The organism is Kitasatospora sp. NPDC051170, assembly GCF_044455705.1.
In the GTDB taxonomy this organism is placed as follows: Bacteria; Actinomycetota; Actinomycetes; order Streptomycetales; family Streptomycetaceae; genus Kitasatospora.
In genome coordinates, this window is the sequence record NZ_JBITFA010000020.1 from 1 (window position 1) to 56919 (window position 56919).

47 protein-coding genes and 1 pseudogene (1 of these 48 only partly in view) are annotated in these 56919 nt (G+C 73.3%); 14 read left to right on the forward strand and 34 right to left on the reverse strand.

What is annotated here, in order from left to right; all coding sequences use genetic code 11:
- Positions 1-115 precede the first annotated feature (115 nt).
- From ACIBCA_RS32480 to ACIBCA_RS32490, 3 genes and pseudogenes are all read right to left on the reverse strand, one after another.
- Positions 116-907 (reverse strand): DUF3710 domain-containing protein, encoded by a 792-nt coding sequence (locus ACIBCA_RS32480; RefSeq protein WP_396286655.1) that lies wholly within the window; start codon positions 905-907, stop codon positions 116-118.
- Between the two features lie 2 nt (positions 908-909).
- Positions 910-1444 (reverse strand): annotated as a pseudogene (gene dut / locus ACIBCA_RS32485) (dUTP diphosphatase).
- Positions 1441-2010 carry a PaaI family thioesterase gene (locus tag ACIBCA_RS32490; protein ID WP_396286751.1) on the reverse strand — a complete coding sequence of 190 codons (570 nt, stop codon included), beginning with the start codon at positions 2008-2010 and terminating at the stop codon, positions 1441-1443. The pseudogene dut and the gene ACIBCA_RS32490 overlap by 4 nt, the downstream one beginning before the upstream one ends.
- 124 nt (positions 2011-2134) lie before the next feature.
- On the opposite strand from ACIBCA_RS32490, the gene ACIBCA_RS32495 reads away from it, so the two are divergent.
- On the forward strand, positions 2135-2584 hold the full coding sequence (locus ACIBCA_RS32495; RefSeq protein WP_396286656.1) for a DUF3093 domain-containing protein: 450 nt from the start codon (positions 2135-2137) through the stop codon (positions 2582-2584).
- Positions 2585-2837: 253 nt separating this feature from the next.
- Here the strand turns inward: ACIBCA_RS32495 and ACIBCA_RS32500 are convergent, their stop codons facing one another.
- The 4 genes from ACIBCA_RS32500 to ACIBCA_RS32515 form a co-directional block, all read right to left on the reverse strand.
- The gene (locus tag ACIBCA_RS32500) at positions 2838-3137 is read right to left on the reverse strand and encodes a DUF4193 domain-containing protein (protein WP_030057692.1); all 300 of its coding nucleotides are present in this window, start codon (positions 3135-3137) and stop codon (positions 2838-2840) included.
- A gap of 471 nt (positions 3138-3608) precedes the next feature.
- Entirely contained in the window at positions 3609-4592 is a 984-nt protein-coding gene (locus ACIBCA_RS32505; protein ID WP_396286657.1) for an acyl-ACP desaturase, read from the reverse strand.
- Positions 4593-4883: 291 nt separating this feature from the next.
- Positions 4884-6197, reverse strand: coding sequence for a sensor histidine kinase (locus ACIBCA_RS32510; RefSeq protein ID WP_396286658.1), 1314 nt, complete (start codon positions 6195-6197; stop codon positions 4884-4886).
- A gap of 120 nt (positions 6198-6317) precedes the next feature.
- Positions 6318-6971, reverse strand: coding sequence for a response regulator transcription factor (locus ACIBCA_RS32515; RefSeq protein WP_030285473.1), 654 nt, complete (start codon positions 6969-6971; stop codon positions 6318-6320).
- Between the two features lie 454 nt (positions 6972-7425).
- On the opposite strand from ACIBCA_RS32515, the gene ACIBCA_RS32520 reads away from it, so the two are divergent.
- On the forward strand, positions 7426-7611 hold the full coding sequence (locus ACIBCA_RS32520; protein WP_224282990.1) for a hypothetical protein: 186 nt from the start codon (positions 7426-7428) through the stop codon (positions 7609-7611).
- 135 nt (positions 7612-7746) lie between these two features.
- Here the strand turns inward: ACIBCA_RS32520 and ACIBCA_RS32525 are convergent, their stop codons facing one another.
- Both ACIBCA_RS32525 and ACIBCA_RS32530 read right to left on the reverse strand, forming a co-directional pair.
- On the reverse strand, positions 7747-8574 hold the full coding sequence (locus tag ACIBCA_RS32525; protein WP_396286659.1) for an inositol monophosphatase family protein: 828 nt from the start codon (positions 8572-8574) through the stop codon (positions 7747-7749).
- Positions 8567-9760 carry a ferrochelatase gene (locus ACIBCA_RS32530; RefSeq protein ID WP_396286660.1) on the reverse strand — a complete coding sequence of 398 codons (1194 nt, stop codon included), beginning with the start codon at positions 9758-9760 and terminating at the stop codon, positions 8567-8569. Before ACIBCA_RS32530 ends, ACIBCA_RS32525 begins: the two co-directional genes overlap by 8 nt.
- 133 nt (positions 9761-9893) lie before the next feature.
- Between ACIBCA_RS32530 and ACIBCA_RS32535 the strand changes: the two genes are divergently transcribed.
- Complete coding sequence (locus ACIBCA_RS32535; RefSeq protein ID WP_396286661.1) at positions 9894-11153, forward strand: MFS transporter; 1260 nt, start codon at positions 9894-9896, stop codon at positions 11151-11153.
- A 90-nt stretch (positions 11154-11243) separates the two neighbouring features.
- Entirely contained in the window at positions 11244-12566 is a 1323-nt protein-coding gene (locus tag ACIBCA_RS32540; RefSeq protein ID WP_396286662.1) for a D-arabinono-1,4-lactone oxidase, read from the forward strand.
- Positions 12567-12586: 20 nt separating this feature from the next.
- Here the strand turns inward: ACIBCA_RS32540 and ACIBCA_RS32545 are convergent, their stop codons facing one another.
- Positions 12587-13411 carry a hypothetical protein gene (locus ACIBCA_RS32545; RefSeq protein WP_396286663.1) on the reverse strand — a complete coding sequence of 275 codons (825 nt, stop codon included), beginning with the start codon at positions 13409-13411 and terminating at the stop codon, positions 12587-12589.
- Between the two features lie 517 nt (positions 13412-13928).
- On the opposite strand from ACIBCA_RS32545, the gene sepH reads away from it, so the two are divergent.
- Positions 13929-15011 carry a septation protein SepH gene (sepH, locus tag ACIBCA_RS32550; RefSeq protein ID WP_396286664.1) on the forward strand — a complete coding sequence of 361 codons (1083 nt, stop codon included), beginning with the start codon at positions 13929-13931 and terminating at the stop codon, positions 15009-15011.
- Positions 15012-15082: 71 nt separating this feature from the next.
- Here the strand turns inward: sepH and ACIBCA_RS32555 are convergent, their stop codons facing one another.
- Complete coding sequence (locus tag ACIBCA_RS32555; RefSeq protein WP_396286665.1) at positions 15083-15958, reverse strand: sulfurtransferase; 876 nt, start codon at positions 15956-15958, stop codon at positions 15083-15085.
- 177 nt (positions 15959-16135) lie between these two features.
- Here ACIBCA_RS32555 and ACIBCA_RS32560 point away from each other — a divergent pair, with 177 nt between their 5' ends.
- Complete coding sequence (locus ACIBCA_RS32560) at positions 16136-16888, forward strand: VOC family protein (RefSeq protein ID WP_396286752.1); 753 nt, start codon at positions 16136-16138, stop codon at positions 16886-16888.
- Positions 16889-16975: 87 nt separating this feature from the next.
- On the opposite strand, the gene ACIBCA_RS32565 is transcribed toward ACIBCA_RS32560, so the two are convergent.
- The 4 genes from ACIBCA_RS32565 to ACIBCA_RS32580 all read right to left on the reverse strand — a co-directional run bounded on the left by ACIBCA_RS32565 (position 16976) and on the right by ACIBCA_RS32580 (position 22568).
- Positions 16976-17632: a thymidine kinase gene (locus tag ACIBCA_RS32565; RefSeq protein ID WP_396286666.1), complete on the reverse strand. Its 657-nt coding sequence runs from the start codon at positions 17630-17632 to the stop codon at positions 16976-16978.
- 61 nt (positions 17633-17693) lie between these two features.
- Positions 17694-18881, reverse strand: a complete 1188-nt coding sequence (locus tag ACIBCA_RS32570) for an alkaline phosphatase family protein (protein WP_396286668.1) — start codon at positions 18879-18881, stop codon at positions 17694-17696.
- 59 nt (positions 18882-18940) lie between these two features.
- Positions 18941-19537, reverse strand: coding sequence for a DUF5998 family protein (locus tag ACIBCA_RS32575; protein ID WP_396286669.1), 597 nt, complete (start codon positions 19535-19537; stop codon positions 18941-18943).
- A gap of 94 nt (positions 19538-19631) precedes the next feature.
- Positions 19632-22568: a GNAT family N-acetyltransferase gene (locus ACIBCA_RS32580; RefSeq protein ID WP_396286670.1), complete on the reverse strand. Its 2937-nt coding sequence runs from the start codon at positions 22566-22568 to the stop codon at positions 19632-19634.
- A 226-nt stretch (positions 22569-22794) separates the two neighbouring features.
- Between ACIBCA_RS32580 and ACIBCA_RS32585 the strand changes: the two genes are divergently transcribed.
- Both ACIBCA_RS32585 and ACIBCA_RS32590 read left to right on the forward strand, forming a co-directional pair.
- Positions 22795-23076: an HPr family phosphocarrier protein gene (locus ACIBCA_RS32585; RefSeq protein ID WP_396286753.1), complete on the forward strand. Its 282-nt coding sequence runs from the start codon at positions 22795-22797 to the stop codon at positions 23074-23076.
- A 146-nt stretch (positions 23077-23222) separates the two neighbouring features.
- A complete protein-coding gene (locus tag ACIBCA_RS32590; protein ID WP_396286671.1) occupies positions 23223-24035 on the forward strand; it encodes an LAGLIDADG family homing endonuclease in 813 nt (270 codons plus the stop codon).
- Positions 24036-24077: 42 nt separating this feature from the next.
- On the opposite strand, the gene ACIBCA_RS32595 is transcribed toward ACIBCA_RS32590, so the two are convergent.
- From ACIBCA_RS32595 to ACIBCA_RS32605, 3 genes are all read right to left on the reverse strand, one after another.
- Entirely contained in the window at positions 24078-25271 is a 1194-nt protein-coding gene (locus tag ACIBCA_RS32595; protein ID WP_396286672.1) for an RtcB family protein, read from the reverse strand.
- A 316-nt stretch (positions 25272-25587) separates the two neighbouring features.
- The gene (locus ACIBCA_RS32600; protein WP_396286754.1) at positions 25588-26952 is read right to left on the reverse strand and encodes a M16 family metallopeptidase; all 1365 of its coding nucleotides are present in this window, start codon (positions 26950-26952) and stop codon (positions 25588-25590) included.
- 20 nt (positions 26953-26972) lie between these two features.
- Positions 26973-28349 (reverse strand): M16 family metallopeptidase, encoded by a 1377-nt coding sequence (locus ACIBCA_RS32605; protein WP_396286673.1) that lies wholly within the window; start codon positions 28347-28349, stop codon positions 26973-26975.
- 254 nt (positions 28350-28603) lie between these two features.
- On the opposite strand from ACIBCA_RS32605, the gene ACIBCA_RS32610 reads away from it, so the two are divergent.
- Together ACIBCA_RS32610 and ACIBCA_RS32615 are read left to right on the forward strand one after the other, a co-directional pair.
- Complete coding sequence (locus ACIBCA_RS32610) at positions 28604-31054, forward strand: DNA topoisomerase (ATP-hydrolyzing) subunit A (protein WP_396286674.1); 2451 nt, start codon at positions 28604-28606, stop codon at positions 31052-31054.
- A gap of 69 nt (positions 31055-31123) precedes the next feature.
- Positions 31124-32026, forward strand: a complete 903-nt coding sequence (locus ACIBCA_RS32615; RefSeq protein ID WP_396286675.1) for a sucrase ferredoxin — start codon at positions 31124-31126, stop codon at positions 32024-32026.
- An 84-nt stretch (positions 32027-32110) separates the two neighbouring features.
- On the opposite strand, the gene ACIBCA_RS32620 is transcribed toward ACIBCA_RS32615, so the two are convergent.
- Genes ACIBCA_RS32620 through ACIBCA_RS32630 form a run of 3 tightly spaced genes read right to left on the reverse strand, consistent with a single transcriptional unit; the run spans position 32111 to position 34889 of the window.
- Positions 32111-33184, reverse strand: a complete 1074-nt coding sequence (locus ACIBCA_RS32620) for an ABC transporter substrate-binding protein (RefSeq protein WP_396286676.1) — start codon at positions 33182-33184, stop codon at positions 32111-32113.
- A 33-nt stretch (positions 33185-33217) separates the two neighbouring features.
- Complete coding sequence (locus ACIBCA_RS32625) at positions 33218-34075, reverse strand: ABC transporter permease (RefSeq protein WP_396286677.1); 858 nt, start codon at positions 34073-34075, stop codon at positions 33218-33220.
- Positions 34065-34889: an ABC transporter ATP-binding protein gene (locus ACIBCA_RS32630; protein ID WP_396286678.1), complete on the reverse strand. Its 825-nt coding sequence runs from the start codon at positions 34887-34889 to the stop codon at positions 34065-34067. Before ACIBCA_RS32630 ends, ACIBCA_RS32625 begins: the two co-directional genes overlap by 11 nt.
- A gap of 292 nt (positions 34890-35181) precedes the next feature.
- Here ACIBCA_RS32630 and ACIBCA_RS32635 point away from each other — a divergent pair, with 292 nt between their 5' ends.
- A complete protein-coding gene (locus ACIBCA_RS32635; RefSeq protein WP_396286679.1) occupies positions 35182-36798 on the forward strand; it encodes an ATP-binding protein in 1617 nt (538 codons plus the stop codon).
- Positions 36798-37484 carry a response regulator gene (locus tag ACIBCA_RS32640; RefSeq protein WP_396286680.1) on the forward strand — a complete coding sequence of 229 codons (687 nt, stop codon included), beginning with the start codon at positions 36798-36800 and terminating at the stop codon, positions 37482-37484. Before ACIBCA_RS32635 ends, ACIBCA_RS32640 begins: the two co-directional genes overlap by 1 nt.
- A gap of 80 nt (positions 37485-37564) precedes the next feature.
- Here ACIBCA_RS32640 and ACIBCA_RS32645 read toward each other — a convergent pair whose 3' ends face one another.
- The 6 genes from ACIBCA_RS32645 to ACIBCA_RS32670 form a co-directional block, all read right to left on the reverse strand.
- On the reverse strand, positions 37565-39259 hold the full coding sequence (locus ACIBCA_RS32645; RefSeq protein WP_396286681.1) for a cation acetate symporter: 1695 nt from the start codon (positions 39257-39259) through the stop codon (positions 37565-37567).
- Entirely contained in the window at positions 39256-39882 is a 627-nt protein-coding gene (locus tag ACIBCA_RS32650; protein WP_396286682.1) for a DUF485 domain-containing protein, read from the reverse strand. Before ACIBCA_RS32650 ends, ACIBCA_RS32645 begins: the two co-directional genes overlap by 4 nt.
- 125 nt (positions 39883-40007) lie before the next feature.
- Positions 40008-40703, reverse strand: a complete 696-nt coding sequence (locus tag ACIBCA_RS32655) for a response regulator (RefSeq protein ID WP_396286683.1) — start codon at positions 40701-40703, stop codon at positions 40008-40010.
- Complete coding sequence (locus tag ACIBCA_RS32660; protein ID WP_396286684.1) at positions 40700-41911, reverse strand: sensor histidine kinase; 1212 nt, start codon at positions 41909-41911, stop codon at positions 40700-40702. The genes ACIBCA_RS32655 and ACIBCA_RS32660 overlap by 4 nt, the downstream gene beginning before the upstream one ends.
- 110 nt (positions 41912-42021) lie before the next feature.
- Positions 42022-42507, reverse strand: a complete 486-nt coding sequence (locus ACIBCA_RS32665) for a DUF1453 domain-containing protein (protein WP_396286685.1) — start codon at positions 42505-42507, stop codon at positions 42022-42024.
- A gap of 177 nt (positions 42508-42684) precedes the next feature.
- Entirely contained in the window at positions 42685-44796 is a 2112-nt protein-coding gene (locus ACIBCA_RS32670) for a type IIA DNA topoisomerase subunit B (RefSeq protein WP_396286686.1), read from the reverse strand.
- 541 nt (positions 44797-45337) lie between these two features.
- On the opposite strand from ACIBCA_RS32670, the gene ACIBCA_RS32675 reads away from it, so the two are divergent.
- Positions 45338-45571: a hypothetical protein gene (locus ACIBCA_RS32675; RefSeq protein ID WP_031073765.1), complete on the forward strand. Its 234-nt coding sequence runs from the start codon at positions 45338-45340 to the stop codon at positions 45569-45571.
- Positions 45572-45787: 216 nt separating this feature from the next.
- On the opposite strand, the gene ACIBCA_RS32680 is transcribed toward ACIBCA_RS32675, so the two are convergent.
- The 7 genes from ACIBCA_RS32680 to ACIBCA_RS32710 form a co-directional block, all read right to left on the reverse strand.
- On the reverse strand, positions 45788-46711 hold the full coding sequence (locus ACIBCA_RS32680; RefSeq protein ID WP_396286687.1) for a S1 family peptidase: 924 nt from the start codon (positions 46709-46711) through the stop codon (positions 45788-45790).
- Between the two features lie 246 nt (positions 46712-46957).
- A complete protein-coding gene (locus ACIBCA_RS32685; RefSeq protein ID WP_396286688.1) occupies positions 46958-48607 on the reverse strand; it encodes an RNA polymerase sigma factor in 1650 nt (549 codons plus the stop codon).
- 409 nt (positions 48608-49016) lie between these two features.
- Positions 49017-49946 (reverse strand): FadR/GntR family transcriptional regulator, encoded by a 930-nt coding sequence (locus ACIBCA_RS32690; protein ID WP_396286690.1) that lies wholly within the window; start codon positions 49944-49946, stop codon positions 49017-49019.
- A gap of 138 nt (positions 49947-50084) precedes the next feature.
- Positions 50085-50990, reverse strand: coding sequence for a hypothetical protein (locus ACIBCA_RS32695; protein WP_396286691.1), 906 nt, complete (start codon positions 50988-50990; stop codon positions 50085-50087).
- 3 nt (positions 50991-50993) lie between these two features.
- The gene (locus tag ACIBCA_RS32700) at positions 50994-52448 is read right to left on the reverse strand and encodes an ATP-binding cassette domain-containing protein (protein ID WP_396286692.1); all 1455 of its coding nucleotides are present in this window, start codon (positions 52446-52448) and stop codon (positions 50994-50996) included.
- A gap of 200 nt (positions 52449-52648) precedes the next feature.
- Positions 52649-53407 (reverse strand): NUDIX domain-containing protein, encoded by a 759-nt coding sequence (locus ACIBCA_RS32705; protein WP_396286693.1) that lies wholly within the window; start codon positions 53405-53407, stop codon positions 52649-52651.
- Between the two features lie 129 nt (positions 53408-53536).
- Entirely contained in the window at positions 53537-55651 is a 2115-nt protein-coding gene (locus ACIBCA_RS32710; protein WP_396286694.1) for a glycogen debranching N-terminal domain-containing protein, read from the reverse strand.
- Positions 55652-56166: 515 nt separating this feature from the next.
- On the opposite strand from ACIBCA_RS32710, the gene ACIBCA_RS32715 reads away from it, so the two are divergent.
- Positions 56167-56919, forward strand: partial view of an alpha/beta fold hydrolase gene (locus ACIBCA_RS32715; RefSeq protein WP_396286695.1) — the 5' portion only. Its footprint extends 564 nt past the window's final position; only the first 753 of its 1317 coding nucleotides appear in the window; it begins with the start codon at positions 56167-56169; the stop codon falls past the right edge of the window.

Genomic DNA, 56919 nt, shown 5'->3' on the forward strand with positions numbered 1-56919 from the left:
GTTGCCCCGGTCTCCCGCGGCGACTCCGGAACTGTACGGGGACGGGCCCGCCACATGCAAATCGCCCCCGCCCGGGCATCCGGACGGGGGCGATCGGCGAACGACCGGGGAACGGTCAGTGGACCTCGGTGATCTCCGGGCCGCGCGCGAACGGGTCGAGCGAGCCGTAGCGGTTCTCGCCGGAGGCGGCGGCCGCCCCGCCACCGTCCGCGACCATCTGCGCGTCCTCGGGGAGCTTCAGCACGATCGGGTCGCGCGGAGCCATCGGGCTGTCACCACGGACGACGACCGTCTGACGGAAGACCTGCTCCAGGATGCCGGCCATCTCGGGCTGCACGGCGGCCTGGCCCGAGATCACGCCGCGCAGGAACCAGCGCGGGCCGTCGCAGCCGACGAAGCGCACCAGCTGCACGCCCTGGGTGCCGTCCGGCAGCTGCACCGGGACCTGGGCACGGAGGTGCCAGCCGAGCTCGCCCTCCTCCTCCTCGATGAGGCCGCCCTGCGAGGTGATGCCGTTGGCGATCTCCTCGCGGACCTCGCCCCAGATGCCCTCCGACTTCGGGGCCGCGAAAGCCTGGAGCTGGATGGCGCTGTTGCCGAGCACGAGGGTGGCGGCGACGATCGCGTCACCGGCGACCTCGACGCGAAGCTCCATGCCCTCGACCCCGGGGACCAGCAGACCCCCGAGGTCCACCCGCCCCTCCTCGGGGTTCTCCAGCTCGGAGTGGTCCCACGGACCGTCCGGCCGCGGGGCCGGCGGGAGGCCGACCTTGTCGGCCGGGTCCAGCTCGGTTTCGTTCTCGCTCTCGGCGGAACCTTCGACGTCATCGGCCGTCTCGTCGGCGCTGATGGCGTCGTCGGCGAGCTGCTCGACAGCGTCCTCGCTCTTCTGGCGACGACGGAACACGGTCACTGTCCTTCCCGGTCCAAGACCGATGCGAATACCTGCTCGGCTTCCTGCGAGGCCGCGGGAATGCTAGACCGCGGCGTGGCCGCCGGTCGACCCGAACCCGCCCTCGGCGCGTGCCGACCCAGGCAGCTCCTCCACCTCGTGGAAGCGGGCCTTCTCGACCTGCTGGATCACCAGCTGGGCGATTCGGTCCCCTCGGCGGAAGCTGACCCCCTCGCGCGGGTCCAGATTGACGACGATCACCTTGATCTCTCCACGGTACCCGGCATCGACCGTCCCCGGGGCGTTCACGAGGGCAACTCCGCAACGAGCTGCGAGCCCGGAGCGCGGGTGCACGAAGGCCGCGTAGCCGTCCGGGAGGGCGATCGCGACGCCGGTCGGCAGCACGGCCCGCTCGCCGGGGGCGAGTTCGGCGTCGACGGTGGTGCGCAGGTCGGCACCCGCGTCTCCGGGCTGCGCGTACGCGGGCAGCGGCAGCTCGGGGTCGAGTCGCCTGATCAGGACGTCCAGCGGCTCTCGGGGGCTGGTACTCACGGGTTCACCTCAAAGGCTCGTGCGCGCTTCATCAGATCCGGGTCGTCGAGGACCTTCTCGATGTCCTCGGGACGACCGTGCGTGGTGAAGTGTTCCAGCTTCACCTGGATGAAGAGCGCCGCCGCCCGCACCGCGACCGGGCCGTCGATCCGCGCCTCGGCGGCGCTGTAGACCTTGCGGCCGTGCACGCCGGTGACCCAGGCGCGCAGGTGCAGCGGGGTGTCGACGGGCACGGGGCTGAGGAAGTCGGTCTCCAGGCGGCCGGTCACGGCGGGGACGTGCAGCAGCCAGTTGAGGGTGCCGAGGGTCTCGTCCATCGCCGTGGTGAGCACGCCGCCGTGGGCGAGCCCGGGGCCGCCCTGGTGGACGTCCCGGACGGTGAACACGGCGCTGACGTCGAGACCTTCACCGGCGACGGCGTCGATCCGCAGGCCGCCGGGGTGCTGCGGGCCGCAGCCGAAGCAGTGCTCGTAGTGCGAGCCCAGTCGCGTGCCGGGGGCGGGCGCCTCGGGGTGGCGCTCCGGCAGCACGGCGTCCTGCGGCGGGGTGGTCGGGGTCATGGACATCGGCGTGGTGGGGGTTCTCGTACCGGTCACGAGGCCCCACCCTACCCAGCCCTACCCGGCGGTAGCAGGGCCTCCGGCGGGGGTTGGGTCCGGGGCGGGGCGTCAGGGCGCCCACAATGGAGGCATGTACGACGAACGCCTCACGGTGCCGCGCTCCTGGTGGCTGCTCCCGGTCGCTGTCGGTCTCACGCTGGCGCTGATCCTCATCCGGGTCAGCGGACCGGCCGCGCTGATCGGACTGGTGGTCGGCGTGGCCGCCGGCGCGGTCGCGATCAGCAGTTACGGCTCGGCCCGGATCCGGGTGGTGCAGGGCTCCCTGGTCGCCGGCCAGGCCCGGATCCCGGTGGACGCCCTGGGCGCCGCGCACGCGCTGAGCCCGTCCGAGGCCGCGGCCTGGCGCGGGCCCAAGGCCGATCCGCGCGCCTTCATGCTGCTGCGCAGCTACGTCCCGACCGCGCTGCGGATCGAGGTGACCGACCCGGCCGACCCGACGCCGTACCTCTACCTGTCGACGCGCTCGCCGATGAAACTGGCGCAGGCCCTCGACGAGGCCCGCCGGGGCGCCCGCGCCTAGCGACGCGGGCACACCGGAGGAACAGGCCGGCCGGAGAGGCCGGAAAAACGGAGAGGGACGGTTCCGCCGCTGCGGGACCGTCCCCATGACTTTGTGCCGGTCGGCGCGTCACCGCCCGACTCCGTCCCTACCGGCGCCGCCCCTGGGGGGCGGCCTCCGGTCCTGCCGTCCGGCCCCGCTGCCCGGGGCCGGAAGGGGCGCTGTGCCGGCGCCGCGGGAACCCGCGGGCACCGGGCCCTGACGACCGCGGTGCTCAGGCGCCGCAGTCCCGGCAGATCGGGTTGCCGTTCTTCTCGCTGTACAGCTGGCTCCGGTGGTGCACCAGGAAGCAGCTCATGCAGGTGAACTCGTCGGCCTGCTTCGGCAGCACCCGTACGGCGAGTTCCTCGTTGGACAGATCGGCGCCGGGAAGCTCCATGCCCTCGGCCGCGTCGAACTCGTCGACGTCGACCGAGCCGCCTCCCTTGTCGTTCCTCCGGGCCTTGAGCTCCTCGATGCTGTCCTCGTTGAGCTCGTCGTCGGTCTTGCGTGGGGTGTCGTAGTCCGTTGCCATAGTTCGCTCTCCCCCTCCGGGTTGGTGCGGTGTGCGGTATCTCCAGCGCACGTAACGCATGGGGGGTCGGTCTTGTGCCCGACCCGAGGGCGAGATTTTGCCTTACTTCAAGCCCCGTTACTCAATCGACACTCAGCCGGGGGTCCGTTGGGGTGATCCATCGGGGCTCGACGGGCCTCACGCTGGGCCATCGCCGACGCGCTTCCGGACCGGTTTTCCGATCACGCACAGTAGTCGGCGCCCGCCCGGACATCTGCTGATTCCTATGCCCACCTGGGGTGCCGACCAATCCTCCGGACCGATGGAGTGGCGAATTCCAGTCACGGACGGCGATCGGCACCACCGAGGGCATGATCACGCTCCGGGGTCGCCCACAGCCATGGAGCGACACGGTGTGACCTTGGTCACGTTCAGAATCTTCCTGGTCAAATTATGGAAAATCCACCCAGTCCGACTGCCCGTGTGACCTGACTAACCCGCGTTGCGACGGGCCTCGCGGCGGGCCAGCAGAGCCGCCTGCCGCTCCTCGAACTTGGTCGCCTGGGCGTCCAGGCCGTCCAGGAAGGCCCCCAGGCGGTCCTGGGCCAGCAGACCCTCGGCGCTCAGCCCGGTGGTCTCCATGACCCTCAGATGGCGCAGTACGGGCTGCAGCACGTCGTCGTGGTGGATGCGCAGGTTGTACACCCCGCCGATGGCGATCTGCGCGGCGGCGCGCTCGAAGCCGGGGATGCCGTGGCCGGGCATCCGGAAGTCCGTGACCACGTCGGCGATGGCACGCATGGCCTCGTCGGGGGCGATCTCCATGGCGGCCTTGAGCAGGTTCCGGTAGAAGACCATGTGCAGGTTCTCGTCGTTGGCGATCTTCGCCAGCAGCTGGTCGGCCAGCGGGTCGCCCGCGTACTTGCCGGTGTTGCGGTGCGAGATGCGGGTGGCGAGCTCCTGGAAGGCCACGTAGGCGACGGAGTGCAGCATGCTGTGCGCGTTGTCGGACTCGAAGCCCTCCGACATGTGGCTCATCCGGGCCCGCTCCAGCTCGACCGGGTCGACGGCCCGGGTGGCGAGCAGGTAGTCGCGGATGGCTATCCCGTGGCGACCCTCCTCGGCCGTCCAGCGGTGCACCCAGGTGCCCCAGGCGCCCTCGCGGCCGAACATCGTGGCGATCTCGTGGTGGTAGCTCGGCAGGTTGTCCTCGGTCAGCAGGTTGACCACCAGCGACACCCGGCCCAGCGGGGTCACCTGGGACTGCCCCAGGGACCACGCCTCCCCGCCCAGCACGCCGTCGAAGTCGCGGCCCTGGCCCCAGGGCACGTACTCGTGCGGCATCCACTCCTTGGCGATGGCCAGGTGGCGGTTGAGCTCCTTCTCCACGACCTCTTCGAGGGCCAGGATCAGCCGCGCGTCGGTCCAGCCGCTCGATCCGAGCGAGGGGCTGCTCTGAACAGGGGCGATGGTCACGGTCTTGCTCCTGGGGACGGGCACGCACGGGACGGGCGCGATCGGTGGGCACACGTCGTACGGACCGGCCGGACGCATCCGGCGGGACGCACTTACGGTTGCGTAGGTTACGACACCGTAAGTTGCCCGGGCAGGAAAAGACAAGCCGCCCCCGCCTGGCCTTATGTCGTCTTGACGGGCCTCGCGGGGGCGGCTGGAAACGGTCGCGCGCGGAGCAGCGCGCGGGGCTGCGGCTTTACGGGTTCAGCGCTTCGCGCCTTCACGGTCTGGGTACATCACGGCACTGGTGTCTCACGGCTTCGGGATGCGCACCCGCATGGTGAGCCCGCCCCCGGCGCGCGGGGTGGCCTCGATGCTGCCGCCGTGGGCGCGCACCACCGAGCGGACGATGGACAGGCCCAGGCCCACGCCCTTGTCGCTGCGGGTGCGGTCGGCGCCCTTGACCCGGCGGAAGGGCTCGAAGATGTGCTCCAGCTCGTACCCGGGCACCACCGGGCCGGTGTTCGAGACCACCAGTTCCCCTCCCCCGGGCACCTCGGCGGTGACGAGCTCCACCCAGCCGCCGGGGGTGTTGTACCGGACGGCGTTCTGCAGCAGGTTGAGGGCGAGCCGCTCCAGCAGCACGCCGTTGCCGGCGACCACCGCCGGGTCGAGGTCGGTGCGCAGCTCCACCTCGCGCTTGTCGGCCTCGGAGCGGGTCTGCTCGACCGCCCGGGCGGCGACCTCGGACAGTTCCACCGGGCGCCGGTCGTTCAGCTCGTTCTCGCTGCGGGCGAGCAGCAGCAGGCCCTCGACGAGCTGTTCGCTGCGCTCGTTGGTGGCCAGCAGGGTCTTGCCGAGCTGCTGGAGGTCGGGCGAGGAGGCCGGGTCGGAGAGCTGGACCTCCAGCAGGGTGCGGTTGATCGCGAGCGGGGTGCGCAGCTCGTGGGAGGCATTGGCGACGAAGCGGCGCTGGGAGTCGAAGGAGCGGTCCAGCCGGTCGAGCATCTCGTCGAAGGTGTCGGCGAGCTCCTTGAGCTCGTCGTCGGGGCCGTCCAGCTCGATGCGCCGGTGCAGGTCGGAGGAGGCCACGTCGCGGGCGGTGCGGGTGATCCGGCCGAGCGGGCGCAGCACCCGGCCGGCCATCGCGTAGCCGGCGGCGAAGGCGATCACGGCGAGGCAGACCAGGACGGTGAGCAGCTTGCGCAGCAGGGTGTTGAGGGCCTGGTCGGCCTGGACGGACTTGTACTCGTTGAGCCACTGGTCCAGGGCGGCCTGGTTGGTGAAGGTCAGGCCGTCCGGCGTCCGCACCGAGATCCCCGCGCCGCTGGGGATCATCAGGCGCGGTTGGCCGACCTCCTGGAGGGACTGCTGGACGAAGAAGTACATGACCAGCAGCAGGACCACGCCGGCCATCAGGAACATCCCGCCGTAGAGCAGGGTCAGGCGCATCCGGATGGTCGGGCGGAAGGGCAGCCAGGCGAGCAGGCCGTCACCGGGGACGTACGACTCCTGCTGGTTGAGCCGGGGCGGGCGCGGGGGGTGGGTGGGCCGGGGCGGGACCACGGCGCGCGGTCCTCCGGCGGGCGCGCCGGAGGACCCGCCGACCGGGGGCGGGGTGGTCATGACGGTCCTCTCGGGGCGTCCGCCGGACGGGGCGGGCGCGGGATGCGGCGGGGAATCCTCGGGGTGGGTGGTTCCGGCCGGACGGTCGGGTGACGGGTGGCGGGTATCGGGTGGCGGGTGTCAGATGCGGTAGCCGGAGCCCGGCACGGTGACGATCACCGGCGGGTCGCCGAGCTTGCGGCGCAGCGTCATCACGGTGACGCGCACGACGTTGGTGAACGGGTCGGTGTGCTCGTCCCACGCCTTCTCGAGGAGCTGCTCGGCGGAGACGACGGCGCCGCCGGCCCGCATCAGCACCTCCAGGACGGCGAACTCCTTGGGGGCGAGCTGGACGGTGCGCCCCTCGCGGATGACCTCGCGGCGACCGGGGTCGAGCGAGATCCCGGCGCGCTCCAGGACGGGCGGCAGCGGGATGGTGGCGCGGCGGCCCAACGCCCGGACTCGGGCGACGAGTTCGCTGAAGGCGAACGGCTTCGGAAGGTAGTCGTCCGCTCCGATCTCCAGGCCCTCGACCCGGTCGCTGATGTCGCCGGAGGCGGTCAGCATGATGACCCGGGTGGCGAGGCCCTGCTCGACCACCTTGCGGCACACGTCGTCGCCGTGGACCAGCGGGAGGTCGCGGTCGAGGACGACCACGTCGTAGTCGTTGACCGCGATGCGCTGGAGCGCGGCCTCCCCGTCGTACACCACGTCGACGGCCATCGCCTCGCGGCGCAGGCCGGTGGCGACGGCCTCGGCGAGCAACTGCTCGTCCTCGACGACGAGAACCCGCACGGTCGTTGTCCCTTCTCCAGGCCGGCCCCGGAAGCGGACGCGCGGCTCCGACGGTGCCTCCATCCTGCCTGGTCCTGCGGTAAAGCAGCGATAAGCTGCCTCGCAGGCACGGGGCGTGCGCCCCGATCGGTGACCGTTCGTGTCGGCACCGCTCCGTTTGGACTGTGACCCCGGCAACTTTCTCCGGCTTTCTTCAGCCGGAAGGTTTCCCGGCGCCGGGGGCGGGGAGGAGAGCTGCACACCCGCGATCTGGCCGTGAGCCGATCGCACCCTCCCGCCGTGCGTTCATCCGCGCCGGCCCTGGGGCTGGGACATCACCGGGAGCGGCCGAGGGGCCGTCTCCGCGCCCGACCGGTAGAGCCTTCACCTGTCGGCCCGGGCGTTTGCACCGGCTGGACCACCTCGGGGCGGAGAACGTACGACCGTGCACGTCCGACACAGTAAGGGGGCCCGTATGGACGCCTTCAAGGCCGGAATCCTGCAGCGCATCGCCAACGCCGAGCAGGACCTGCACCGCGCGATCGAAGCCGGGGACGAGTTCCTCGCCGAGGTGGAGCAGTCCGAGCTGGACGACCTCCGTCGCCTCGCCGCCGACCACGGCATCGACACGGTGCTGGAGCGCCACCGCACCGCCGCCTGATCCGCCTGCCGACCCGACCCCGCCGCACCCTCGGCACCAGCGGCCCTACGGGGGCCGTGCGAAACCTTCAAGCCCTGGCATCCCCCGTATGCCAGGGCTCTTCGCATGTTCGCGTGTTCGCGTTCGGGTGGGGCCTCAGTCCTCCCAGGCGCGCAGGGCCGCGAGGCGTTCCTGGAGGGGCTCGTAGACGCCCGGGGCGGCGGCCACGGTCAGGTGGCCGTCCGGGCCGTGGCCGGGGCGGCCGCCGACCAGGGCGCCGGCCTCGGTGGCGATCAGGCAGCCGGCGGAGCGGTCCCAGGGGGCGAGGCCGCGCTCGTAGTAGCCGTCCAGCCGCCCGGCGGCGACGTCGCACAGGTCCACGGCTGCGGCGCCGCCGCGGCGCACGTCCCGCACCTCGGGCATCAGGGCGAGGAGCACCTCGGCCTGGCGCACCCGCACCGGCTGGACGTAGTTGAAGCCGGTGCCGATCAGCGCCTGTCCCCAGGGCGGGGCCTGGCGGGCGGTGACCGGCCGGCCGTCGAGCCGGGCGCCGCGGCCGAGGACCGCGTGGAACAGCTCCCCGCGGGCCGGGGCGTACACCACGCCGACGACCGTCCGGCCGTCCAGCTCGGCGGCCACGCTGACCGCCCAGGACGGCAGCCCGTACAGGTAGTTGACCGTGCCGTCGAGCGGGTCGACGACCCAGCGCACCCCGCTGGTGCCGGGGCGCTCGGAGCCCTCCTCACCGAGGTAGCCGTCCCCGGGGCGGCGCTCGGTGATCAGCTCCAGGACGAGCTTCTCGGAGGCGAGGTCCATCTCGGTGACCACGTCCACGGGGCTGCTCTTGGTGCCGGCCACGCCGAGGTCGGCGGGGCGGCCGTCGCGCAGCAGGGCGCCGGCCTGCCGGGCCGCGTCCAGGGCGACGGCCAGCAGGTCGTCCAGGAGCCCGTCCTCGGGCAGCTCGGGCAGGGCGTGCTCAGACATGGCTCTCCTCGGCGTTCTGCTCGGCGGTGCCCTTCTCGGCGGTGCCCTGCTCGGCGGCCGCAGGGCGCGGGGCCTGCGGGTTGGGGCAGCAGCGGGCGGCGCACAGGTCGTGGCTGGGGCCCAGGGCGCCCAGGGCGCAGCGGGTCACGGCCTCGCCGCGCTCGACGGCGGCCCGCTCCAGGACGAGGTCGCGCACGGCGGCGGTGAAGCGCGGGTCGGCACCGACGGTGGCGGCGCGGGCCACCGGCAGGCCGAGCTCGGAGGCCTTGGCGAGGGCCTCGGTGTCGAGGTCGTACTTGACCTCCATGTGGTCGGAGACGAAGCCGATCGGGACCATCACCACGGCGGGCGCGCCGTCCGCGTGCTCGGCCTCCAGGTGGTCGCAGATGTCGGGCTCCAGCCACGGGATGTGCGGGGCGCCGCTGCGGCTCTGGTAGACCAGCTCCCACGGCCGCCCGGCCACGCCGGTGTGCTCGGCGACGGCGGCCGCGATCAGCCGGGCCACGTCCAGGTGCTGGGCGACGTACGCGCCGCCGGGCGTGCCCCGGGCCGGGTCGTCCGGGGCGCCGGAGGTCTCGGCCATCGCGGTGGGGATGGAGTGGGTGGTGAACGCCAGCCGGGCGCCGCGGCGCACCTCGGAGGGCAGCTCGTCCAGGGCGGCCAGGGTGGCCTCGATCATCGGCTCGACGAAGCCGGGGTGGTTGTGGAAGTGCCGCAGCTTGTCCACGCTCAGGGCCGGCAGGCCCTCCCCGGCGAGCACGGCCAGCGCGTCGGCCAGGTTCTCCCGGTACTGGCGGCAGCCCGAGTACCCGGCGTAGGCGCTGGTGGCGAGGACGGCGATGCGGCGGTGGCCGTCCTTCGCCATCTCCCGCAGGGTGTCCACCAGGTAGGGCGCCCAGTTGCGGTTGCCCCAGTACACCGGCAGGTCGAGGCCGTGCGCGGCGAAGTCCTTCCGCAGGGCAGCGAGCAGCTCGCGGTTCTGCCCGTTGATCGGACTGACCCCGCCGAACAGGAAGTAGTGGCGGCCGACCTCCTTGAGCCGTTCCCTGGGGATGCCCCGGCCCCGGGTGACGTTCTCCAGGAACGGGACGACGTCCTCGGGGGCCTCGGGCCCGCCGAAGGAGAGCAGCAGCAGGGCGTCGTAGGGAGCGGCCCCGGACGGTGAGGGTTTGCGCGCGTCGGACATGGCACCGATCCTGCCACTGAGGGGCCGTGCGCCGGTGCCAGGGCTGCTCCGGTGCCCGGAAAATTCGGTTTGCCAACGTACGTAATCTGTCTATGCCAGCCTTGTTCCTTACCCTCGCGTCCGGAGCTCCCCCGTGCTCTCCACCTACCGCCGGATATTCGCCGCCCCCGGCACCCTGGCCTTCTCGACCACCGGCTTCGTCTCCCGCATCCCGATCTCGATGTCCGGCATCGGCATCATCACGATGCTCTCCCAGCTCAGGGGCGCGTACGGCGTCGCCGGCCTGGTCTCCGCGACCATGGCCGTCTCCGCCGCCGTCCTCGGCCCCCAGGTCTCCCGCCTGGTCGACCGGCACGGGCAGCGCCGGATCATCGTCCCCGCCATGGCGATGACCATCACCTCGGTCGTCGGCCTGCTGCTCTGCGCCCGGCTGAACGCCCCGGACTGGACGCTGTTCGTCTTCGCCGCCGGCATGGGCGTCATGCCCAGCACCGGCGCCATGGTCCGCGCCCGCTGGGCCCACCTCTACCGCGACGACCCGGAGAAGCTGCACACCGCGTACTCCTTCGAGGCCGTGGTCGACGAGATCTGCTTCATCGTGGGCCCGATCCTCTCCATCGGCCTGGCCACCTCCGTCTTCCCCGAGGCCGGCGTGATGCTCGCGGCGGTCTTCCTCGCCGTCGGCGTGCTGCTCTTCGCCGGGCAGCGCTCCACCGAGCCGCCCGTACACCCCGCCGCCAGGCACGAGGGCCACTCGGTCATCCTCAACCGCGGCCTCCAGGTGCTGATCCTGACCTTCGTCGCGACCGGCGCGATCTTCGGCTCCGTCGAGGTCGTCACCGTCGCCTTCGCCGACGCCCAGGGCCACAAGCCGGTCGCCAGCGTGGTCCTCGCCCTGTGGGCGCTCGGCTCCTGCCTGGCCGGCGTGGTCTACGGCGGCCTCAAGCTCACCGGCTCCCTGGCCACCCGCTTCTTCCTCGGTGTGGTGTTCATGGCCATCAGCATGATCCCGCTGGTGGTGGTCGCCCACTCCGTCGACGGCGTCGTCGGCCTGGCCGCCGTCGGCGGGGCCCTGCTGATCGCGGGCATCGCGATCTCCCCCACCCTGATCTCCGCCATGGCCCTGGTCGAGCGGCTCGTCCCCGCCTCCCAGTTGACCGAGGGCATGACCTGGACCACCACCGGGCTCGCCCTCGGCGTCGCCGTCGGCTCCTCCGCCGGCGGCTGGGTGGTGGACGCTTCCGGCGCCCCCGCGGGCTACTGGGTGCCCTTCGGCGCGGGCCTGCTCGGCGTGGTCGCCGCCCTCGTGGGCCTCGGCCGCCTGCACGGCGGACTCGCCGCCGACGGCGAGAACGCGACCACCCCCGGACAACCCGTAGACGCCGACCGGTGATCTGACTAATCTCGCCCTACCCGTGAGCCCCTACTCATGGGTAGGGCGGACTGCGCCGCCCCCACCCCCGCCGGACATCGGAGGCCGCGCATGCCCCAGGTCGGTACCGCGAACCCCACCCGCTGGACCAACTGGGCCGGAAACCAGAGCGCCCTGCCGACCCGGACGGCCACCCCCGGCACCCCCGAGGAACTCGCCAAGGAGATCCTGCGGGCCGCTGACCAGGGCCGCACCGTCAAGGCCGCCGGCTCCGGGCACTCCTTCACCTCCATCGCCTCCCCCGGCGAGGGCCTGCTGCTGCGCCCCCACGCGCTCACCGCCGTCCGCGGACTCGACCGCGAGGCGGGCACCGTCACCGTCGAGTCGGGCCTGCCCCTGCACCGCCTCAACCGCCTCCTCGCCGCCGAGGGCCTCTCCCTCACCAACATGGGCGACATCGAGGTCCAGACCGTCGCCGGCGCCACCAGCACCGGCACCCACGGCACCGGGCGTGACTCCGGCTCCCTCGCCGCCCAGATCCGCGCCCTGGAGATCGTCCTCGCCGACGGCAGCGTCCACCGGTGCTCCCCCACCGAGAACCCCCGGCTCTTCGAGGGCGCCCGCCTCGGCCTCGGCGCCCTCGGCGTGATCACCGCGCTCACCTTCGCCGTCGAACCGGCCTTCCTGCTCACCGCGCACGAGCAGCCCATGTCCTTCGACGAGGTGCTCGATCGCCTCGACGACCTCACCGCCGTCAACGAGCACTTCGAGTTCTACTGGTTCCCCCACACCGACCGCTGCTCGACCAAGCGCAACAACCGCAGCCAGGGCCCGGCCGCCCCGCTGCCCCGGTTCAAGGAGTGGCTGGAGGACGACTTCCTCTCCAACACCGTCTGGGAGGGCGCCTGCCGCGTCGGCCGCCGCTTCCCCCGCTCCGTCCCCGCCATCGCCTCGCTGGCCAGCCGCGCCTGGTCCGAGCGCAGCTTCACCGACACCGCGTACAAGGTGTTCACCAGCCCGCGCAAGGTGCGCTTCGTGGAGATGGAGTACGCCGTCCCCCGCGAGGCCCTCACCGAGGTGCTGCGCGAGCTCAAGGCGCTCGTCGAGCGCTCCGACTGGAGGATCAGCTTCCCCGTCGAGGTCCGCTTCGCCCCCGCCGACGACCTGTGGCTCTCCACCGCCTCCGGCCGCGACAGCGCCTACATCGCCGTCCACCTCTACCGGGGCACCGCCGACCAGGGCTACTTCACCGGCGTCGAGCAGCTGATGGCCGCCCACCGGGGCCGCCCCCACTGGGGCAAGCTGCACACCCGCGACGCCGCCTACCTCGCCGGGGTCTACCCGCACTTCGCCGACTTCACCGCCCTGCGCGACGAGGTCGACCCCCGGCGCGTCTTCGGCAACGACTACCTGCGCCGCGTCCTCGGCGACTGAGGCGTCACGGCGCTACGGCGTTACGGCGTCACCGGCGCCCGGGAGGCGGCCGCGGGCTCGCTCGGCACGGGCGGCTGCGGCGTGGCGGAGCCCGTGGGCCCACCGCCGCCGCCCGCCGAGGGCGAGGCCCCCGCGGAGGGGGTCGCGCTCGGGCTCGGGCTCGCCGAGGGAGAGGCGCCGCCGGAGGGCGTCGCACTCGGAGTCCCGCTCGGCCGGGGCTCCGGCCCGGTCGACGGCTGGGCGGACGGCCGCGTCGACGGCTGCGAGGCGCCACCGGACGGGGCGGGGCGCTCCGGCTGCGCGTCCTTCGGCTCCCGGTCCTTGGGCGCCACCGACCCGCCGAAGGACGTCCCGCTGCCGGACTCGCCGCGCACCGTGGCCGACACCGGCTGGCCGGTGGCCACCTCGTACGCCACGATCGGCGTCATCGCCAGCACGAACACCAGGCCCGACACCGCCGCGTACGACTTCCACGTCCACCGCCGGCGCGCCCGCACCACCCGCGGCTCGTTCCACTGCGAGGACACGGCGGGCCGTTCCTCGGAGTCGGGCCGACCGGTCGGCACCTGACGCAGTGTGTTGGCCGTCTGGTTCGGCCCCCGGTCCACCGCCTCGCGCAGCTGCTCGCCCGTGCGCTTGAACAGGTGCTGGAACAGCGCACCGCCGGTGGTCGCCCCGATGCTGACCACCGCGGCGCCCATGATCGTGCCGTACACCCCGAGTTCGGACGCCAGCAATGCCCCGGCCACCGTGGCCAGCGCACTCGCCGCGACCTGAGCCACACTCAGATCGATCCGCCTGCGCTCCTTCTTCTCGCCCTCCTCGACGGGGCTCCGCTCCGGCATCGACATCCCTCGGTCCGTACGACTGTTCTTCGAACAAGTCACTCCATCTTGCCCAAAGAAGGACACAAGGGACGAAAATGCGGTTCTTCCGGCCCGGATTGTGTGAAGATGATCACCGTTCGTCCGACGGTGGTACGCCATCGAAGGCGCGCGCTCTTGAGATTCCCGTGAATCGCGGGAGACTTGAGCGGCGAGCCGCCCCTTCGGATGCCACGAATGGAGTACTGTTCGTAAAGCCCGAGCCTTGGGTCGACTTGTCGACTGCGCCTTCACCGGCAGCCTGACGAAGAGCCACGGAACAGGCACGCACGGCGACGCCGGTCCCGGATCGTCGCGAACACTCCGTGTGCGAGGACGGCCGGGACACCCAGGCGCGACGTCGACCGATGACGTGGCAAAAAGGCAACCGTGCCACAGCGGCATGCGCGGGCGTGAGCCCGACACGCCGGGGAACTCAGCAAGGTTGTGGCCAGTCGCGAGCGGGCAGGCCACACTCAGTACGGGAGCAGCGACGCAGGTGACGTCGGCAGGCACCACCCGGGAGGTAACCGTGCCCGAACTGCGGGTTGTGGCCGTCAGCAACGACGGCACACGGCTGGTGCTCAAGGCTGCCGACAGCACGGAGTACACCCTCCCCATCGACGAGCGGCTTCGTGCCGCCATCCGCGGGGACCGGCCGCGCCTCGGCCAGATCGAGATCGAGGTCGAGAGCCACCTCCGCCCCCGGGACATCCAGGCGCGGATACGAGCCGGTGCCTCCGCCGAGGAGGTCGCCCAGGCCGCCGGCATCTCCGTCGACCGGGTCCGCCGCTTCGAGGGCCCCGTCCTCGCCGAGCGCGCCTTCATGGCCGAACGCGCCCGCAAGACCGCCATCCGCCGCAACGGGGAGACCACCGGGCCCCAGCTCGGCGAGGCCGTCGCCGAGCGGCTCGCGCTGCGCGGCGCCGAGAAGGACACCGAGCGCTGGGACTCCTGGCGGCGCGACGACGGCACCTGGGAGGTCATCCTCTCCTACCGGGCCGACGACGAGGGCCGCAGCGCCTGCTGGACGTACGACCCGCCCCGGCGGCTCGTCCAGCCCAACGACGACGAGGCCCGCGCGCTCATCGGCGAGAACGTCGAGCGCGAGGAGGAGTCGGTCTTCCCGTTCATCCCGCGGATCGCCCGGCTCCCCCAGGACCGGCCGCTCCGCCCGATGATCGACCGGCCCTCCGCCGACCGCATCATGTCGGCCCGTGAGGTCCGCGAGTCGCGCGAGGCCACCGCCGAGTCCCGGGACTCGCTGACCAGCCTGCTCGACGTCGTCCCCGCCTTCCGCGGAGACCTCGCCGTGGGCGGCCCCGCCCCGATCGAACCGGTTCCCGCCGAGGTCGCCGAGGAGACCGAGGAACCCGCGGCCGCCGCTGCGGCACCGGCCGTCGGCGCGGGCTCGGCCTACGCCGACATCCTGATGCCCCGCGCCGTCGCCCCCCACCGGGAGCGCCTGGTCGGCACCACCGACCGGCAGGCCGAGGCGGACGGCGTCCGGCCCGGGCGCCGGGCCACCGTGCCCAGCTGGGACGAGATCGTCTTCGGCAGCCGGCGCAAGAAGCAGGAGTAGCGGCACTCGGTACGGACGCGGAAGGGGCGGGAGGTCTTCACGACCTTCCGCCCCTTCCGCCCGTCAGGTGATCAGCCCGGCTGATCCGTCACCGCCACCGGGCGGGACTCGTCGCTCGACCACTCGCTCCACGAGCCCGGGTACAGCGTGGCCTCCACGCCCGCCAGCTCCAGCGCCAGCACCTGGTGCGCCGCCGTCACGCCCGAACCGCAGTACACCGCCGTCGGCCGCTCCCCCACGCCCAGCGCCCCGAAACGCTCGGCGAGTTCGGCGGCCGGCCGGAAGCGTCCGTCCGGGCCCACGTTCTCCGTCGTCGGGGCCGACACCGCGCCCGGGACGTGACCGGCCCTCGGGTCCACCGGCTCGACCTCGCCCCGGTAGCGCTCGCCCGAGCGGGCGTCCAGCAGCAGGGCCTCCCGCGCCCAGACCGCCGCGCCGTCCCCGTCCACCGTCGGCATCAGCCCCGGGGTGGGCTTGAAGTCGCCCTCCTGCGGCTCCGGCACCTCGGCCGACACCGGCAGACCCGCCGCCCGCCAGGCCGCGAAGCCGCCGTCCAGCACCCGCACGTCCCGGTGCCCGGCCCAGCGCAGCAGCCACCACGCCCGGGCCGCCGCCATCGAGGCGGCGCCGTCGTACACCACCACCGGGCGGCCCGCGCTCACCCCGAAGCGGCGCATCGCCGCGCCGAACTCCTCCACGTCCGGCAGCGGATGCCGCCCGCCCCGGCCGGGCGCGCCGGGCGGGGCCGCCAAGTCCCGGTCCAGATCGACGAAGTGGGCGCCGGGCAGGTGCCCGGCCGCGTAGTCCTCGGCCGCGGTCGGGCCGCCCGGGGCCGCGCCGACCAGCTGGTAGCGCACGTCCAGCAGCACCGGCGGACGCTCGGAGGCCAGATCCCGCGCCACATCGGCCGCCGAGATCAGCGGGGAACCGTCGTTGAAGGTGGTCATGGCCGCCATTGTCGCCCAGCCGCCGGCGGCCCGGGAGGCGCCGCCGCACTTTGTGCGCTCTTTGCCGGACTTTCCGCGCGGCCCGAGGGTTGGGCGCGCGCCAGGGTGGAAGCATCACCCTCGCGCGCGAGGATTTCCGTGCGCCAACCACCCGTGAGGAGGCCCGCATTGCCCGCGGTGGAACTCCGACTGGCCCAGGGCACACCCTGCTGGGTCAGCCTGCTGACCGACGACCTGCCCGGCGCCCGGGCCTTCTACGGCGAGCTGCTCGGCTGGACGTACGCCCCCGGCCCCGGGCAGCTCGGCGCCTACGTCCGGGCCGAACTCGACGGCGCCCCGGTCGCCGGGCTCGGCGTCGCCAGCGCCACCGGGTTCCCGGTGCAGTGGACCACCTACTTCGCCGTCGACGACGCCGACCGCGCCGCCGGACTCGTCCGGGAGTGCGGAGGGACCGTCGCCGTCGGCCCCCTCCAGGCCGAGCGCGCCGGACGGATGACCATCGCCTCCGACGTCTCCGGCGCCGTCTTCGGACTCTGGCAGGGCGAGGAGCACCCCGGGCGGGAGGCATCCTCCGCGCCGGGTGGGCCCGCCTGGTCCGAACTGCTCACCCCCGACGCGGACGGCTCCGCCGCCTTCTACGCCGCCGTCCTCGACCGGCCCGTGCGGCCCGACGCGGGCGAGAGCGCGCTGATCGTCCACGGCCGGCCCGTCGCCGGGATCCGCCACCACGCCGACCTGCGCGGCCACCCGCCGCGCTGGCGCACCCACTTCGCCGTCCGCGACGCCGCGCTGACGGCCCGCCAGGCCGTCGACCTGGGCGGGCGCGTCCTCGTCGAGCCCCACCACACCGCGCGCGGACTCGCCGCCCGGCTGGCCGACCCGCAGGGAGGGCACTTCTCCGTGCTGGAGGTCGGCGCCGGCCCTGTCTAGGGGCTGGACCCGCCGGCTCAGACCTGTCGGCTCAGACCTGCCGGATCAGACCCGCCGGCTCAGACCTGTCGGCTCAGACCCGCCGGCTCAGACCTGCTGCTCCTCGAAGGGGAGCACGTCCGGGGAGAGCACCGAGGCGCGGGCCGTCGCGGCCGTCAGCCGGCGGCGGTGATGGCGGCGGCACAGCACCTCGTAGCCGACCTCGTCCTCGCTCACCGAGATGTCGCCGATCACCACCTGGGCGCCCTCGACCACCATCACCCCGCCGACCGTACGGGCGTTGTGCGTCGCCCGCGCGCCGCACCAGCACAGTGCCTCCACCTGCAGCACCTCCACCCGGTCGGCCAGCTCGATCAGCCGCTGCGAACCGGGGAACAGCCGGGTGCGGAAGTCCGTGGTGATGCCGAAGGTGTAGACGTCGATGTCGAGTTCGTCCACCACCCGGGCCAGCTGGTCCACCTGCTCGGCGGCGAAGAACTGGGCCTCGTCGCAGATCAGGTAGTCCACCCGGCCGCCCGCCGAGAGCCGGTGCACCACGTACGCGTGGAAGTCGAACTCGTCCGTCACCTCCACCGCGTCCGCCCGCAGGCCCAGCCGGCTGGAGATCGTCGCCGCGCCCGCGCGGTCGTTGCGGGTCAGGATGAGGCCCTGCCGGCCGCGCGCGGTGTGGTTGTGGTCCATCTGCAGCGCGAGCGTCGACTTGCCGCAGTCCATCGTGCCCGAGAAGAACACCAGTTCAGCCATGGGTGGAGCAAGGGCCTTTCACATCAAGGGGGTTCGGGCACAGAGGAGTCAAGGGGGCCACTCAGCCGCGGACTTCGAGCAACGGCACGAACTGCTCGACCGGGGTCATCGAGCCGTGCAGACCGATCATCGCGGACTCACCGGGCTCGTTGCGGGAGGCGATGATCGCGATGTCGTCGCGCGCCGCGGCGACCACGTCGCCGATCCGCCCGTACACCCGCTGGTCCACCACCGGGCCGAACCAGCCCGCCGCGATCGCCTCGTCCCGGGTGGCCACCCACATCCGGTCGCCCAGCACCTCGCTCCACACCGTGTGCACATCGGCCGCCGCGCCCGGCACCGCGTACACGTGACGGGCCCGGCCCTCGCCGCCCAGCAGGGCGACGCCCGCGCCGAGCTCCCAGTCCTCGTCGAAGTCGATCCGGTCCTCCGGCGCGACGTCGATCATGCCGTGGTCGGCCGTCACGTACATCGCCGAGCGGGGCGGCAGCTGCTCGGCCAGGCGGCGGGCCAGCCGGTCCACCGAGTCCAGCATCATCCGCCACTCGTCGGAGTCCACGCCGAAGCGGTGGCCCGCGCCGTCCAGCTCGCTGACGTAGGTGTACACCAGCGCCCGGTCGTGCTCGGCCAGCCAGGAGGCCGCCAGGTCCATCCGCTCCTCGCCCGTGGTGCGGCCCAGGAACGTGCCGCCGGACAGCGCCACCCTGGTCAGCGGGGTCTGGGCGAACAGCGGCGAGGACACCTGGGCCGTCGCCACGCCCGCCGCGTGCACCTGCTCGAAGACCGTCGGGTACGGCTGCCAGGCGTGCGGGTCCGTGTGCGGCTGCCAGCGCAGCTGGTTCATCAGATAGCCCGAGCCCGGCACCGCCACCGTGTAACCGGCCAGCCCGTGCAGGCCCGGCGGGGTGCCCGTGCCGACCGAGGCCAGCGAGGTCGCCGTCGTCGACGGGAACCCGGCCGTCAGCGGACGGCCCGAACCGCCCAGCGAACTGCCGATCAGCGAGGACAGGAACGGCGCGTACTCGGGGTGGCGCAGCAGCAGCTCCCAGCCCAGGCCGTCCACCAGGAACACCACCGCCCGGTCGGCCGGGGCGATCGGCAGCGTCGCGGTGAACCCGGGCACGCCGAGGCCCGCCGCCACCGAGGGCAGCAGGTCGCACAGCGAACCGCTGCCGTACGGGGGCGCGGGGGCCGTGGCCGGGTCGAGGATCTCGAAGGCGTCGTAGCCGTCGGGGGAAGCGAAGGACATGGAACCGGATTCGTCGCGGGTGGTCGGGAAGCTCTCGGGACGGTCTCGGGAGGCTTCGATCAGGCCCGCGGGCCGTTGTCGATCGTCGCGTCGGACAGCGCCCGGGCGAACACGAGGGCCTGGGCCACCGTCTCCGGACCGTCCCCGGCCTCGCTCACCCGCAGTGAGAGGTCGTCAGCCGTCGCCGAACCCGTGTACCCGTGGTCCGCGTCACAGTTCGGGTCCGAGCAGCCCGCCGGCTCCAGGTCCAGGCGCTGCACCGCACCCCAGCCGATCGTCAGCACCACCTCGCGCGGCAGCGTGCCCGGGGTGTACGTCTCCGGGTTCGCCACCATCCGGCTCACCACCACCGAGCCGATCCGGTCCAGGCGCACGCTCTCCGTCGAGGTCGTCGCGAACGGCACCGCCGGGCTGTTCTCGGCCCCCGACTGCTCGTCGGTGTGGCTCACCACGAACCGCGTCGGGGTCAGCACCAGCACCGTCACGTGCCGGCGCACCTCGTTGGCGTCGAAGGTCGTCTCCTGGTGCACCAGGTAGGAGCTGATCGGCTCGGGGCCCACCGCGGACTCCACCGCTTCGGACACCAGGGCCGGGTAGTAGCCGCTGCGCTCGATCGCCGAGCGCAGGTCCTGAGTGGTGGTACCGGTCTTCGCCATAACTCCATCCTGGCATGGTCCGCCGACGAAGCGGGCGGCACGGCGCCGAGCTTCGGACAACAGGCGCCCACGGGCGGGGCGCAACCAAGGAAGGCTACAGCGTGCTCATGGCGCGCGGGCCCAGATCGCTGCGGACCGGAAGCGGCGCGATCCGCACCCGCGCCCCCAGGATCGCCAGCCCGTGCGGCGCCACGACCACGGGTTCGAGGTCCACCGAGGCGATCTCCGGCACGTCGTCCACCAGCTGCGAGACCCGCAGCAGCAGCTCCTCCAGCGCGGCGGTGTCCACCGCCTCCGCCCCGCGCCAGCCGAACAGCAGCGGGGCCGCGCGCACCTCCCTGATCAGGGAGGCCACGTCCTGGTCGGTGGCCGGGACCAGCCGGTGCGCCACGTCGCCCAGCAGTTCGGCGGGGGCCCCGGCCAGGCCGAAGGAGAGGATCGCGCCGACGGCCGGGTCCACGGTGGCGCCGATCACGGTGTCCACCCCGCGCGGGGCCAGCCGCTGCACCACCAGCTCGGCCTGCGGGGCGCCGCCGAGCAGGGCGTCCAGCTCGCGGTGGGCGCGGCGCAGGCCCGCCTCCCCGGTGAGGTCCAGACGGACGCTGCCCAGGTCGGGGCGGTGACGCAGGTGCGGGGCCGTGGCCTTGAGGGCCACCGGGTAGCCGAGCCGCTCGGCGGCCCGGACGGCCGTCTCCTCGTCGGGGGCCGGCAGGGTCGGGGAGACGTCGATGCCGTAGCAGTCGAGCAGGGCGCGGGCCTCGGCGTCGGGCAGGGTGATCCGAGCGCCGCCGGGCTGGGTGCGAAACAGGAGGGAGCGGCGCGTAGCGCCCCGAACAAGGGTGGTGGCGGGCGACGGGCGGGAAACCGCGGCACGGGTGTTCAGCGACGCCTCGACCAGGGCGCGGGCGGCCGGCTCGTCGATCCGGTCCAGCTCGGGGACGCGGGCCGTCTCCTCCGCCTCGGCGGTGCGGCGGCGCCACTGGGCGTAGTGGACGGCGTGGGCGAGGGCGCGCACCGCGCGTTCGGGCGCCGCGTAGGCGGGGATGCCGCCCTCGCGCAGGCGCAGCGGCAGGTCGGTCAGGGCCAGGTGGGCCAGCAGCAGCGGCTTGCCCGACTCGCGGGCGCGGACGCCCGCCTCCAGCAGGGCGGCGGCGATCTCCGGGTCGTCCGACCCCATCTCCGGGTCGTCGGGGCCGGTGAGGCGTCCGCCCATGAAGGCGTGGGCGGAGGTGCCGATCGGCGGGATCGCGACGGCGATCACCGCGTCCACGGCCGGGTCGGCGAGGGCGGTGTCCAGGGCGATGCGGAAGTTCTCGCCGGTGGCGGCCGTGGTGAGGTCCACGGGCGTGCGGGGGCGCAGGCCCGCGCTCAGGCAGGCGTCGTAGGTGAGCAGGCCCAGCGAGTCGGAGTTGCCGACCACGGCGACGCGGTCGCCCGGGGGCAGCGGCTGCTGGGCGAGCATCTCGCCCGTGTCGTACAGCTCGGTGATCGTCGTGACCCGGATGACGCCGGCCTGCTCGAACAGCGCGTCCACGGTCGCGTCGCGCAGGCCCGTCGCGGTGGCGGGGACGGCGTGGCCGGGCGGCAGGCTGCCTGTGTGCCGGGCGCCCTTGACCACCACGACCGGCTTGACGGCGGCCAGGCGGCGGGCGATGCGGGTGAACTTGCGGGGGTTGCCGAAGGACTCCAGGTAGAGGAGGACCACCTCGGTGGCCTCGTCCTCCGCCCAGTACTGGAGGAAGTCGTTGCCGGAGACGTCGGAGCGGTTGCCGACCGAGGCGAAGGAGGAGACGCCGAGGCCCCTGCGGTGGGCGGCCTCCAGCAGGGCCACGCCGATCGCGCCGGACTGGCAGAAGATGCCGAAGCCGCCGCGCTCGGGCAGGTGCGGGGCGAGCGAGGCGTTCAGCGGGCGGTCCGGGTCGGTGTTGATCAGGCCGAAGGCGTTCGGGCCGACCACCCGCATGCCCGCGGCCCGGGCCTGGCGGACCAGGGCGCGCTGGCGGTCGCGGCCCTCTGGTCCGGTCTCGGCGTAGCCGGCCGTCACCACCACCAGGCCCTGCACACCGTGCGCGCCGCACTCGGCGACGGCCGCCGGGACGGCGCCCTCGGGGACGGTGATCACCGCGAGGTCGACCGGGCCGGGGATCTCCAGGATCGAGCGGTGGACCGGGACGCCGTCCAGCTCGGTGCCCTCGGGGGCGTTGCGGTTCACCGCGTACACGGCGCGGGGGGGCTCTGTCGGCTCTTTCGGCTCTGCGGGCTGTTTTGGCTCCGCGGGCTCTTTCGGCTCTGCGGGCTCCCCCGCGAACCCTCCCAGCAGGTCGCGCAGGATCGCCCGGCCGACGGTCTGCGGGTTGCGGGAGACGCCGATCACCGCCACCGAGCGCGGGGTCAGCAGCCGCTGCACCGAGCGGGCCTCGGCGCGGTGCTCGCGGGCGCGCATCACGGCCAGGGAGCGATCGGTCTGCTCCAGGTCGAACTCCAGGTGCACCACGCCGTCGGCGAAGCTGCGGTGCTGGGTGTAGCCGGCGTCGGTGAAGACCTTCACCATCTTGCGGTTCTCCGGCAGCACCTCGGCCTGGAAGCGGCGGATGCCGCGCTCCTGCGCGACGGCGGCGATGTGCTCCAGCAGGGCGGAGGCCACGCCCCGGCCCTGGTGGGCGTCCTGCACCAGGAACGCCACCTCGGCGTCGGTGCCGGTGTCGGAGGGGCGGCCCTCGGCGTCGATCCGGTCGTAGCGGACGGTGGCGATGAAGCGGTCCCGGACGACGACGGCGAGGCCGACGCGGTTCACGAAGTCGTGGTGGGTGAAGCGGCGGACGTCCTTGTCGGACAGCCGGGGGTAGGGGGCGAAGAAGCGGAAGTACTTGGACTGTTCCGAGACCTGCTCGTAGAACTCCACCAGGCGCCCGGCGTCACCGGGGGTGATCGGCCTGATGCGGGCCGTGCCCCCGTCGCGCAGCAGGACGTCGGCTTCCCAGTGCTGCGGATAGTCCGGCTGGTCGGGGTGCGCTGCCGCGGAGTCGTCCACGATCGTCAGGTTATCCGGCGGCGAGCCGAATGGCGCCGGACGTGCTCTCACGGCAGGGTGAACAGGGCCCGCGACCGGGTCTTATGCCCCGAAAAGAAACAATCACAACTACCGAACGCGGCGGCTCGTAGGGGTCGCCTGCGTGCAACACTGGTCTAGACAACATGGCCGTTTCCCCCGCTCCCAGAGCACGGCCGTGACCAGCTTCACCGGAAAGGCACGTCTCATGGCCGAGCGCCGCGTCACCATCGGTTGGGCCGAGGGCCTGCACGCCCGTCCCGCCTCCGTCTTCGTCCGGGCCGTCACGGCCACCGGCGTGCCGATCACCATCGCCAAGCCCGGCGGCAACCCCGTCAACGCCGCCTCCATGCTCGGCCTCCTCGCCCTGGGCGCCCAGGGCGGCGACGAGGTCATCCTCGCCTCCGACGCCGAGAACGCCGACGAGGCCCTCGACCGCCTCGCCAAGCTCGTCTCCGAAGGCCTCGACGAACTCCCCGCCGCCGCCTGAGGCTCGCGCGGCACACAGGAAGCGCCCGGCAGTGTGGATAACACTGCCGGGCGCTTTTGTTCGCCGAATAGATCGCATCCACACCATTGAGCGAACTGGTGCGCGATCATCCCCCATGGATGCCTGATCGCACACATGCTCGCCGCATGACCTTCTTCGATCTCGAACGACCCGAGCACGCCTACATGTTCGCCTTCCTCCAGGCGGACGGGCACCTCCGACAGGGCCCCGGCAACAAGGGCACCCTGAGCGTGGAACTCTCGGCGCGCGATGCCCCCATCCTGGAGGAGTTCCAGCGGCTCTGCCCGTTCAACAGCACCATCAAGTACCGCACGCGTTCGACGAACTTCAAGGCGGAGCACACGTCGGTGATGTGGACGGTCTACGCCCGAGAGTTCCGCGAGGAACTGCAGGAACTCGGTCTCCCGGCGGGGCGGAAGTCCGATCTCGTCGGGCCACCGACCGTGCCGTTCTCCCGGCGTGACTACCTGCGGGGCCTGATCGACGCGGATGGCTCGGTGGGCCGAACCTCCGATGACCTGCCGTTCGTGAGCCTGACGACCAAGAGCGACGCCCTGGCGATCTTCACGGCCGACTACGCGGACCAGTTGTGCGGCGCCCGGCGCAAGCTCACCCGCAACAAGCGCGACGACATCTACAACATCCTCTTTCTGAAGGAGGCCGGGGTGGCCCTGGCCACCGACCTCTACTACCCGGGTTGCCTGGCCCTGCCTCGAAAGGTAGTGGGCGCCGATCGAGCCCGCACCTGGGTTCGCCCGCCAACCATGAAGCTCGCACCTCCGCGGCGTAGTTGGACCCCGGAGGAGGATGAGGTGATCCTCGCCGCGACGAGCATGGAGCGAGCGTCCGAGCAGTTGGACCGAACGCTCAAGAGCTGCACGATCCGGCACTGGCGACTCGTCGGCCCCAAATATTCGAGAGTCTCCCGGCAACGCTGATGACGGCCCCCGACAACGTCGGGGGCCGTCCCATTTCGGCGCTCAGCCCTTCACGCAGACGACCTGCATGAGGTGGGCGATCGGCTCGACCAGGTCGGTCTGCTGCGCCATGACCTTCTCGATGTTCTTGTAGGCGCCCGGGATCTCGTCCACCACGCCGCTGTCCTTGCGGCACTCCACGCCCTTGGTCTGCTCGATCAGGTCCTGCGTGGTGAACCGCTTCTTCGCGGCGGTGCGGCTCATCTTGCGGCCGGCGCCGTGGGAGGCGGAGTTGAACGACGCCTCGTTGCCCAGGCCGCGGACGATGTAGGAGCCGGTGGCCATGGAGCCCGGGATGATCCCGTAGTCACCGCGCTGCGCCCGGATCGCGCCCTTGCGCGTCACCAGCAGGTCCAGGCCGTCGTACCGCTCCTCCGCCACGTAGTTGTGGTGGCAGCTGATCTCGTCCTCGAACGTGACCTTCGCCTTGGGGAACTCGCGGCGCACGACGTCCTTGAGCAGGGCCATCATGATCGAGCGGTTGTGCAGCGCGTACTCCTGAGCCCAGAAGAGGTCCTGGCGGTAGGCCGCCATCTGCGGGGTCTCCGAGATGAAGACCGCGAGGTCGCGATCGACGAGGCCCTGGTTGTGCGGCAGCGAGCGGGCCACGCCCATGTGATGCTCAGCCAACTCCTTGCCGATTCCACGCGATCCGGAATGCAGCGTCAGCCACACATTTCCATGATTATCCGTACACAGCTCAGTGTGATGATTTCCGGATCCGAGCGTTCCCATCTGCTGCATGGCCCTTTCACGGCGCCATTTGACCGCTTCTGCCACATCGTCGAAGCGCTGCCAGAAGTCGTCCCAGCCCGGCGCGCGGAATCCGTGCAGCTTGGTCGGGTCGACCGGGTCCGTGTGCAGGCCGCGGCCGACCGGGATGGCCTGCTCGATCTTGGAGCGGAGGCGGGACAGGTCGTCGGGGAGGTCCTTGGCGGTGAGGGAGGTCTTCACCGCGCTCATGCCGCAGCCGATGTCGACGCCGACCGCCGCCGGGCAGACCGCGCCGTTCATGGCGATGACGGAGCCGACGGTGGCGCCCTTGCCCAGGTGGACGTCGGGCATCACGGCGAGGCCGTGCAGCCAGGGCAGGGAGCTGATGTTGCGCAGCTGCTGCATGGCCGCGCCCTCGACCGTCGCGGGGTTGGTCCACATCCGGATGGGGACCCGGATGCCGGGGACTTCGGTGTACGTCATGGTGGAACGACCTCCGTGGGTCGGTTGAACAGAGGAAAGTGCCGCGCACAGAGTCCCGGTGCGGCTCGGGGAAGTTCAGGGGGTGGGCGCGCTCAGGCGGCCGGGGCGGAACAGGGGAGGGACGGCCTTGGGGAGCGTCGTATGGTTCGCTCGACCCGCATGGTGACCGCCTCCCTTCGTCGCATCCGCGGTGTTCGCACGTTCTGTGCGTCGGGGAACATCTATCCATGGAACGGGACGGGCCTGCAAGGGATTTACAAACGGGTCCGGCCCGGCGGAGCGGGTGCTCCACCGGGCCGGGAATCAAGCGGGAGCGTCAGCTGACGACGGTGACCTCGCCGATGCCGAGCGCCCGTACGTCCTCGGCGATCGCGGCGGCGTCGCCGACGAGGACGGTGACGAGGCGATCCGGCGGGAAGGCGGCGACGACGGCCTCCGTGGCCGCGGCGGTGGGCAGTTCGGCGAGCTGCCGGTAGACCTCGGCCTGGTAGTCGTCGGGCAGGTGCTGCTCGACCTGGTCGGCGAGGGTGCCGGCGACGGAGCCCGCGGTCTCGTACTTGAGCGGCGCGACCCCGACCAGGAACTGCACGGCCTCGGCGCGCTCGGCGTCGGTGAGGCCCTCGGCGGCGAGGGTGCGCAGGATCTTCCAGGTGTCCTCCAGCGCCGGGGCGGTGGAGGCGGTGTCGACGGAGCCGCTGATGGCGAGCAGCGAGCGGCCGGTGCCGTCGGCGGCGGAGCGCAGCGGCTGGGCGAACGCGCGGACGCCGTAGGTGTAGCCCTTCTCCTCGCGCAGGAGCCGGTCGAGGCGGGAGGTGAGGGTGCCGCCGAGGCAGTAGGTGCCGAGGATCTGGGCGGCCCAGACGGGGTCGTGGCGGTCGGGGCCGATGCGGCCGATGAGCAGCTGGGTCTGGACGGAGCCGGGGCGGTCGACGATGACGACGCGGCCGTGGTCGTCCCCGGCGACGGGGGCGAGGACGGCGGGCTGCGCGTCGGCGGCGGTCCAGGTGCCGAGGGTGGTCTCGAGCAGGGCGGGCAGGTCGGTGCCGGTGAGGTCGCCGACCACGACGACGGTGGTGGTGGCCGGGCGGACGTGGGCCTCGTAGAAGGCGCGGACGGCGGCGCGGTCGATGCTCTTGACGGTGTCGGCGGTGCCGGCCCGGGGGCGGGAGAGGCGGTCGGCGGCGTCGAAGAGTTCGGCGTAGAGGGCCTTGGCGGCGCGCCGGGCGGGGTTGGCCTGCTCGTGGACGATCTCGTCGAGGCGGTTGGCGACGAGGCGCTCGATCTCCTCCTCGGGGAGGGCGGGGGCGCGCAGGGCGTCGGCGAGGAGGGTGAGGCCGCGCTGGAGGCGGGAGGCGGGGACCTCGAGGGAGACGCGCACGCAGGGGTGGTCGGCGTGGGCGTCGAGGGTGGCGCCGGCGCGCTCGAGCTCGGCGGCGAACTGTTCGGCGCTGAGGGTGTCGGTGCCTTCGCTGAGGGCGCGGGCGAGGATGGCGGCGATGCCGTCGAGGCCCTCGGGTTCGGCGGCGAGCGGGGCGTCGAGGAGGACCTCGACGGCGACGAGCTGCTGGCCGGGGCGGTGGCAGTGCAGGACGGTGATGCCGTTTCCGAGGGCGGCGCGCTCGGGGGCGGGGAAGTTCCAGGGGACGGGGGTGCCCGGCTGCGGCTGGGGGTGGAACGTCATGGCGGGGGCCTGGTCGGTGCTCATACGGCGGCACCCTCCTCGTCGGAAGCGGCGGAAGCGTCGGCGTCGGAAGCGTCAGCGGAGTCGTCGGAGTCGTCGGAGTCGACCGGGGTCGGCTCGTAGACGAGGACGGCCCGGTTGGCCGGGTGGAGGCGGGCCTCGGCGACGGCGCGGACCTCTTCGGCGGTGATGTCGAGGACCTTGGGGAGGGCCTCGTTGACGAGCTTGGGGTCGCCGAACAGGACGGCGTAGCGGCAGAGTTCGTCGGCACGGCCGGCGACGGTGGTGAGGCTGTCGAGGGATTCGCGCTCGATCTGGGCCTGGGCGCGCTCGAGTTCCTCGGCGGTGGGGCCTTCGGCGGCGAAGCGGGCGAGTTCCTCGTCGACGGCGGCGTCGATCTGGGCGATGGTCGCGTCGCCGGAGGTCTTGACGTCGAGCCAGCCGAGGCTGGGGGCGCCGGCGAGGCGCAGCAGCCCGAAGCCGGCGGAGACGGCGGTGCGGTCGCGGCGGACGAGCCGGTTGTAGAGCCGGCTGGATTCGCCGCTGCCGAGGATGGTGAGGGCGAGGTCGGCGGCGTCGGCCTCGCGGGTGCCGTCGTGCGGGAGGCGGTAGGCGGCCATGAGGGCCCGGGAGGGGACGTCCTCGTGGACGAGTTCGCGGATCTCGCGGCCGATGACGGCGGGGAGTTCGCCGGAGCGCGGGGGCTGCTTGCCGTCGTGGGCGGGGATGGTGCCGAAGTACTTCTCGACCCAGGCGATGGTCTGCTCGGGGTCGATGTCGCCGACGACGGACAGGACGGCGTTGTTGGGCGCGTAGTAGGTGCGGAAGAACGCGCGGGCGTCCTCGAGGGTGGCGGCGTCGAGGTCGGCCATGGACCCGATGGGGGTGTGGTGGTACGGGTGGCCGTCGGGGAAGGAGAGCGCGGTGAGCTTCTCGAAGGCGGTGCCGTAGGGGACGTTGTCGTAGCGCTGACGGCGCTCGTTCTTGACGACGTCGCGCTGGTTCTCCATCGAGGTCTCGTCGAGGGCGACGAGGAGGGAGCCCATGCGGTCGGCCTCGAGCCAGAGCGCGAGCTCGAGCTGGTGGGCGGGCATGGTCTCGAAGTAGTTGGTGCGCTCGAAGCTGGTGGTGCCGTTGAGGGAGCCGCCCGCACCCTGGACGAGTTCGAAGTGCCCGTTGTTGGAGACGTTGGCGGAGCCCTGGAACATGAGGTGTTCGAAGAGGTGGGCGAGGCCCGTGCGGCCCTTGACCTCGTGGCGGGAGCCCACGTCGTACCAGAGGCAGACCGCGGCGACCGGGGTGAGGTGGTCCTCGGAGAGGACGACGCGCAGGCCGTTGGCCAGGCGGTGCTCGGTGATGGCGATGCCTCGCTGGGAGGCGGGGGCCGGGTTGGCCATGCGCTCGGGTCCTTCCCGTCGTCGATGTCGGGGGTTCGTGTGGCGTCCCCCATTGTGGTGCAACGCGCGAGTGGTGCGTTCGTGTCCGCGCGGACGGTGCGTTCGCCAGGGGCGGAAGAGGGCCGCTGGCCGGGTGTGTCCGCGCGAGGGTCCACAATGGGGGCGCCGCGCCCTGTTGACGGGGCCGCGGTGGGCCCGGGTGCCGGGCCCGTTTCAGTGACACCGCCAGCGACACGTAAGGGAGCCCCGCCGCGATGGCCCGCCGCAGTTCGCAGACCCCGCCGCCCGGAGACTTCGAGGAGCGCATCCTCGACGTCGACGTCGTGGACGAGATGCAGGGCTCCTTCCTGGAGTACGCCTACTCGGTGATCTACTCGCGTGCGCTGCCGGACGCGCGGGACGGTCTGAAGCCGGTGCACCGGCGCATCCTGTACCAGGCCAACGAGATGGGCCTGCGCCCCGACCGGGCGCACGTGAAGTGCGCGCGCGTGGTGGGCGAGGTGATGGGTCGGCTGCACCCGCACGGTGACGCGTCGATCTACGACTCGGTGGTGCGCATGGCGCAGCCGTTCTCGATGCGGCTGCCGCTGATCGACGGGCACGGCAACTTCGGTTCGCTGGGCAACGACGACCCGCCGGCCGCGATGCGGTACACGGAGTCGCGGCTGACGGCGGCGTCGATGGCGATGGTGGAGTCGATCCACGAGGACACCGTCGACTTCGGGCCGAACTACGACGGCAGCGAGCAGGAGCCGTTGGCGCTGCCGGCGGCGTTCCCGAACCTGCTGGTGAACGGTGCGACGGGCATCGCGGTGGGCATGGCGACGAACATGCCGCCGCACAACCTGTCCGAGGTGGTGGCGGCGGCCCGGCACCTGATCAAGCACCCGAGCGCGGACCTGGACACGCTGATGCGGTTCGTGCCGGGGCCGGACCTGCCGACGGGCGGGCGGATCGTGGGCCTGTCGGGCATCCGGGACGCGTACGAGTCGGGGCGCGGCACGTTCAAGATCCGGGCGACGACGACGGTCGAGAACGTGTCGGCCCGCCGCAAGGGCATCGTGGTGACGGAGCTGCCGTTCAACGTCGGCCCCGAGAAGGTCATCTCGAAGATCAAGGACCTGGTCAACGCGAAGAAGCTGCAGGGCATCGCGGACGTCAAGGACCTGACGGACCGCGTGCACGGGCTGCGGCTGGTGATCGAGGTGAAGAACGGCTTCGTGCCGGAGGCGCTGCTGGAGCAGCTGTACAAGCTGACGCCGATGGAGGAGACCTTCGGCATCAACAACGTGGCGCTGGTGGACGGTCAGCCGCTGACGCTGGGTCTGAAGGAGCTGCTGGAGGTGTACGTCGACCACCGGTTCACGGTGGTGCGGCGGCGCAGCGACTTCCGTCGCCGCAAGCGCCAGGAGCGGCTGCACCTGGTCGAGGGCCTGCTGGTGGCGCTGGTCGACATCGACGAGGTCATCGCGATCATCCGGTCGAGTGACAACGCCCAGCAGGCGAAGGAGCGCCTGATGGAGCGCTTCTCGCTGTCGGAGACGCAGACTGCGTACATCCTGGACACTCCGCTGCGCCGGCTGACGCGCTTCGACCGGGTGGAGCTGGAGGAGGAGAAGGCGAAGCTGACCTCGGAGATCGCCGAGTTGACGGAGATCCTGGAGTCGGATTCGCGGCTGCGCAGTGTGGTGTCCTCCGAACTGGGCGCGGTGGCGAAGCAGTTCGGGACGGAGCGGCGCACGGTGCTGCTGGAGGCGGGGGCGGTGCCGTCGGCGGCGCTGTCGGTGCCGCTGGAGGTGGCGGACGATCCGTGCCGGGTGCTGCTGTCCTCGACGGGTCTGCTGGCGCGGACGGCGGACGGCGAGCCGTTCGAGGTGTCGGAGAAGCGGGCGAAGCACGACGTGATCGTGTCGGCGGTGCCGGCGACGGCGCGGGCGGACGTGGGTGTGGTGACCTCGGCGGGCCGGGTGCTGCGGCTGCCGGTGATCGATCTTCCGGCGCTCCCGCCGACCCCGTCGCCGACGCTGGCGGGCGGTGCGGCGGTGGGCGAGTTCCTGCGGCTGGAGGCCGGGGAGCGGGTGCTCGCGCTGACGACGCTGGACGAGTCCTCGCCGGGGCTGGCGCTGGGCACGCTGCAGGGCGTGGTGAAGCGGGTGGTGCCGGAGTGGCCGTCGAACAAGGACGAGTTCGAGGTGATCGCCCTCAAGGAGGGTGACGAGCTGGTGGGTGCGGTGGAGCTGCGCACCGGCGAGGAGGACCTGGTCTTCATCGCCTCGGACGCGCAGCTGCTGCGCTACCCGGCGGGCCAGGTGCGTCCGCAGGGCCGTCCGGCGGGCGGCATGGCGGGGATCAAGCTGTCGGACGGGGCTCGGGTGCTGTCGTTCACGGCGGTGGACCCGGCGGTGGACGCGGTGGTGGTCTCGGTGGCGACGTCCTCGGGGACGCTGTCGGGTGACGAGCAGACCTCGTGGAAGGTCACGCCGTTCGAGCAGTACCCGCGCAAGGGCCGGGCGACGGGCGGGGTGCGCTGCCAGCGGTTCCTGCGGGGCGAGGACGCGCTGGTGTTCGCCTGGGCGGGCGCGGCTCCGGCGAGGGCCGCCTCGGACAAGGGCGCGCCGGTGGACCTGCCGGAGCGCGACCCGCGCCGTGACGGTTCGGGTACGCCGGTGGCGGCGCCGGTCGCGGTGGTGGCCGGCCCGGCGTGAGCGTGACGGGGCCCGCCTCCAGGGCCTGGGGGCGGGCCCCGGCCGGCCGGTGAGGGTAGCCTTACTCCGGTGAGTACCTGTGCGAGCGCTTCGCTCGAACTTTCGGAGCCCCTGGCCGCCACGGCGGCGACGGCGACCACCTGGCTGCTGCTGGAGCAGAACGGCCCCTGGGGCGCGCACGCCCTGGGCGAGAGCCATCTGGACGCGGCGGTGGGCGAGGCCCTGGACGCGGCCGCGGAGGGCACCGGCGTGCGGGTGGCGCTGATCCGCCGGCCAGGCCGGCACGCGGACTGCCTGCCCACGGCGCGGCACGAGGTGATCGTGGCGCACACGGTGCCGGGCCGGGGCTGGGTGCGCCGGGCGCAGGTGGCGGACCCGGCGGAACTGCTGGGGCTGGACTTCGCTGCGCTGGGCGCGGGCGACCACACGAGTTTCGGGGCGGAGCACGTCGGCGGCCCGGTGGCGCTGGTGTGCACCAACGGCCGGCGGGACCGCTGCTGCGCGTTGCTGGGCCGTCCGCTGGCGGCGGATCTGGCGGCGGCCGGGCACAGCGAGGTGTGGGAGGTGACGCACCTGGGCGGGCACCGCTTCTCCCCCACGATGCTGGTGCTCCCGTACGGCTACGCGTACGGGCGGCTGACGGCGGAGAGCGCCAAGGAGGTGCTGGCGGCGACGGCGGCCGGGCACGTGGTGCCGCGGTGGTCGCGGGGCTGTTCGGGCTGGGCACGCCCCGGTCAGGCGGCGGAGCACGCGGTGCGGCTGGCGACGGACGAGACGGCGGCGGACGTGCTGACGGTCACTCAGCGCCCGGACGGTGCGGGCCGCTGGCTGGTGTCGGTGGTGCACCGGGACGGCCGGGCCTGGGAGGTGGACGTGGTCGAGGCGTTCAGCGAGCCCGCGCGGCCGGAGAGCTGCGGCCGGGCGGCGGGGACGCCCTCGCGGATGGACGTGCTCTCCGTACGGGGCGTGTAGGGGCTTTTCCGGAAGGCCATTCCTCCGGGAACCACGGCGGCCCCGCGCCCGTGGGGGTGGGCGCGGGACCGCGGTGCGGTGGGCTCAGCCGGTGGCCTTGCCCACGAACTCGGTGGTGTAGGTCCTGGCGAGGTCGATCGTCGCCTCCTTGCCCTTGACGTCCGGGTGGAAGGCGGCGAGCACGGCGAGCACCGTCTTCGGGCCGTCGGCGGGCATGACGCCGTCGGTGGTGAACATCGGCAGGGTGGCCTTGATCGCGGCCGCGTACTGGGCGGCGCCGCCCTGCGCGTAGTCGGCGGGCATCTTCGCGGCGATCTCCTCGGGGCTGTGGGTGGACATCCACTTGAGGGTCTTGACGAAGGCGTTGGCGAGTTTCTGGGTGGTGTCCTTGTTCTTCTCCACCCAGTCGGTGTTCATGTACAGCGAGGACGAGGGGTAGAGCCCGCCGAGCGCCTGGCGGGAGCCCTCGGGGGTGCGCATGTCGTAGAGGACCTTGCCGAGGCCCTTGTCGAGGATGTTCGCGACGGTGGGGTCGGTGGTCATGCCGGCGTCGATGCTGCCCTGCTGGAGGGCGGCGATGAAGGTCTGGCCGGCGCCGACGGCGATGGGGCTGAACTCGCTGACGGCGGTGCCGTTCTTGACGGCGAGGTACTTGGTGAGGAAGTCGGTGGAGGAGCCGATGCTGGTGACGCCGAGCTTCTTCCCCTTGAAGTCCGCACCGGACTTGATGGCGTCGGCCTGCTTGGTGGAGACGATCTCGACCTCGCCGGGGGCCTGGGAGAACTGGACGACGGACTCGACGATCTTGCCCTTGGCCTGGAGGTCGATGGTGTGGTCGTAGAAGCCGACGGCGCCCTGGACGTCGCCGGCGAGCAGGGCGGTGGTGGCGTTGACCCCGGCGGGCTCGCTCATCAGCTCGACGTTGACGCCGGCCTCGGCGAAGAAACCGAGGCGCTGGGTGAGCATGGCGGGCAGGTAGATGACCTTGTCCAGGCCGCCGACCATGATCTTGACGGTGGGTCCGTCGACCTTCTGCCCGGCGGGGGCGGCGGCGCCGTGGGTGGAGGTGGCGGCGTCGTTGGCACAGGCGGTGAGCGGGACGAGCAGGGCGGCGGCGAGGGCGAGGGCGGCGGTTCTGTTGATCGGGCGGGGGCGCATGGCGGGGGCCTCTCTACGGACGGGCGGTGGGGGTCAGCGGCCGTCGCCCGCGTCGGCGGGCTTCCAGCGGAACAGCTTCTTCTCGGCGAAGGTCAGCAGCCCCTCGGTGAACAGCGCGACGACGGCGAGGATGGTCATGGCGGCGTACACGCCGGCCGCGTTGAAGGTGCCCTGAGCAGCGGCGACGAGCAGACCGAGGCCCTTGGTGGCGCCGATGTACTCGCCGACGATGGCGCCGATCAGCGCGAAGCCGAAGCTGACGTGCAGGCTGGTGAAGATCCAGGTGGTGGCGGCGGGGATGACCACCTGGAGGGTGACCTTGCGGTTGGAGGCGCCCAGGATGCGGGCGTTGGCGACGAGGTTGCGGTCGACCTCGCGGGCGCCCTGGAAGGCGTTGAAGAACACCGGGAAGAAGACCAGCACCACGGCGGAGGCGATCTTGGAGGCCGGGCCGAGGCCGAACCAGATCAGGAAGATCGGGGCGAGCACGATGCGCGGGATGGCGTTGAGCACCTTGATGTAGGGCCCGAGCACGTCGGCGAGGAAGCGGATGCGGCCCAGGGTGATGCCGAGCAGCACGCCGCCGATGACGCCGACCACCCAGCCGGCCAGGGCCTCGTACAGGGTGTAGCCGATCTGTTCGCCGAGGGAGCCCTGGGCGGTGCCGTGGGTGATCCACTGCCAGATCTGGTCCCAGATCCTGGACGGCTGGGAGAAGTTGAACGGGTCGATCACGTCGGTGCGGGCGCACAGCTCCCACAGCCCGAGGAAGGCGACCAGGACGCCGGCCCTGGCTCCGTACACGCCCAACTTACGGTTGCGGGCGGCTCGTTGGCGGGCCTCGGTCCTGCTGGTGACGACGGGCGGGGCCGGGGTGGTCTCAAGCGGCACGACCCGCTCCTCTCTCACGGGTGATGCGCACCTCTTCGCCGAGGGAGGCCCAGATCTCGCGGTACAGCTCGACGAACCTGGGCTCCAGCCGGACGGCCTCCACGGTGCGCGGACGCGGCAGGTCGACGGTGAAGACCTCCTTGACGGTGGCCGGCCCGGCGGTCATCACCACGACGCGGTCGGCGAGCGCGATGGCCTCGTCCAGGTCGTGGGTGACGAACACGACCGAGGCCGCGTTTCTGGAAGAACCCGTCCCGGCCCACAACTCCAGCAGCTGGTCGGACATCAGGGCCCGGGTCTGCACGTCCAGCGCCGAGAACGGCTCGTCCATGAGCAGGATCGCCGGGTCGTTGACGAAGGTCTGGGCGAGGGCGACGCGCTTGCGCATGCCGCCGGAGAGCTGGTGGGGGTAGCGGTCCTCGAAGGCGGCCAGGCCGACGCGGCCGAGCCAGTCCCGGGCGCGGTCCCTGGCCTCGGCGGCGGGCACGCCGCGGAAGCGGGGGCCGGCCATCACGTTGGACAGCACGGTGCGCCAGGGGAAGACGGCGTCCTGCTGGAACACGAAGCCGACCTTCGGGTCGATCCCGGTGACGGGCGCGCCGTGCACCCGTACGTCGCCCTCGGTGGGCTCCTCCAGGCCGCTGACCAGGGTCAGGGTGGTGGACTTGCCGCAGCCGGTCGGGCCGACGACGGCGACGAACTCGCCCTCGGCGACAGTCAGGTCGAGGTCGCGGACGGCGGTGTGCAGGGCGCCGGACGGTGTGCGGAACCGTTTCGTCGCGCCGATCAGCTCGATCGCCGGGGTCGCCGTCATGCCCCCGCCTCGCTTCGCTCGCTCATGCTTTTCCTCCGGGATGTGGTGCTTGACCCGGAACGGTAGGAGCGGACGGCCGGCGGCGGGAGCCTTCTCCGCGTAGTGCGACTTCTCCCCATAGAGGGGTGTTCTGCTCGTTTTGCTTGCGCTACAACTGCGGGGACGCGGCTGACAGAAACACGCCGGAAACATAGGGTGTCCCAACCCCGCGCCTCCACCACCGAACCTCCACCCCTCGGGCCCCCGCCCCCCTCGGGGCCCCCGCCCCACGAGCCGCCGAGAGGAGGCCCGGATGAAGCTCCCCCGCTGGCCCCGCCGGGTCTTCGCCCAGCTCCTGCTCGGCCAGACCGTCGTCACCGTCGGCGTCACCGCCGTCACCGCCGGCCTCTTCCTGGCCCCCGTGAGCAGCGAACTGGACCACGACGCCATGCAGCGCGCGCTGTCCATCGCCCAGGCCACCGCCACCGACGAGGTGCTCGCCAGGGCCGCCGACGCCCGCGACTCCGCCACCGTGCAGCGCAACGCCGAGCAGATCCGCCTGGCCACCGGCGCCAGCTTCGTCGTGATCACCGACCTGGACGGCATCCGGCTCTCCCACACCGACCCCGGCCGGATAGGCCACCGGGTCAGCACCGACCCCGAACCCGCCCTCAGCGGCCGCAGCGTCACCGCGATCCAGGAGGGCACCCTCGGCCGCACCGCCCGCGGCAAGGTGCCGCTGCGCACCGCGGACGGCCGGATCGTCGGCGAGGTGTCGGTCGGCATCAGCGACGACTCGATCCGCCGCCGGCTGCTCAAGATGCTCACCGGCATCCTGCTGTGCGCGGGCGCGGGCCTGGCCGCCGGTACGGTCGCCACCCTCGCCCTGGCCCGCCGCCTCAAGCGCCGCACCCACAACATCGCGCTGGCCGACATCTCCGCGCTGCTGGTGGAGCGCGAGGCGATGCTGCACGGCATCCGCGAGGGCATGGTCGCCCTGGACGAGCACGGCCGCATCCGCCTCGCCAACGACGAGGCCCTGCGGCTGCTCGGCCTGCCGGAGGACTGCGCCGGCGCCCCGATCGGCGCCGTCCTGCCGCCCGGCCGCCTCACCGACGTGCTGACCGGCCGCATCACCGGCACCGACCTGCCGGCCGTCCGCGACGACCGGGTGCTGGTGGTCAACCGGATGGCCACCGCCGAGGGCGGGGCCGTGGTGACCCTGCGCGACCGCACCGAACTGGAGTCGCTGGTACGCGAACTGGACACCACCCGCAGCCTCACCGAGGCGCTGCGCGCCCAGGACCACGAGCACGCCAACCGGATGCACACCCTGTTGGGCCTGCTGGAGCTCGGCCGCCACGACCAGGCGGTGGCGTTCATCTCCGAGCAGTCCGGCTCGCACGCCGTGGTCGCCGCCCGCATCGCCGAACAGGTGCAGGACCCGCACGTGGCGGCGCTGCTGGCGGGCAAGACCGCCGTCGCGGCCGAGCGCGGGGTGCGGCTGCTGCTCGCCCCGGCCGCGCACCTGCCCGACGCCGTGGTGGACGCCCGGACGCTGGTGACGGTCCTGGGCAACCTGGTCGACAACGCGGTGGACGCGATGCCGGCCGGCGGCGGCCGGGTGGAGGTCAGCCTCGCGGCGGCCGGCTCCACCCTGCTGCTCCAGGTCGCCGACAGCGGCCCCGGCGTGCCGGAGGACCTGCGCGAGCTGGTCTTCGAGGAGGGGTGGACCAGCAAGGACGCGCCCGCGCACCGCCCGCGCGGGCTGGGCCTGGCGATGGTGCGCCGCCTGGTCGAACGCACCGGCGGCCGGATCGTGCTGGACGCGGGCCCGCTCGGCGGCGCCCGGTTCACCGCCGAACTGCCCGAGGCCCTGCTCCCCGACCTGCTCCCCGACCAGCTCCCCGCCCTGCCCGTGGAGGCGTGATGATCGACGTGCTCGTGGTGGACGACGACTTCCGCGTGGCGGACGTGCACGCCGCCTACGTGGCGAAGGTGCCGGGCTTCCGCGTCACCGGCACCGCCCACTCGGCCGGGGAGGCCCTGTCCGCCCTCGAGCGCCGCCCGGTGGACCTGCTGCTGCTCGACCACCACCTCCCCGACGAGACGGGCCTCGCCCTGGTGCGCCGGCTGCGCGAACGCCAGGCGGCCTGCGATGTGATGATGGTGACCGCCGCCCGGGACGTCTCCACCGTGCACGCCGCGATGCAGCACGGCGCCCTGCAGTACCTGGTCAAGCCGTTCACCTTCGCCGGGCTGCGGGAGAAGCTCGTCGCGTACGCGCAGCTGCGCCACGCGCTCGCCGCCCCGGCCCGCGAGGCCGGCCAGGACGAGGTGGACCGGCTCTTCGCCACGCTGCGCAGCGCCGCCACCCCGGCCGGCCCCCTGCCCAAGGGCCACTCGGCGCCCACCACCGACCTGGTGCTCGGGGTACTGCGCCGCGAGGGCCGGCCGCTGTCCGCCCAGGAGGTCGCGGACGCCACGGGCCTGAGCCGCTCCACCGCGCAGCGCTACCTCAAGCAGCTGGAGCGGGACAGCCGGCTGCGGCTGACCCTGCGCTACGGCGACACCGGCCGCCCCGAGCACCGCTACGGCCTGGCGGCCAGGCCGTAGGGACGTGGGGAGGTGGGTGGGCCCCGGCGGCCCCAGGACCGCCGGGGCCCCGTTCTCGGCACGGGCCCGGACGCGGCGGCTCAGGCCGCGCCCGCACCGGTGAGGGCCCGCACCTCCAGTTCGGCGAAGCGGTCCGCGTCGGCGGGCTCCGGCGAGGTGATCGTCCCGATCCAGCCGGCCAGGAAGCCCAGCGGGATGGAGACGATGCCCGGGTTCTCCAGTGGGAACCAGTGGAAGTCGACGCCGGGGAACAACGCCACCTTCGTCCCGGAGACGACCGGCGAGAAGAACACCAGCACGATCGCCGGCACCAGCCCGCCGTACACCGACCAGACCGCGCCCCGGGCGGTGAACCGCGACCAGAACAGGTTGTACAGCAGCACCGGCAGGTTGGAGGAGGCGGCCACCGCGAAGGCCAGGCCGACCAGGAAGGCCACGTTCAGCTGCTGGGCGAAGAGGCTGATGGCGATCGCGGCCGCGCCGATCCCGACGGCGGCGATCCTCGCCACCCCGATCTCCTGGCGCTCGCTGACCTCGACGGCGCCCCCGTCCGAAGCCTCCCGGGAGGCGGGCACCGCGCCCCGGCGCAGCAGCGTACGGCGGGGCCGTCCGCGCCAGGCGCCGGCCCAGATGTCGTGGGCGAAGGCGGCCGAGGAGGCCAGGGTGAGCCCGGCGACCACGGCGAGGATGGTGGCGAAGGCGATCGCCGAGATGAGCGCGAACAGCACCACCCCGCCGGTGCTGCCGTTGCCGCCACCGAGGACGAGGGCGAGCAGCGGGACGGCGGTGTTCCCGGCCGAGTTGGCGTGCCGCACCTCGGCCGAGCCGACGAGCGCGGTGGCGCCCAGTCCCAGAGCGATGGCCATCAGGTAGAAGGCGCCGACCAGGCCGATCGCCCACATCGTGGAGCGCCGGGCGGCCCGGGCGGTGGGCACGGTGTAGAAGCGGGAGAGGATGTGCGGCAGGCCCGCGGTGCCGAGCACCAGGGCGAGGCCGAGGCTGACGAAGTCGAGGCGGCTGGTGAAGGTCGCGCCGTACTTGAGCCCGGGTTCGAGGTAGCGGTGGCCCGCGCCGCTGTGCTGGGCGGCCTGGCGCATCAGTTCGCCGAGGTCGCCGTGGAAGCGGATCACCAGCAGGACGGTGAGCAGCACCGAGCCGGCGACGAGCAGGAACGCCTTGACGATCTGGATCCAGGTGGTGGCGCGCATGCCGCCGACCGTGACGTAGACGATCATCAGGCCGCCGACGGCGATGATGGCCCAGGTACGGGCCTGCGCGCTGTTGGTGCCGAGCAGCAGGGCGACGAGCGAGCCGGCGCCGACCATCTGGGCGACGAGGTAGAGCAGGGTGACGACGACGCTGGCGCCGCCGGCCGCGGCGCGGACCTTGCGGCGGCGCAGGCGCAGCGCGAGGACGTCGGCGAGGGTGTAGCGCCCGGCGTTGCGGACGAGTTCGGCGACGAGCATCAGCACGACCAGCCAGGCGACGAGGAAGCCGATGCTGTAGAGCACGCCGTCGTAGCCGTACAGGGCGATGAGCCCGGCGACGCCGAGGAAGGAGGCGGCGGAGAGGTAGTCGCCGGAGAGCGCGAAACCGTTCTGCAGCGGGGTGAAGTCGCGGCCACCGGCGTAGAAGTCCTCGGCGGCGTTGCCCCGGCGGCCGACCCAGAGGGTGATGCCGAGGGTGACGAGGACGATGACGGCGAACAGGACGATCGCGAGGGCGTGGTGGTCGCCGGCGGGGGCGACGGGCGGCGGGGTGGCGGTCGTCGTCATCGCAGCTGGTCCTGGGTGTCCCAGCGCAGGCCCAGGGCGGCGCGGTCGCGCTTGGTGCGGGCGTTGCGGGCGTAGAGCCAGGTGAGCACGAAGGTGCTGGCGAACTGGAGCAGCCCCAGCAGCCAGGCGACGTTGAGCGGCCCGGCGACCTGGGTGCGCATCAGGCCGGGGGCGGTGGCCTGGGCGGCGACGTACATCAGGTACCAGCCGAGGAAGACGCCGGTGACCGGGAAGACGAACGAGCGGTAGCTGTGCCGGATGGCCTGGAAGGCGTCGCTGGCCTGGACGGCCCGGTACACCTCGGTGCTGTCCACGGCGGGCTCGGGCGCCGGCTCGGTCCGTACGGGGGGAACGGGCCGGGCGGGCGGCACGGGCGGGGCCGGCGGCACCACGGGCGCCGGTACGGCCCGAGCGACCGGCGCGGCGGGTACGACCGGCGCGACCGCGGGAGCCGGCGCGGTGTACCCCGGACGGTCGGCGGCCGGCCGGTGCACCGGGGGCTGCGCCGGTACGGCCGTTCGGTGGCGTACGGCCGGGGGCTCGGCGGCGGTGGCGGCGGCCGGAGCTGCCCACCAGTCGAATCGCTGTCCCTGCCCGGGACTGCTCGTCTGCTGTTGTGGCACTGCTGCTCCTGGACCGGCGGGCTTTCTGACCCGACCCATGATGGGGGCCGCCGGACGGCCCTCCGGACCATCGCAGATACGTTCACTCGATGAGGTGATCGATGATCCGACAGACACTCATCGCACTACTGCTGCGTACCGGTGATTCCGTGGCGATAGGCGTACGCGACGGCCTGCGCGCGGTCCCGGACGGCGGTCTTGGCGAACAGGTTGTTGATGTGGGTCTTCACCGTCGCCGGGCTGACGAACAGGCGCTGGGCGATCTCGGTGTTGGAGAGCCCCTCGGCGATCAGCGCCAGCACCTCGGCCTCCCGGGCGGTGAGCCCGTCCGGCAGCTCCCCGGGCGCGGCGGCGGGCCGTACGGCGGGCGACGGCGACGTGGCCTCGGGCCCGGAAAGCCGTTCCAGCAGCCGGAGTTGGACTTGCGGCGAGAGCCCGGCCGCACCCGAGCGGACGTCCGCGATGGCCTTGGCGATCTCCTCGCCGCCGGCGTCCTTGGTCAGGTACCCGCGGGCTCCGGCCTGGAGCGCGGGGAACAGCGAGTCGTCGTCGGCGTAGGTGGTGAGCACCACCACCTCGGTGCCGGGATGGGCCGCGCGGATGCGCCGGGTGGCCTCGACCCCGTCGACCCGCGGCATCCGCAGATCCATCAGCACCACGTCCGGGTGATGCCGCTCCACCAGGGCGACGGCCTCCTCCCCGTCGGCGGCCGCGCCGACCACCTCGATGCCGGGCAGCAGCCCCAGCAGCATCACGATGCCCTCGCGCACCACCGTCTGGTCGTCCGCGACCAGCACCCTGGTGACCGCCGTCCCGTTCATGCCGGCACCCGCAGCAGCACGCGCCACCCTCCGTCCTCCGGGCCCGCCAGCAGGGTGCCGCCGAGCAGTTCCGCGCGTTCGCGCATCCCCAGCAGACCGTACCCGCTGCCGCTGTCGGCCAGGCCCGTGGCCGCGGACACCTCCGCCGACTCCACCGACTCCACCGACTCCACCGGCTCCACCGACTGGCCGCGCGGCGCCCGGGGGTTGCGCACCTCCAGCTCCACCGAGCCGGCCAGGTAGCGCAGTTCGACGGTGCACCGGGCGCCGCCCGCGTGCTTGCGGACGTTGGTGACGGCCTCCTGCGCGGTGCGCCGCACGGCCAGGCCCGCCTCGGCGGCGAGCGGGCGGGGCGTGCCGGTGACGGTGAGCACGGCCCGCTCCCGCCCGGCCAGTTCGACGAGGAACTCCCCGACCGGCGTGAACTCCCCGCGCAGCGCGGACAGCGCCTGCCGCGTCTCGGCCAGCCCGTCCTGCGCCATCCGCCGGGCGGCGACGACCCGTTCGCGGATCTGCTCCCGGTCCGTCCCGGCGTCCAGCATCAGCCGGGCGGCCTCCAGGTGGACGAGCTGCGCGGAGAGGCTGTGGGCGAGCACGTCGTGGATCTCCCGGGCGATCCTCGCCCGTTCCGCGAGCGCCGCGCTCTCCGCCTCGGCGGCCCGGGCGGCGCGCTCCTGGGCGAGCAGCCGCCGGGCGGTGCCGCGCGCCTCGGCGTCGAGGCGCATCAGGTAGCCGAGCAGGGAGATCCCGAGGAGGGTGCCGCCGACGGCGAGCCAGCTCGCCCAGCTGGCCGCCGCGTACGAGGTCATCGCGGCCGCCCCGACGAGCGCCGCCGCCCCGAGCGGCAGCCGGACGATCGCCGTCACGGTCAGTCCGATCCACAGCAGGTCCGCGAGCGTGTACGCCTTGCCCCACTCGGCCAGCCAGGCCGCCCCGATCACGGCGGCCGACAACAGGTAGGTGGCGGTGGGGCGTTGCTCCCGACTGACCTTCAGGTACGCCCAGCAGAGCCCGGCCGCGGCGACCAGCCCCGCCCCCACGGCCACCGCCGCCCAGCCGGTGTACCGGCCGTCGGAGAAGGTGCCCCAGCCGACGAAGGTCAGCAGGACGATCCGGCCGAGCAGGGTGAGGATGCGCCGCGGCCGGCTCTCCGCCTCGCGCTCGAGGCCCTCGCGGGAGGGCCAGCGGGTTGCTTTCCACCCGGCCACGGGCGTCTCCTCGCTTCTCGGGTCCGGCGTTCGTTCTCGCCGCCGGGCCGCTTACCATCGGCCGCTTCCCACCGGCCGCTTCCCACCGGCCACTTCCCATCGGCCACTTCTCAGTGGAGCACGGCCTCCTGCGGCGCCACCGGAAGCGTCCGGACCCTCCAGTTCACCACGAGCGAGCGGACCAGCAGCAGGACGGCGATGCCGAGCATCAGCGAGCTCCCGGACTGGTGCACGCCCAGGGCGCTGCCCGTCGCGTAGATGCCGATCCGGATGCCGATCATCCCCGCCCAGGCGGCCACGGTGGCCTTGGTGCCGCGCACCCAGGTCTCCCCCTCGGGCGTGCGCCAGATCCGCACCGTCCAGCCCCAGACCGTGCCCATGGCGAGCACCGCGACCAGGGAGGCGACGAGCAGGGTGACCGACAGGGCGGTGTGCGCGTGGTCGACGAGCTGTGGGTCGCGCAGTCCGAGCCCGCCGAGGATGAGCGGCAGGACCCAGAAGCGGCGGTCCGAGTCCACCTTCTGGGGGCGCATCTGGCGGGTGACCACCAGGGCCACCACCCCCAGCGCCACCACGACGTCGAACAGCGTGTTCATGGGGGGACCCTCCGTCCCGAGGTGCCTTCTTCCGACCTCTCCGACGCTACGGATTCGGCGCCCCCGGCTGATCGGCGTCGGGGTGGACGGCGGGTGGAACCGCACGCGAGAGGGCCCTCCACCCGTGGGTGGAGGGCCCTCCTGAAGCGCGCGGACCGGGCGCGGACCGGGCCTCGGCTACGCGTCGATGCGGGAGCGGTCCAGGGTGGCCGCCGAGTCGACGATGAACTCCTTGCGCGGGGCCACGTCGTTGCCCATCAGCAGGTCGAAGATCCGCTCCGCCTGCTCCAGGTCGCCGAGGTTGATCCGGCGCAGGGTGCGGTGGCGCGGGTCCATGGTGGTCTCGGCCAGCTGGTCGGCGTCCATCTCGCCCAGACCCTTGTACCGCTGCACCGGCTCCTTCCAGCGCTTGCCCTTGCGCTGGAACTCCAGCAGTGTGGAGCGCAGTTCGGCGTCGGAGTAGGTGTAGTGGTACTTGTCCTGGCCGCGCTTGGGGCTGGTCAGCTCGATGCGGTGCAGCGGCGGCACGGCGGCGAAGACCCGGCCCTGCTCGACCATCGGCCGCATGTAGCGGTGGAAGAGGGTGAGCAGCAGGGTGCGGATGTGCGAGCCGTCGACGTCGGCGTCGGCCATGAAGATGACGCGGCCGTAGCGGGCCTGGTCGATGTCGAAGGTGCGGCCCGAGCCCGCCCCTATCACCTGGATGATCGCGGCGCACTCGGCGTTCTTGAGCATGTCGCTCACGGAGGCCTTCTGCACGTTGAGGATCTTGCCGCGGATCGGCAGCAGCGCCTGGAACTCGGAGTTGCGGGCGAGCTTGGCGGTGCCGAGCGCCGAGTCCCCCTCGACGATGAACAGTTCGCTGCGGTCCACGTCGTCGCTGCGGCAGTCGGCCAGCTTGGCGGGCAGGGAGCTGGTCTCCAGCGCGGTCTTGCGGCGCTGGGCCTCCTTGTGCTGGCGGGCCGCGACCCGGGTGCGGGCGGCGGCGACGACCTTCTCCATGACGGACCGCGCCTGGAGCTTCTCGTCCTTCTTCGCCGAGGTGAGGAACGCCTTGAGCTCCTTGGCGACGACGGCCGCGACGATCCGGTTGGCCGCCGAGGTGCCGAGCACCTCCTTGGTCTGGCCCTCGAACTGCGGCTCGGCGAGCCGGACGGTCACGACGGCGGTGAGGCCCTCGGTGGCGTCGTCCTTGGTGATGTCGTCCTCGGCGACGCGCAGCAGCTTGGCCGCGCGCAGCACCTCGTTGACCGTCTTGGCCAGCGAGCGCTCGAAGCCGGTGACGTGGGTGCCGCCCTTGGGGGTGGCGATGATGTTGACGAAGGAGCGCAGGGTGGTGTCGTAACCCGTGCCCCAGCGCAGCGCGATGTCCACCCCGAGGTGGCGGGTGACCTCGGTGGGGGTCATGTGCCCCAGCTCGTCCAGGACGGGCACGGTCTCCTTGAAGGTGCCCTCGCCGTGCAGCCGCAGCACGTCGCAGACCGGCTTGTCGGGCGCGAGGAACTCGCAGAACTCGGCGATGCCGCCGTCGTAGTGGAAGACCGTCTCCTCGACCTGGTCGCTCTCGGTGAGCCGCTCGTCGCGCACGACGATGGTCAGGCCGGGGACGAGGAAGGCGGTCTGGCGGGCGCGGTTGTGGAGGTTCTCGACGGAGAGCCTGGCGTCCTTGAGGAAGATCTGCCGGTCCGCCCAGTAACGGGTGCGGGTGCCGGTGCGGGCCTTGGGCACCTTGCGGACCCTGGCGAGGCCGTTGGCGGGCTCGAAGGCCGCGTCCGGGCCGTCTTCCGCGTACCGGCCGGGGGTGCCCCGGCGGAAGCTGATCGCGTGGGTGTGCCCGCCCCGGTCGACCTCGATGTCCAGGCGGGCGGAGAGGGCGTTGACCACGGAGGCGCCCACACCGTGCAGACCACCGGAGGCCGCGTACGAGCCGCCGCCGAACTTGCCGCCCGCGTGCAGCTTGGTCATGACGACCTCGACGCCGGAGAGCCCGGTCTTGGGCTCGACGTCCACGGGGATGCCGCGCCCGTTGTCGCGGACCTCCACCGAGGAGTCGGCGTGCAGCAGCACCTCGATGCGGTCGCAGTACCCGCCCAGCGCCTCGTCGACGGAGTTGTCGATGATCTCCCAGAGGCAGTGCATCAGGCCACGGCTGTCGGTCGAGCCGATGTACATGCCGGGCCGCTTGCGGACGGCTTCGAGGCCCTCCAGGACGAGCAGGTGCCGAGCGCTGTAGTTGGAACCGTCGTCGCCGGCCAGCAGCGCGGACGGCACGGTCGTTTCGGCACTCACGGCGGCACTCTCCTCGGTCAAGTTCTGTCTCGTCGGTCACATCCGGACGTGTCCGGACCGTCCGCCAGTGCAGCACACCGCACCGACAGTCGTCGCCCAGCGTGCCCGAGCCCCCGCACGGGGTGTTCGGCACGGCGGGCCGGCCCCGTGCGGCTTGTACGCGCTGCGCGAACAAGGACCGCGTCCGGGCGTGGACCCCGCGGGCCCCATCTCCGCCCGCTGGCACCGGTCCTGGCGGACCGTGGGGCCCGGCGCAGGCTCCGGAACTGCCGTTATGCAGGCTACCGGCGCCCGGGGCGGGGCTTATGCTCCAACCCGGCAGAGGATTATGCTACGCGGACCTCGCACCCCGTCCCGATCGGGCGTTCGAGAACAGGGCCGTTCCCGGGATTTCGGTACGCATGAACCACCGGTCCCCGGGGCACGTCCTCATCAACACAAGCAGAATCCTCAGAGAAGAAAAGCCACGAGCGGGAACGTTTTCGACCTGGTTGGATGTTGACCCTGGTACGACAGCTCGTCGAGCTAGAGAAGAGGCGACGTGACTACTGTTCTGACCCCTGCGAGCCCGCTCACCGCGGCTGACCGCTGCGACCGATGCGGCGCCCAGGCTTACCTGCGCGTCGTACTCGCCAGCGGTGGAGAGCTGCTCTTCTGCGCCCACCACGGCCGGAAGTTCGAGCCCGAGCTCAAGAAGATCGCCGTGGAGATACAGGACGAGAGCGGCCGTCTGAGCACCACCACGACGGCGACGGCCTCCGACAGCGAGCGCTGATCCGGCGCCGCATCCGACAGCAACGTCGAGCTGTTACCGGTCGCGTGCGGTGCGCGACCGGTGAGCCGGGCGGCCGACCCCCTCGGGGGCCGGCCGCCCGGCTTCGTCGTTTCCCGAACGGTTCTCCCCCGTTCGCCGCGACCTCGCCGTCGGGCGCACCGACGGACACCCGACGCCGCGTCAGAACGTGACCGGCCGGTCACCCGGCGCAGACCGTCACAGCCGGGAGCGCACCGCGTCGGCGACGGAGGAGACCCGGGTGTAGACGCCCGGGTGGGCCGCCTCGGCGCAGCCCGTCCCCCAGGACACCAGGCCGACCAGCCGGCCCGCGACCACCAGCGGGCCGCCGCTGTCGCCCTGGCAGGCGTCCTTGCCGCCCTTCTCCTCGCCCGCGCACACCATGCCGCGGGCGTCGAACTTCCCGTCCTGCCCGCCCGGATAGGCGTGCGCGCAGGTCTGGTCGGAGATGACCGGCACGTCCACGCCGCGCAGCCCGGGCGAGTAGTCGCCCCGCCCGGTGGTGTCGCCCCAGCCGAACACCGTCGCCCGCGTCCCGGCCGCGTAGGGCCCGCTCTCGCCCTGGCCGACGAAGTCGATCACGGGCCGGTCGCCCTGCGACTCGGCGAGGGTGAGCACCGCGACGTCGTTCATGTTGGCGGCGAAGGAGTAGTCGGGGTGGACCCACACCGCCTTGACCACCACCTCCCGTCCGGCCGAGCCGCGCAGGTCGTCCCGGTCGAGGATGACCCTGAGCCCTGGCCGCTCGACGCGGGTGCCCTTGGGCTCGTCGTAGAAGCAGTGGGCGGCGGTGATCACCTTGGTCGGGGAGATCAGCGCTCCCCCGCAGAACTGGCCGGAGCGGCCGCTGCCGAACTGCTGGCGGCTGGCCAGGGCGACCATCCACGGGTGATCGGCCGTGCTCACCGCGTCCCCGCCGACCACCCGGCGCTGGGCCTCGGCGGGGCCCGCCGCGCCGAGCGCGACCAGCGGGACGGGCACGGCGGCCAGCAGCGCCAGGACGGCGGCCCGGCGGCGTCGGCGCGGGCCGGCGGGGGTCGAGGTGGGGTTCGGAGCGATGGTCTGGGCGGTGGTCTGGGCGGGGTTCGACAGATCGGCTCGGTCCAGGTCAGCGCGGTCCACGTCGGGCAGCACCGTGACTCCAGTCGGCTCGGTAGAGGGTCAACCGCCACAGCGTAGGGGACCGGCTACACTGTGCGACCCCTTCCCGGCGCGCCTCCACCCGGACGGGCGACAAGCACCACCCGGACGCTGACGGGAGCGGCCGATCCCACGCTCCGGAAACGCCCGAGGGCCCGGCAGCGGTTCGCTGCCGGGCCCTCGTCGCGCGACGCTCGTCCCTCGTCGTCCGTCGCGGAGGTCCGTCGATCAGTCCAGGTAGTCGCGCAGCACCTGGGAACGCGACGGGTGGCGCAGCTTGGACATGGTCTTCGACTCGATCTGGCGGATGCGCTCACGGGTGACCCCGTACACCTTGCCGATCTCGTCGAGCGTCTTCGGCTGACCGTCGGTCAGGCCGAAGCGCATCGAGACCACGCCGGCCTCGCGCTCGGACAGGGTGTCCAGCACCGAGTGCAGCTGCTCCTGGAGCAGGGTGAAGGAGACCGCGTCGGCCGGGACGACCGCCTCGGAGTCCTCGATCAGGTCACCGAACTCGCTGTCGCCGTCCTCGCCGAGCGGGGTGTGCAGCGAGATCGGCTCGCGGCCGTACTTCTGGACCTCGATGACCTTCTCGGGGGTCATGTCGAGTTCCTTGGCCAGCTCCTCCGGGGTGGGCTCGCGGCCCAGGTCCTGGAGCATCTGGCGCTGGACGCGGGCCAGCTTGTTGATGACCTCGACCATGTGCACCGGGATGCGGATGGTGCGGGCCTGGTCGGCCATGGCGCGGGTGATCGCCTGGCGGATCCACCAGGTGGCGTAGGTCGAGAACTTGTAGCCCTTGGTGTAGTCGAACTTCTCGACCGCACGGATCAGACCGAGGTTGCCCTCCTGGATCAGGTCCAGGAAGAGCATGCCGCGGCCGGTGTAGCGCTTGGCCAGCGAGACCACGAGGCGGAGGTTGGCCTCCAGCAGGTGGTTCTTGGCCCGGCGGCCGTCCTCGGCGATGATCTCCAGCTCGCGCTTGAGCTTGGGGGCGAGCTTGTCGGCGGCCGAGAGCTTGTCCTCGGCGAACAGGCCGGCCTCGATGCGCTTGGCGAGCTCGACCTCCTGCTCGGCGTTGAGCAGCGGGACCTTGCCGATCTGCTTCAGGTAGTCCTTGACCGGGTCGGCGGTGGCACCGGCGACGGCGACCTGCTGGGCCGGCGCGTCGTCCTCGTCGTCGTCGGAGAGGACGAAGCCCTCCGACTCCTCCTCCGGGCCGCTCTCGCCCTCGGCCTTGTCGCCCGGCAGGGCGACCTCCTCGAGGAGCTCCTCCTCGCCGCCGGCCTCGGCCTCGTCACCCTTGCCGGCCTTGCCGGCGGTGGTCTTCTTGGCGGCGGCCTTCTTGGCCGGCGCGGCGGCCTTCTTGGCGACGGCCTTCTTGGCCGCCACGGCCTTCTTGGCGGCGGGCGCCTTGGCCTCGGCGGCGACCGAGGTCGTCTCCGAGGTGATCTCGGCGGACACCGTGGGGGCCGGCGCCGCGGCGGCGGCGACGGCCGGAGCGGCGACGGGCGCACCGGGGGCGATGCGCACGGGCGGCTTGGTCGGGGCCGACGGGGCGGCCGGGGTCCGGGTGGTGACAGCCTTGGTGGCGGTGCGCTTGGCGGGGCTCTTGGCGGCAACGCTCTTGCGCTTGGCGCCGGCCGGCTCGGCCGCGCTCACCATGAGCTCCACCCCCTCCTCGATCAGCACCTGATTGAGGCTGCGCATGACGTTCTTCCACTTGGTGACCGGGATCTGGTCCGCCTCGAACGCCTGGCGCACGTCGTCACCGGCGATCTGCCCCTGGGCCTTGCCCCGCTCGATGAGCGCCAGCAGAGCCGCGGACTCGGCGATCTCGGGGGGAAGCGAACGGGATGTGCTGGCCGACACGAACAACCTCTCGGACGATGAGTGGACTCGAACCCGGACCGGCCGCCCGAGCGGGCGGGGAAGGAGATCGCGTGCCTGGGCATGCGCTGTCGATTCCGACCGACTCGGGCTTGAGGACTGGGGTCAACGGGACGGCAGCAGCGCCGCGGACCAACACAGCGTTCTGACGTGTTGGAGTATTCCGGAGCTGCTTCCGCTCAGGACACATCGCTGCCACTCGTCAAGTGTTACGCATGGCCTTCGTGTCGCGGGTCACACCACTCGGCGGCCGCGGCCACGGGGCCGGAGTCCATCATCGCTCACTCGCCGCGGAACGTACGAGGGCCCTCCGGCGGCGCCGCTCGGTGCGGCCGGAGGGCCCTGGGGGACGGGGTGACGGGCGGGCGGGGGTCGACCGCGCACCGGAACGGCCCGCTCAGTGCTCCCGGGGGGCGGGGACGGACGGCTCGATCTCGGGGTGGACGGTGAGCAGCGCCCGCATCGCGGCCTCGCCCGCGGTGCCGTCGCCCGCGCCCAGCGCGTCGACCAGCCGGGCGTGCAGGCCGACCGAGGACTCGGAGGGCCGCTCGCAGGAGATCGTCGGACCGCCCGAGACCTGGAGCGCGCAGCAGACGATCCCGGAGAGGTGCTCCAGCATCCGGTTGCCGGCCAGCTGGAGGATCAGCACGTGCAGCTCGGCGTCCGCCCGGGTGTAGGTGGCCAGGTCGGCCTGGGCGGCGGCGTGGCCCATGATCTCGACGAGCTCGGCCAGCCGCTGCTGGACGTCCTCGCGGCCGTGGCCGGCGGCGAGCCGGGCGGCCAGCGGCTCGATCGCCCAGCGCAGCTCGAACAGCTCGCGGCGCTGCTCGTCCCGCTGCGGGCCGAAGGCGCGCCACTCGATGATGTCCGGGTCCAGCAGGTTCCAGTCGCCGACCGGGCGGACCCGGGTGCCGACGTTCGGCCGGGCGCTGACCAGGCCCTTGGCCTCCAGCACGCGCAGCGACTCCCGGACGACGGTGCGGGAGACCTCGAAGCGCTGGCCGATCTCCTCGGGGACCAGCGGGCGGTCGGCGCCGAGGTCGCCGGAGACGATCATCTGGCCGAGCTGCTGGACCAGCTGGCCGTGCAGGCCCCGGCCGCGGCTGCTGGTGGTCTTGCGGCCGACCCGGGAGAGCTCGGACTCGGCGCCCTCCCAGCGGGGCGCCGGCGGGGTCGGCCGGTCGGCGTAGGTGAAGCGGTCCAGCTCGCCGGGGACGATGGGCCCTTCGGTCGAACGGGCGGGAGTCATGGTGGGGTGCGCAAGGGTGTTCACGCCTCCTTTGTCGGCGATCGGCGGGCGCAGCTTGAGAATTCTCGTGAAAAGCACACGAAAGGGTGATCGACCGTGACTGGATAATTGACTTCTTATCAGGAAGAACCGCGCATTACGGTCGGGGCTGGTCGATCTTGGTGGTTCGGGGCACCGCCGGTGCCGTCGGGGGGCGCTCGGACGTCAGGCGAGGGCTCAGAGCGCCCGGCGGCGGGCCTGGAGCACCAGGACGGCGAGCAGCAGCAGGCCCGCCGGGGCCGCGACGGCCGTGAGCAGCGCCGGGTCCGTCAGCGCCGCTCCCCCGGCCGCCGCCTCGCCGCTGCCGCCGTACACCCAGCCGTACGCCCACTCGACGCCGGACTGGAAGGGCAGCAGCTCGGCCGCCCGCTCCGGCCACGGACGGCCCGTCCGGCGCAGCAGCACGGCCACGCCCGTCTCCAGCAGCGGCGGCAGCGCGCACAGCAGCAGGACGCCGACGACGGCGCTGCGGGTCAGCGAGGCGGTCAGCACGCCCGTCCAGGCGGCCACCACGGTCAGCAGGACGAAGGCCAGCAGCGCGGCCGGGACCCCGTGGCCCGCCACCAGGCCCAGCGGGGCGAAGCCGCCCGGCAGGTCGTCCAGCCCGGACAGCCCGGCGCCGGTCAGCACCTCGGAGACCCGGGCCGACAGCGCGGCGGGCTCCGACCAGGCCGCCACCGTCACAGAACCCGGCAGGGCCAGGTGCACGGCCACCGTGTCCAGCAGCAGCGTGGCCAGCGCCAGCAGCGCGGCCACCGGGCCGATCACCAGCAGCTTGGCCAGCAGCAGCCGCACCCGGCGCGGATAGGACACCAGCGAGGCGGGCAGCCCCGGGTGGCGCACCTCGTGCCCGTACGAGAGGGCGCCCAGCGCCCCCGCCCCGAGCGCCGCGAAGGGCAGCGGGATCAGCGGGACGGCGGCGGTCAGCAGCCGCACCCCGGCCGGGGCCCCGAGCGGCCCCGCCGGGGCCTGGCTCGCCAGAACGGCGGCCACCACGGCGTCGACCAGCAGGACGGCGGCCAGCAGCAGCCAGGTGGAACGCAGGCCGCGCAGCCGGCGCAGCTCGTAGGCCAGGACTCGCACGGTTCACTCGCTCCGGTGGTCGTCGGGGACGGAGGTGTCGGTCAGGCGCCCGCCGTCGGAGGCGAGGCGGGTGGCCCGGGCCAGCCGGACGGTGTCGTCGGCGAGCAGATCGGCTGCCCCCGCCCGCCGGACGGGCGCGGCAGGTCGCACGGGGTGCGGCGGCCCGACGGGGGCCTCCCGGGGGACGCGGTCCGCGGTGTCCGTGCGGCCGGTGGGCGTGAAGGAGTCGGCGGGGCCCTCCCGGAAGAGGCGGTCCACGGCGACGGCGGGCGTCCGGGTGTGCTGCTCCTCCCGGCGGGGGGCCGCTCCGAGGGCTGCCAGGGCGGTCAGGGCGCTGCGGGGGCGCCGGGAGCCGTTGGTGGCGGGGGCCGGGGTGACGGGCAGGGCGGGGGCGGGGGCGAGCAGGGACGGCTCGGGCTCGCCCGTTCCGCCCACTGCTTCCGCTCCCTCAGCCCGGTCCGTTCCTTCCGATGCCGACTCGCCGGGCTGCCGGGCGGGTTCGGGTGCGGGCTCCTCGGCGGTGGGCCGGCCCTGGAGGTGCCCGGAGCGGCCCGAGGGGACGGGCAGGGTGGCCCGGGGCGCCGGCTGCTCCACCACCCGGTCGGCGAGCTCGTGCAGCAGGATGCCGTTGCGGTAGGCGAGTTCGCCGATCTCGGTGCGGTCCAGGCCCGCCACCGCGAGGCCCACGCTGCCGTCCCGGCGGACCTCCGCGCCCTGGCTCACCAGCAGGTCGGCCAGCCGGGCCATCTGCGGCCCCCGGACGGCGACCTCGGGGCTGAGCCTGGTCCGGCGGAACTCCGTCACGGGCTGGTCGGCCACCAGCCGGCCCTGGTCCAGGGTGATCACCCGGTCGGCGAGCTGGGCGGCCTCCTGCGGGGAGCGGGTGGTCACCAGGACGGTGCCTCCGGCGACCGCGAAGGAACGCAGGAAGGAGTGGAACCACTCGACGTTGCGCGGGGACAGGCCCTCGGCCGGGCCGTCCAACAGCAGGGCGGCGGGGTCGCCGAGCAGGGCGGCGGCCAGGGCCAGCCGACGGTGCATGCCGGGCGAGAAGCTGCGCAGCCGCTGCCCGGCGACGGCCGCGAGCCGGGTCTGCTCCAGCAGTTCGTCGGCCCGCCGGGCCGGGACGCCGACCGCCGCCGCGAGCATCCGCAGGTGACCGCGGGCGGTGCGGCCCGGGTGTCCGGCGACGGCCGCGAGGCCCTCCCCGGGGCCCGGCAGCAGGACGCCGACCTCGCGCTCCGGGCGGCGCAGCCTGCGGTAGGTGCGGTCGCCGAAGAGGGTGACGCCCTGTCCCCGTTCGAGTTCGAGCATCAGTCGCAGCGCGGTGGTCTTGCCCGATTCCTCGGCGCCGAGCAGCGCGGTGACCAGGCCGGGCCGGACGTCGAAGGTCAGATCGAGCACGGCGGGTGGGGCGCCCTTGCGGTAGACCTTGGTCAGTCCGGTGCTCTGGATCATCGCTGGTCGCTCCCATTGCCCTCGGCCGGTCCCGCTGGACGCGGTGCCCCCTGGTGGGCCGGCGGCTGCCCGCACGGCCTCGCGCCAGCACATTAGGGGTCGGCGGGGGCGATTTCGGGCATTACGACGGCGGCGCGGGGCCCTGGGCCACCCACCTCACCCGATCAGGGGACAATCCGATCCTGCGATTCCCCGGCGGCTCAGGACTCCGGGCGCAGCATGGGCGGGTTGAGCACCGTAGCGCCGCCCGCGGTGAACAGCTGGGCCGGGCGGCCCCCCTGACGGGTCGTCGTGCCGCCGGAGGGCAGCAGGAAGCCGGGGGTGCCGGTGACCTTGCGGTGGAAGTTGCGCGGGTCCAGCACCACGCCCCAGACGGCCTCGTAGACCCGGCGCAGCTCGCCGACGGTGAACTCGGTCGGGCAGAAGGCGGTGGCGAGGGAGGAGTACTCGATCTTGGAGCGGGCGCGCTCCACGCCGTCCGCGAGGATGAGTCCGTGGTCGAAGGCGAGCGGGACGCCGTCGGCGGGCGTCTGGCCGAGGAGTTCGCCGACCGGGGCCCAGCGGGCGCCGCTGGCGTCGCCGCCGGCGCGGGGGGTCGGCAGGTCGGGGGCGAGCACCAGGTAGGCGACGCTGACCACGCGCATCCGGGGGTCGCGCTGCGGGTGGCCGTAGGTGGCGAGCTGTTCGAGGTGGGCGCCGGCGGTGACGGGGCTCACCACGTCGTGGCCGGGCGCGGAGTGGGCGCGCAGGCCCGTCTCCTCGGCCAGCTCGCGCGAGGCGGCCTCGGCCAGGCCCTCGTCGGGGCGGACGAAGCCGCCGGGCAGGGCCCAGTACCCCTGGTACGGCGGCTCGCCGCGTCTGACCAGCAGGGCGCAGAGCGAGTGGTCGCGCACCGTCAGCACCACCAGGTCGACGGTGACTGCGAACGGGGGGAAGGCCGACGGATCGTAGCGCGACATGGCCACGATCATAGTCGTCTCTCTGACGATAAGCACAGGCCCCAGCAGGGACGGAGCAGGGACGGAGCAGGGGCGGGGCGCGGACGGGGCGGGCACCGGCCGCCCGCCCGTCTGCCGGTCGGTCAGATGTCAGCGGGCGACCAGCTGCAGCTCCTCGGGGGCCTCCTCGACCATCGCCACCCCGATCCGGCTCACCCGGACCGAGAACGGTTCCCCGGCCACCCGCAGCCCGGTCAGCTCGAGCTCGCCGAGGGGCGCGGTGCTGGCGGGGCGCACCAGGACGCGACCGCCGGGGACGTCGGGCCTCACCCCGGCGAGGGCGAACACCGCGTGCGCGGCGCCGGCCGCCGAGACGGCCGCCGGGCGGCAGGCGGCGGGGTGGGGCACCGGCGGGCTGCCCGGGGTGCGCTGCTCGCCCGCGTACATCTCGGGCAGTCGCCCCTCGAAGTGGGCGGCCGCGGCGAGCAGGCCCTCCAGCAGGGTGCCCGCCTCGTTCTCGTGGCCGGCCTCGGCGAGCCCGGCCACGGCCAGCGCCGTCTCGTGGACCCGCACCGCACCGCCGCGGTGGCCGAGCGGGTTGAACCGGGGGGACTTGGCGCTGAGGGTGCGCAGACCCCAGCCGCTGTCCAGCTCGGGCGTGAGCAGGCGCTGGGCGAACAGCCGGGTCTGTTCGCGGTCCAGCAGGCTCTCGTGCCGGCCGCCGTCCGCGGCGAGCCCGGTGTCGAGCAGGTGCACCAGGGAGGAGGCGAGGGCGGGCAGCGGCCGGTCTCCGGGGGCGAGCGCGGCGGCGGGACGGCCGCCGGACAGGTCGTCGACCCAGAACCGCTCGCGGAAGCGCCCGCGCAGCTCGGCGGCCCAGTCGCGCCACTGCGCGGCTCCCGGGCGGCCGAACGCCTCCAGCAGTTCGGCGCCGTGCAGGGCGGCGCGGTGGGCCTGCGCCTGGACCTCGGCGCGGGCGGGCACGGGGTGCGCCGAGCGGTCCTCCACCGGGCGGCTCAGGTCGGTGACGAAACCGTCGACCAGGCCCTCGCTCAGGGCGGCCAGGGCCCGCTCGGCGGCGGGCAGCAGTTCGGCCGTCTCCGCCGGGGGCAGGCCCCAGCGCCATGCCTCGGCCAGCACGGTGACGAACAGCAGGGTGGCCTCGGTGGCGGTGCAGGTGGGCGGCAGCTCGGGGCCGCCGTGGCGCAGGGCGCCGGGCAGCAGGCCCTCCACCCGGCCGGGGGCGGGGGCCAGCTGCTGACGGCGGGCCAGCGCCCGCAGGGTGCCGGCGGCGAGCCGGGTGCCGAGGGGCAGGGTCAGCCGGGCCGCCCACAGCGCGTCGGCCGGGGCGAGGCCGAAGCGCCAGGGTGCGCCGGAGGCGGGGTAGAGGTCGGTCGGGCGGTCGGGGTCGGCGAACAGCAGCCCACCGAGGGCGTCCAGGGAGCGGGTGACCAGCGACGCGGCGCGGGGGTCGTCGCTGCGGACCTCCGGCTCGGCCCAGGGCAGCGGGACTCCGGTGCCGCGCCCGCCGGGCGGCCGGAGGCCGGGGGCGGTGGCCTCGATCTGGACGTGCAGTTCGACCGACCAGCGGGCGCCGGGCTGCACCTCCAAGTCCCAGCGGAGCACCCCGGCCCCGGCCAGCACGGCGTGCGGGGAGGGCTTGGCGCTGACGACGGCGCTGTGCGCCGGGCCCGTCCAGCGCAGGCCGGAGGACTGCACCTGGCCGGGCAGGTCGGGCTGGCGGTGGCCGGCGGCGATCTCGGCGACCGGGCCGAGGTCGGTGCCCAGGGCGATCTCCAGCGGCAGCCGGGCGGGCCGGGCCCCGGTGTTGCGGACCGTGACGGTCTCCACCCCGTCCGCGTGCCGCAGGCGCTCGACGGTGAGCGCCGGATCCGGGTCGAGGTCGCCGGGGAGGCGGACGGCGCCGAGGAAGCGGGCCCGGGCGGCGCTGGTCAGGGTGCCCTGGAGCGGCAGCGGCTCCATCCCGCCGAGCCGCAGCTCCATCCGGGCGAGCACCCGGACGCCGTGCTGGTAGAAGCCGTGCAGGCCGTGGCCGCGCAGCTGGCCGTCCGGGCCGGAGGCGGCCATGCCGGGGGCGTTGACGCAGAGCACCGCGTGGTGGACGGCGGGAGGCTGCGGGCGCGGCGGGGCCGGGGGACGGCCCGGGCCCACGGGCGCGCCACCGGGTACGGCCGGCGGGGCCGGTCGCGGCGCGCCGACCACGGTCTCGGCCGGCAGGGCCTGTGGTGGCCTCAAGGCGGTCACCGGACTCTCCTCCCTCGGCGGTCCGGTGGCCGGGTCTGGCCGGTGGGCCGCGAGCGTGCTCGATCGCGTGCTGATGGTGCCGGGCCGGCGGGCTGTCCCGCCGACGGATTGCCGTGCCTGGCCGTACCCGGTGCCGGGCCCTGCCATGCGGTGCGCCGCACCGGTCCGGTCCGGTGGTGACGCGCCGCGCCGACCTTAAGGCCCGGCGCGATCCTCTGGCACACGGGGCCGTCACCTCGCCGTCACACCTCCGACGCACGGGCGCCGCTCCCACCGTCCACGGGTGCGGGCCCCAGGGGTGAACGCCGCGGGCCGCCTCCAGGTCACGCCCGCGCCCCTCCCCCCGGGGCGCCGCGGCCGGTCTCCGCACCGCGCCCGGTGCCCGTACCGGTGGGTGGAGGCCGAACCACCGCCCGGCCGCGGTCAGGATACGGTGCGGGGGTCGCGGCGCCCCCGCCCGGTGACCCCGTGATCGGTGGCGCGACCGCTGTGACCAGCAGAGACCGAGGAGTTGCATGTCCACCGTCAGCCGGCTGCCCGGGATTGTCACGACCGATCACGTCTTCCAGGTGCCCCTCGACCACGCCGCCCCGGAGGGCGAGCGGATCGAGGTGTACGCCCGCGAGGTGGTCGCCGCCGGCCGCGAGAAGGACGACCTGCCCTGGCTGCTCTTCCTCCAGGGCGGGCCCGGCGGGAAGTCCCCCCGCCCGCTCGGCCGGGACGCCTGGCTCGACCGCGCCCTGGACGACTACCGCGTCCTCCTGCTCGACCAGCGCGGCACCGGGCGCTCCACCCCCGCGACCCGGCAGACGCTCGCGCGGCGCGGCGGCGCCAAGGAGCAGGCCGACTACCTGGCCCACTTCCGCGCGGACTCGATCGTGCGCGACGCCGAATTCATCCGGCACCGGCTGCTCGGCGCCGACCGCCGCTGGAGCCTGCTCGGCCAGAGCTTCGGCGGCTTCTGCACCCTCACCTACCTCTCCTACTTCCCCGAGGGCCTGACCGAGGCGTTCGTGACCGGCGGCCTCGCGGGCCTGCGGACCGGGGCGGACGACGTCTACCGGGCCACCTACCGCCAGGTGCTCCGCAAGAACGAGGACCACTACGCCCGCTTCCCCGGGGACGTCGAGGCGGTGCGCCGGATCGCCGCGCACCTCGCCGAGGCCCCCGCCGCCCTCCCGGGCGGCGGGCTGCTCACCGTGGAAGCGTTCCAGGCGCTCGGACTGATGCTGGGCGGCGGCAGCGGCTCCGGCGCCCTGCACCACCTG

What these genes read in the sequence shown, in the direction of transcription:
- ACIBCA_RS32490 (WP_396286751.1), bottom strand. Translation starts at nt 2,010, where the DNA reads ATGTCCATGACCCCGACCACCCCGCCGCAGGACGCCGTGCTGCCGGAG.
- ACIBCA_RS32495 (WP_396286656.1), top strand. Translation starts at nt 2,135, where the DNA reads ATGTACGACGAACGCCTCACGGTGCCGCGCTCCTGGTGGCTGCTCCCG.
- ACIBCA_RS32500 (WP_030057692.1), bottom strand. Translation starts at nt 3,137, where the DNA reads ATGGCAACGGACTACGACACCCCACGCAAGACCGACGACGAGCTCAAC.
- ACIBCA_RS32510 (WP_396286658.1), bottom strand. Translation starts at nt 6,197, where the DNA reads ATGACCACCCCGCCCCCGGTCGGCGGGTCCTCCGGCGCGCCCGCCGGA.
- ACIBCA_RS32520 (WP_224282990.1), top strand. Translation starts at nt 7,426, where the DNA reads ATGGACGCCTTCAAGGCCGGAATCCTGCAGCGCATCGCCAACGCCGAG.
- ACIBCA_RS32525 (WP_396286659.1), bottom strand. Translation starts at nt 8,574, where the DNA reads ATGTCTGAGCACGCCCTGCCCGAGCTGCCCGAGGACGGGCTCCTGGAC.
- ACIBCA_RS32530 (WP_396286660.1), bottom strand. Translation starts at nt 9,760, where the DNA reads ATGTCCGACGCGCGCAAACCCTCACCGTCCGGGGCCGCTCCCTACGAC.
- ACIBCA_RS32540 (WP_396286662.1), top strand. Translation starts at nt 11,244, where the DNA reads ATGCCCCAGGTCGGTACCGCGAACCCCACCCGCTGGACCAACTGGGCC.
- ACIBCA_RS32545 (WP_396286663.1), bottom strand. Translation starts at nt 13,411, where the DNA reads ATGCCGGAGCGGAGCCCCGTCGAGGAGGGCGAGAAGAAGGAGCGCAGG.
- ACIBCA_RS32555 (WP_396286665.1), bottom strand. Translation starts at nt 15,958, where the DNA reads ATGACCACCTTCAACGACGGTTCCCCGCTGATCTCGGCGGCCGATGTG.
- ACIBCA_RS32565 (WP_396286666.1), bottom strand. Translation starts at nt 17,632, where the DNA reads ATGGCTGAACTGGTGTTCTTCTCGGGCACGATGGACTGCGGCAAGTCG.
- ACIBCA_RS32570 (WP_396286668.1), bottom strand. Translation starts at nt 18,881, where the DNA reads ATGTCCTTCGCTTCCCCCGACGGCTACGACGCCTTCGAGATCCTCGAC.
- ACIBCA_RS32575 (WP_396286669.1), bottom strand. Translation starts at nt 19,537, where the DNA reads ATGGCGAAGACCGGTACCACCACTCAGGACCTGCGCTCGGCGATCGAG.
- ACIBCA_RS32585 (WP_396286753.1), top strand. Translation starts at nt 22,795, where the DNA reads ATGGCCGAGCGCCGCGTCACCATCGGTTGGGCCGAGGGCCTGCACGCC.
- ACIBCA_RS32590 (WP_396286671.1), top strand. Translation starts at nt 23,223, where the DNA reads ATGACCTTCTTCGATCTCGAACGACCCGAGCACGCCTACATGTTCGCC.
- ACIBCA_RS32595 (WP_396286672.1), bottom strand. Translation starts at nt 25,271, where the DNA reads ATGACGTACACCGAAGTCCCCGGCATCCGGGTCCCCATCCGGATGTGG.
- ACIBCA_RS32600 (WP_396286754.1), bottom strand. Translation starts at nt 26,952, where the DNA reads ATGACGTTCCACCCCCAGCCGCAGCCGGGCACCCCCGTCCCCTGGAAC.
- ACIBCA_RS32605 (WP_396286673.1), bottom strand. Translation starts at nt 28,349, where the DNA reads ATGGCCAACCCGGCCCCCGCCTCCCAGCGAGGCATCGCCATCACCGAG.
- ACIBCA_RS32610 (WP_396286674.1), top strand. Translation starts at nt 28,604, where the DNA reads ATGGCCCGCCGCAGTTCGCAGACCCCGCCGCCCGGAGACTTCGAGGAG.
- ACIBCA_RS32620 (WP_396286676.1), bottom strand. Translation starts at nt 33,184, where the DNA reads ATGCGCCCCCGCCCGATCAACAGAACCGCCGCCCTCGCCCTCGCCGCC.
- ACIBCA_RS32630 (WP_396286678.1), bottom strand. Translation starts at nt 34,889, where the DNA reads ATGACGGCGACCCCGGCGATCGAGCTGATCGGCGCGACGAAACGGTTC.
- ACIBCA_RS32635 (WP_396286679.1), top strand. Translation starts at nt 35,182, where the DNA reads ATGAAGCTCCCCCGCTGGCCCCGCCGGGTCTTCGCCCAGCTCCTGCTC.
- ACIBCA_RS32640 (WP_396286680.1), top strand. Translation starts at nt 36,798, where the DNA reads ATGATCGACGTGCTCGTGGTGGACGACGACTTCCGCGTGGCGGACGTG.
- ACIBCA_RS32645 (WP_396286681.1), bottom strand. Translation starts at nt 39,259, where the DNA reads ATGACGACGACCGCCACCCCGCCGCCCGTCGCCCCCGCCGGCGACCAC.
- ACIBCA_RS32655 (WP_396286683.1), bottom strand. Translation starts at nt 40,703, where the DNA reads ATGAACGGGACGGCGGTCACCAGGGTGCTGGTCGCGGACGACCAGACG.
- ACIBCA_RS32665 (WP_396286685.1), bottom strand. Translation starts at nt 42,507, where the DNA reads ATGAACACGCTGTTCGACGTCGTGGTGGCGCTGGGGGTGGTGGCCCTG.
- ACIBCA_RS32700 (WP_396286692.1), bottom strand. Translation starts at nt 52,448, where the DNA reads ATGATCCAGAGCACCGGACTGACCAAGGTCTACCGCAAGGGCGCCCCA.
- ACIBCA_RS32705 (WP_396286693.1), bottom strand. Translation starts at nt 53,407, where the DNA reads ATGTCGCGCTACGATCCGTCGGCCTTCCCCCCGTTCGCAGTCACCGTC.